This window comes from Pseudoalteromonas sp. S1727, from assembly GCF_005886375.1.
Taxonomy (GTDB): domain Bacteria; phylum Pseudomonadota; class Gammaproteobacteria; order Enterobacterales; family Alteromonadaceae; genus Pseudoalteromonas; species Pseudoalteromonas haloplanktis.
In genome coordinates this window covers 115,343-173,013 of the sequence record NZ_PNDT01000007.1, presented here as the reverse complement: position 1 = coordinate 173,013, position 57,671 = coordinate 115,343, and the positions used below count along the sequence as shown (strand labels likewise).

Below are 57,671 nucleotides of genomic sequence, written 5' to 3'. Positions count from 1 at the left end.
TCTCTAAACCAAATTGTTGTTGTAAATATGTGTTCATTATTATTTTCCTAATTTAGCTAATTAAATTAAACCTAAAAGACGCGGCAAGAATTCACTGATTGCAGGAAAAACAGTAACCAGTACCAAAGCTGTAACCATTGCTGCGTAGAGCGGTAAAATAGGCTTCACAATCTCGCTAATTGCAACCTTACCGATACTGCAGCCGACAAACAGCACACTTCCAACTGGCGGAGTGCATAGCCCAATCGATAAATTCAAAATCATCATAATGCCAAAGTGCAATGGCGAAATGCCTAAACTCTCTGCAACAGGCAAAAATATAGGTGTAAAAATAAGTACCGCAGGGGTCATATCCATAAAAGTACCTATCACTAATAAGGTCAGATTAATAATAAGTAAGATGATTAATGGATTCTGTGACAAAGCTAATAAAGTCTCACTAATTGTTTGCGGAATTAATGCATACGACATAAGCCATGACATTGCAGATGATGCGCCAATTAACAACATCACAATAGCAGTTGTATTTACTGATTTAAGTAAAATAGGGTATAAGTCTTTTACTGTTAATTGACGATAAAACACCAATGACAGCGCTAACGAATACAATACCGCTATAGCCCCAGCCTCTGTAGGTGTAAAAAAGCCACCAATGATACCGCCAATAATCAACACGATTAAAAATAAACTTGGGACTGCACCAAATAATGAAGGCCAAAATGGTTCAATGCTCTGGGCAGACAATGCTTTAATGTTATTTCGTGCTACGTATATATAACAAGCAACTATAAGTAATAAAGTGACTAATAGACCAGGTAGATAACCTGCAATAAATAAGGCAGCAATAGACACGCCACCTGAAGCAAGCGAGTAAATAATTAGAATATTACTTGGTGGTATTAACATACCGGTTGTTGCAGCAGTGACAGTAACTGCGGCACTAAATGGCTTATCATACCCCTCCTTCTTCATAGCGGGGATCATAAAGCCACCAATTGCAGACGTAGCAGCCACTGCCGAACCAGATATAGATCCAAACAAGGCACAAGAAATTACATTCACAAAAGCAAGACCCCCAGGGAGACGACCTACTAATACTTTTGCGAATGCAATAAGCCTTGCTGCAATACCACCTTGACCCATTAAGTAACCTGATAGAATAAAATATGGAATGGCTAAGAGCGAAAAACTATCGATCCCAGCACTCAATCGCTGTGCAATAGTGGTTAATGCCGGAAGCGTATCAATTGTTGCAAGCATAGCTACTAACGTTGCAAAGATAATCGCCAGTGCAATTGGTAAATTAATAAACAGTAATAAACCAAACAAACCAAATAATATTGCTGCGGTCATTGGATACACTCCTGTGTTATAAATTGTTGTTCTGCATTAAAAAAGAAAAACACACTGTATAGAAGAAAAAGTAATCCACTCAGTGGTAGTACGATATACACCCATGCCATAGGGATATCTAATACTGGAGATTGTTGGCCAAGCAACCATGTTAAATACACCAAATTCAGGCCACCAATAATCAATACACTGATCGCAAATACAGCAACCAAAACACAGCATAATTTAAACACCCAACGCGCCTTCTGTTGCGATAGTTTTCTCACTAATAAGTCAAACCCTAAATGACTATGCTCTCGATACGCATAGGCTCCACCTAAAAGACTGACCCAAATTAATAAAAACCGTGCTACTTCCTCTGTAAATGAACTTGGTTGAGTCAAAATGAAACGTGTTAATACCTGCCAAGTAACATCTATCACTAAAAGTGTCATCATTAATGCCAATAAGATTCTTAATATGCCATCCGATTTACTGACAGCTTGTTCTAGTATGTTCATTAATGTTCCCCTAATGCTTTAATGCTATTAACCAGTGGCTCAAGTTTTGTTCCTTGTAGTTTCTGATAAATAGGCTCAACACTTTTCTGAAAACTCGTTTTATCTGCCACAATGACTTCAACACCGGCATCTTTTACTTTTTGTAATGAGTCTTTCGTTGCTTCTGCCCAAAGTATTCTTTGATACACAACCGCTTCTTGCATTGCTTGGGTTAGCCATGACTGCTGTTGCTGTGTAAGGCTATTCCATTTATGCGTTCCAATGACAATCACATCAGGAATAGCGGTATGCTCATCAAGCAAATAATATTTACTTACCTCATAATGCTTAGAAAAATAAAAACTAGGTGGGTTATTCTCTGCTCCTTCTACAATGCCTTGCTGCAATGCGGTATAAAGCTCCCCCCAACTCACAGGTGTTGCCGATGCGCCCATCGTATTAACCATATCAACGGCAGATTGACTATTCATAACTCGGATCTTTAATCCAGTTAGCTGTTCAGGATTTTCAACTTTTCGTTTCGTGGTATAAAAGCTACGGCTACCAGCATCAAAGTAACCTAACCCTTTAACTCGATATGGTGTACCAGCATCTAGCAGTTGCTGGCCAATCTCACTATTGAGGGTTTGCCAAAAATGAGCATGATTATTAAATAAATAAGGTAAGCTAAATACCTTCATTTGGGGCACAAACGCTTCGAGTGAACTTGCTGATACCTTTGTCATCCCTAAACTACCAATTTGTAGCAGTTCAAGAACTTCACGCTCCGATCCTAACTGGGCTGAAGGATAAATAATCAGCTCCATAGAGCCACCTGATACCTGCTGTAATACCTCATTCATATAAATTAATGATTTATGGACAGGGTGCTGAGTATCTAAACCATGCGAGAAGCGAATCGCAACATGCTCGTTTTGTTTATCTGAGCATGCTGATAAAACCATAATTAAAAGAGCAACTACGATACTGCGAATGAAGACTGAATAATTACTCATGATGCATCCTCTAACAGCGCAATGGCTCTATTGATAATTGCCCCTTTATGCATAATCACAGTACCAGCACATGACTGCGCGTCACGGATACATTTCTCAAGTGATTTACCTTTTACTTTTGCGGCCAAGTAAGCTCCGTTAAATGAATCCCCTGCTGCAGTCGTATCTACTGGCGCCAATACTTTAGTTAAAGCATAAAAGTGTTGTTTTTGATCTTTGAATACATGACAGCCATGGTGGCCATTCTTAATGATGATTTCATTTACACCAACATCGCTATAACGGGCTATACAACGCTCTATGCTATGCTGACCGTATAGCGCTATTTCATCGTCAAAGCTGATTAAAGCGATATCAGTTAAAGCGATCATTTTTGCAAATACGGATTGAGCATGACTTGCATTTAACCATCCTTGTTGACGATAGTTATTGTCGAATGCTACCAAACCACCCGCTTTACGATAATCAGTTAAAAAGCGAAACAAAGCAGCTAAGTCATCCTCTGCGTACAATGATAAAGAAATACCACTTAGGAAAATAAGATCGTAGTTTTTAAGAGTGCTAAACACTTCTGGGTAGTCAGAAAATAACGTTCTGGCAGCCGAATTTTGTCGCCAATAATTAAAAAAGCGTTCACCTTTATCATCGTTATTAATGATATAGAGGCCTGGTTGTTTATTATTGTTAAACTTCACCTCATCAGTGCCAACACCCTCATCTTGCCACTGAGTTATCATCTGTTGACTATATAAGTCTGTACCAAGCACCGTAAAATAATCTGCATGCCCGCCACAACGGGTTAAGTAAACGGCCGTATTAAGAGTGTCGCCACCAAACCCCATAGTATATTGGTTGTCTGAGTGTTTACTCAGTTCAATCATACATTCGCCTATTACTGCTACTTTTACCACACTACCTTCCTTACGCTTTTACAAAGCACTTGCAATATTGGTCATGCCACCTTACTATCTTTCCATACTAACAAGTAAAACATTTGTAAAGCAACTATAAATTAAATGCATTTTAAAAATTTGTTATCCCTAATCTGGATAACCTTTGGTAGAATGGAAATGCAATACATGCTCATTAATAGAGTTCTGACGTAACTAACGTACAGAGTAAGGGAAACTATGGAATTACAAGCAATAAAAACAGATCGACTTTATGTTAAAGTGGCAGCCCAGCTTTCAAAACTTGTAAGTGATGGTGTGATTTTGCCCGGTGATCGCTTACCTTCTGAAAGAGAACTCGCTGAAAAATTAAATGTAAGTCGTCCAACTATACGTGAAGCAATGATTGCCCTTGAGCTCTCGGGTATTGTGGAAATTAGAACTGGTTCTGGAATTTACGTTAATGAGAAGAAACCTTTTATTGCCACTGAAGATAAAGGTATTGGCCCATTTGATATCTTACAGATCCGCGGCATTATAGAATCACAAGCCTGTGCGCTTGCTGTTGAGCATATAACTGACGAGCAAATTAAGCAGTTAAAAGACACAATTTTAGAAATGGAAGAAGAAGAGAAGCGTCCAGATAGTTCTGAGAAAGCTGACTGGAAATTTCATAGTATTATTGCCGAAGCGACACAAAACAGTGCTATCACCTCTGTGGTTAATTGGTTGTGGGAGCTAAGAGGTAAATCAGATTTAAGCGCAGCCTTCGCTCAAAGACTTCGTGCTGAAGGTGTCCATCCATCAATTCAAGATCACAAAGACATTGTCGACGCTCTCGAAAAACGTAATGCAAAAAAGGCAGAGCAAGCGATGAAAAAGCATTTAGAAAATGCAACAGAAGCTGCTGCTACTTATTTTGATAACGATCCTTTTAGCAAAATTAAACTTTAAGAGTAAGACAAAGCAACGGGATTTCTATTAAAACACTAACATATTTTAACTTTATAGTGTCGCTTATTTAAGCCCTAGCTTAATTAAAAAAAGAGGTAACTTAGTTACCTCTTTTGCCTCACACTCACCAGCATTTAGCGCTTCAGAAAGGCACTTAACGCTTGTGTCACACCTACTTGATGTATCTCTTTTAAATGTGTTGCAATTGCAGTTAAAAAATCACTATCAGCTAATTGTTGAGTAGTGCATATTCCAGATTCACGTAAGATACTCTCAACTTGCTTTAACTCATTATTACAATGTCGCACAGCTAAATTATTGAGTGCGTCACCTAGCGGGTCTGTAATGCTAAAAGCACTCCCGGCACTGTCCGTCCCTTCTAAAAACCTGCACCATGCTGCCAAAACAAAAGTAATGTATTCGGATATTGCACCACTTTTTCTGATAATTTCGCATGGTTTTACGAGCCGTTGTGCTAGTTTTTGCGAACCATCACAAGCAACTTGAGAAGTTTTGTACGGCACTCGCTCATTAGCGAAACGAGCTAAAATAGTGTCGGCATAGGCGGATAGATCAATACCAGGAACATCATCGAGTGTTGATACCAATTGAGCTTGTAATGCTTTTACAAACAATAAACAATCTTCATCGGCCACGGCTTGATGAATATATTCATAGCCTTTTAAGAAACCAATGTAAGCTAACGTTGAGTGTATTCCATTTAATAACCGCAGCTTCATATGCTCATAAGCGTGCACATCGGCAACAAATAACGCCCCAACCTTATCCCAAGCAGGCTTGTCATTTGCAAAGTTATCTTCTATTACCCACTGCTTAAAAGGTTCTGTTACCACAGTGCTCTTGTCTACTACACCCAGTATTTGACTTACAGAATCAATATCTTTTTCTGTTGTTGCAGGAACAATACGATCAACCATAGAATTACAAAAGCTGACATTTTTCGTGATCCATGCAGCCACATCTGGCGCAACATGCTGCGCAAATTGCTGTATAACACGTTCAGTCACTTGGCCATTTGCAGATAAATTGTCGCAACTAATGATTGTTAATTTTTCATTAGTACGCATACGCAGCTTACAGGCAGCAACTATAAAACCCGGCAGTGATTTTGGCGTGCTGAGATCTGCAATATCATGAACAATAACAGGATTAGTAAAATCTAAGTTTTTCCCGCTTTTGTCACGACAATAGCCTTTCTCAGTTACTGTCAACGTAACTACTTTAGTTTTGGAATTGGCAATTTCATCAATGACTCGTTGCGGCTCTTCAGGCGCAACGAGGACCTGATCAATTGCACCAACTATACGAAATTTATCTTCTTGCGCACCACGCTCTACAACCGTGTACAAATTATCTTGTGGTGCCATACTATCGCGAATAGCTGGCGAGCGTAGGCTCACCGCAGTAATCTTCCAATGCGGGTCCAATGCTAATAAATCATCTGTGAACACCGCTTGGTGAGCACGATGAAATGCGCCAATACCGATATGGACAATACCGACTTCTGCTGTTTGGTATGCATAAGCAGGTTTTTTCACTGCCTCACTCAATGTATCAAGTGTTTGCTTTGATAATAAATTAGTCATTATAAATCATAGGCCTGTTTAACAAGAGTGTAAGTTAGGTCGTAAGCTATTTGACTGGCTTGCGACTCTGTTAAACGATGTTCTGCAACAAGCTGTGCTAAAAACGCACAATCCATACGACGTGCTACATCGTGACGTGCAGGGATTGATAAAAAAGCACGCGTATCATCATTAAAGCCGACAGTGTTATAAAAGCCTGCGGTTTCTGTTGTTTGCTCTCGGAAACGACGCATTCCTTCTGGACTATCATTAAACCACCAAGCAGGGCCTAATTTTAATGAAGGATAATGGCCAGCTAAAGGCGCTAACTCGCGCGCATATGTTGTCTCATCTAAAGTAAAGATGATGAGTCTAAACTTAGGATTATTACCTAGTTTATTTAATAGAGGTTTAAGGTTTGCAACATATTCAGTGGCAATAGGAATGTCAGCTCCTTTATCGCGACCAAACTGGTTAAATAACTGTTGGTTATGATTACGATGCACACCAGGGTGAATTTGCATGACCAAGCCATCGTCTAAACTCATGACGGCCATTTCTGTAAGCATCTGCGCGCGAAACTTATCTGCATCATCAGCACTAAAGTTACCAGAGCGAATCGTTAGATAAAGCTGTTCTTTTTCATCCGCACTCAAATCTAACGTCCGTGCGCTAAGATGACCATGATCTGAAGATGTGGCTCCCATTTCTTTGAAAAATGCACGACGCTTAAATAAGCTGCTTAAATAACTAGAAAATGTATCAAGAGGCTCATCCGTGAGTTCGCTTAAACGTTTTAGGTTAGCTTCAAAACCTTCAAATTCAGGGTCAATCACATTGTCAGGTCTAAAAGCGGTGATCACTTTACCCTGCCAACCGCTATCTTTAATTTTTTTGTGATGTTTTAAGTCATCAAGAGGGGATTCCGTAGTTGCGATAACTTCAATATTAAAACGTTCAAATAATGCCCGAGGCTTAAACTCATCTTGCTGTAATGCATCAGTTATGTGCTCATAAAACAGGTCTGCATTATCTATAGTTAAGCATTCATTTAATGAAAACACTTCAGCAAAAACATAATCCATCCACATGCGTGTTGGAGTGCCTAAAAACAAATAATAGTGTGCAGCAAATATACGCCACACTGATTTCGGATCTACTGCACTTTGTCTACCGTCAGTACTAAAGCCTAACTGCTCCATAGTAATACCTTGACTATAAAGCATACGAAGCAAGTAATGGTCTGGTTGAATTAATAATTCTGTCGCATTTGAAAAACACTGATCATCTGCAAACCAACGCGGATCTGTGTGGCCATGCGGGCTAACTATTGGTAAATCTTTTACACCATTATAAAGGCGCTTAGCTATTTCACGCTGAGTCACATCAGCGCTAAATAATCTATCGGGATGTAATAATTGTTGGGCCACACGCCCTCCTTTTTATTATTGTTTAATGTGTGAAATAGCGTGGATAACACCACGTAATTCTGCCAAGCCTTTTAAGCGTCCAAGGTATGAGTAACCTGGTTTTACATTAGGTTGTCCTGCTTCATCGTCAAGTAAGTGGCCATGATCTGGACGCATTGGAATTGGCATATCTTGGCCAGCCAATTTTCGGCGCTTTTCTTCAGTTAAGAGTGCATCGATTAAACCAACCATATCATTATCACCATCAAGGTGCTCCGCTTCATAAAATGAACCATTTTCTTCACGAACCACATTGCGTAAATGTACAAAGTGAATTTTTGGTCCAAACTCATTTGCCATATCAACCAAGTTATTATCAGCTCGTGCACCAAATGAACCTGCACATAAAGTTAGGCCATTAGCAGGGCTATCTACAGCGGAAAGTATTTTGCGAACATCTTCTGCAGTTGAGACAACACGTGGTAATCCAAATAATGAAAACGGAGGATCATCTGGGTGAACACATAAATTCACGCCACTTTGCTCTGCGACTGGTACAATTTCAGCTAAAAACGCAATTAAGTTTTGTCTTAGCCCTTCTTCACCAAGTTCTATAAACTCTGCAATTGCTGCTCTTATTGATTCTCGGGTATAAGAACCTTCACCACCAGGTAAGCCTGCGATTATATTACGCTCAAGCAGTGCTACTTGCTCTGGTGACATTTTTTCAAAATATGCTTTAGCTTCACTTATTAAATCGTCATTATAACTAGCTTTTGCATTAGGGCGTTCAAGAACAAAAATGTCATAAGCCACAAAATCAACCATATCAAAGCGCAGTGCAGAACCCGTATTCTCAAGTAAATAATCTAAGTTGGTTCTGGTCCAATCAACAACAGGCATAAAGTTATAACACACCGCACCAATGCCCGCTTTACCAACATTTTTAATAGATTCTTTATAATTTTCAATAAGCTGCTGGTAATTCCCTTTGCGGGTTTTAATATCATTATGAACAGGGATGCTTTCAACCACAGTCCATTTCAACCCTGCATTTTCAATCGCTTCTTTTCGCGATAACAAATTTTCCAATGGCCAAGGCTCGCCAGTCGGGACCTCATTCAAGGAACTGACTATTCCTTGTGCACCAGTCTGGGCAACTTTTTTAAGGGAAATAGGATCATTCAGATCAAACCACCGCCATGTTTCTATCATTGAAAGTCTCGCTTTAATTTAAATAATATTGGTAAGGCCACCTACCTATTTAACCAAAGCAATGAGTTAACATCAAGAAGTTTGTTCATTTATTAGTTAATCTTTTAAGTTCAATAACGATTATTATGTACAATAAAATCATAAACAATTGAATATAAATGTGTTTCACATAAAATCAGAACTACAGAGGCTATAAATATTATGCAGAAAGAAGAATCACACTGTTTCAAGTTGGGATAAGAAAAAATAATTAAACTAAAAAGAAAAGCCTCATAATGAAGTGACCCCCAATAGTTGGACATTCCAATTACTGGGGGTCTTTTTATGTCCAAACATCACCGAGCTTTCAAGCTCAAAATAGCTGAACTCGCTTTGTCTGAAAGCTCTTCGGCGGTAAGTAACAAATTTAATGTTACAGATAGGCAGGTCCGATATTGGACCGCTATTTATCGAATTCATGGCGCTGAAAGCTTTAGGTCTGTTCACAAACCTTATTCTCAAGCATTTAAGGCTGAAGTGTTAAAAACGATGACAACAAACAGTTGGTCACTCGGTTATACCAGTGCTTTCTTCGATTTATCGTCCCCAGGCATTCTTTTTCAATGGCAAAAGCTTTATGCTCGTGATGGTATATCCCGTCTTAAACCACAGAAAAAAGGTAGGCCAGTCATGACAAATAATTCTTCTTCATCAAAACCTGTAGAGCAAATGACTGAGGAGGAATTACGAGAAGAGTTAGCCTACTTACGAGCAGAGAATGATGTACTAAAAAAGTTAGAAGCCTTGGCTCAAGCCAGAAAGAAAAAAGCAAAGACAAGACGATAGTCGTCGAAGAGCTCAAGGCAAAGCATAGCTTACGACACCTTTTAAAGGCTACAGGGCTGCCAAAGAGTGTTTACTATTATCATCGCACTACTTGTAAGCAACCCTGTGCAAGCAATGATTTACTGGTAAAAATACGTGATATTTATCACGCGCATAAAAGGCGATATGGCTATCGCAGAATTACGAGTGCGCTGAGAACAATGGGGGTACTTGTTAATCATAAGCGCGTTCAACGGTTGATGAATGAGTTAGGCCTCAAGTCAAAAGTAAGGCCTAAGCGCTATAAATCCTATAAAGGTGAAGTGGGTAAAATCGCAGAAAACACGCTTAACCGCGAGTTTACTGCGCAGAAGCCAAATCAAAAATGGGTGACGGATGTGACGGAGTTTAAAGTGGATAATGAGAAGATATATCTATCGCCTATGATTGACCTGTTCAACCAAGAGGTAATCAGTTACGAAGTCAGAAAATCCGTTGCACTCCCTTTGGTAACTGACATGCTTAAAACAGCAACTGCTTCATAATGAGGCTTTTTTAAAGACAAAATGTCTTGTATTCCGACGTTATTGGCAAGTAAAACTGCCTTTGCCACTACAATTTTTGTGAATAAATCTACTGTATTATTTTACGTGTTTTCAATGGATACCATTGTTCTATTTTTTTTGCTAGTCTCTGAGCCACATCAGGATATTGGTCAATTAAATTATTTTGTTCATGCTCATCTGTAGCAAGATGAAACAGCTGTGGACTAGTTAGTGTAGTATGACGCTTACGATAGTTATCGGTTTTCCCATCGTAGCTTAATATTAATTTCCAATCACCTTCTATAATCCAGCGGTAAAGCAATGAACCTTCAGGGTCATCTAAATCCGCAATATCATGTGCAAAACCTTCACCAAAAATCTCCTTTCTATTGATTGGAGTTTCTGACAGCATGTTATCCATCAGATTCAATCCAGGCATATCTTTTGGTATAGGTAACCCAACCGCTCCAAGCAATGTCGGTACTATATCTATACTGCTGATCAAATCATGTCTTGACTGCGGCTTCAGTTTCTTTGGCCATGAAAAAATAATCGGTGTTCGAACCCCAGCCTCGCTTGGGCTTTGTTTAGAGCGAGGTAAAAAACTATTCAATCGATCAGGATTAGATATCCACCCATTGTCAGATACATAAACAATAATCGTATTATCTTTTACTCCTTTGTCTTCTAGGTGCTTAAGAAGTATTCCATTTGTCTCATCAAACCACTCTATCATTGCATAGTATTTTTTTACTGATTCAGGCAAATCTAAGTCTTTATATTTTTTGTAAATTCTTTCAATCGGATTATGGGGTGAATGGGGCATGTAAGGAGCATACCAAACTAAAAAAGGCTTTTTATCATTAAGGGCTCGATCAATGAATGAAGTCACCGGTTCCATACCCTCACGGCCAATCTTAAGGCCATCATCACCATGACGCCCTCCAGCTTCTGGAAAACCACGTGTCATTCCCTCGTCAAAACCACCACGTTTGTAGCTACCTTCCCACCATTTCCCAGATTGAAAAGAAACATAACCTTTTGACTTTAATAGTTGTGGTAATGTATCTATATTGTCAATCTTAGAAATCAACTTCTCACGCTGTAGATTATGTTCTGCAGATCCCTTTTTCCCATAGACATCAAACGCAGGAGTATTACCTGTGATACCAATTGTTGATGCATAATAGCCTGTTGCGATCGTTGCTAACGAAGGTCGACATAGAGCTGTAGGTACATAGCTTCCTTTAAAAGTAAGGCCATCCCTTGCAAGTTTATCAAGTGAAGGAGTTTTAACAATTGGATGTCCCATAAATCCATAATCATACCAAGCGTGATCATCTGACAGGATCAAAACTATATTAGGTGGCGTATCTTCAGCGTATACAGGGCTAATTAAAACCGATAAGAAAACCCAATAGAACAAGGTTTTTATGCGGCTTATAATATTTTTATTATCCATAATTAATCTCTTTATATTGTGTGTAAAATCATTTTTTACTTGAGGTTATGTGTAACTGAGTATTGCTGAAAATACTCAGCTATTTTACTACTTAATATCAGTATCTATTGAGACAATTGAGTTCTTTAAAAGCAAGACAAAGCCGTGCTGCCATTGATAATTCAATCTGACGTAGCCAAACACGTGGGTCATAATATTTCTTATTCGGCGAGTCTGGGTTTGAAGGTGAGCCTATTTGTGTCTGTAAGAAGTCACTGTTTTCTAGATAATACTTATGAACTCCTTGCCAACAAGCCCACTGCGTATCAGTATCAATGTTCATCTTAATCACACCATAACCAATAGCTTCTGTGATTTCTGCTGGCGTAGATCCTGAGCCACCATGAAAAACAAAGTTTAAACTATTATGGTCAAGGCCATACTTCTCTTGCACAAATGCTTGTGAGTTTTTAAGAATAATAGGTGTTAATTTCACATTGCCTGGTTTATATACACCGTGAACATTGCCAAATGACGCTGCAATTGTAAATGCATCACTTACTTCGATCAGGCTTTCATAGGCATAAGCCACATCTTCTGGTTGTGTATAGAGCAATGAACTATCAATACCAGAGTTATCTACTCCGTCTTCTTCGCCACCCGTACAACCAAGTTCAATCTCAATTCCCATATCAAGCTTTGCCATTTTTGCTAGGTAAGCTTTACATATAGTAATATTTTCTTCTAAACTTTCTTCAGACAAATCAAGCATGTGTGAACTAAATAGAGGCTTGCCAGTTAATTTATAAAAATTTTCGCCCTCTTCTAATAGCCCATCAATCCAAGGTAATAATTTTTTAGCTGCATGGTCGGTATGTAGAATAACCGGTATGCCATAGTGTTTTGCAACAGCATGAACATAATGGGCTGCTGCAATAGCGCCAGCAATAGAAGGTTGATGTCCAGTTAGTGACACGCCTTTACCAATAAAGAATGCTGAACCACTATAAGAGAGTTGGATTATAATGGGTGATTTACATTCTTTAGCCGATTCAAGCGCTGCATTAATAGAGTTTGTACTTACAACATTTACCGCAGGGTAAGCAAAGTTATTCTCTCGTGCATATTCAAATAAAACCTTCATCTGGCACTCGTTCACCACGCCTGATGGTACTAGGTCACGTAAATCAGTCATTAAAACTCCAATTAATTAACTATCAAAAATTAGCTTTTTTAAGCATAAAAAAAGCTACACAGAATTTAACAATTTTAAGCCTGCGTAGCTTTATTACTTCTATAAACGAACTCGGTTATTTTATTTAGTTATGACCAGCCCTTGTTCAATCGTATTGGACGATTGATCTTCTTGGCTGATTTTACTTTTTTGTAAATACGCATATGTAGCACTTATAAAATAAACAAGTGTTGGAACGATAAGCCACGCTCTAATCGTTTCTATATCCTGATTTATATAAGCTGATACCCCAAGGAAGACACATGCTAACAGCGATAAATACGATGTAACTAAAGCGAAACGCGTTAATATTGGTAACGTCACTTTGTCATTCTGGCCATGATTGCTCTCTAAATTCTTTATATACGCTTTTTCAATTGCTTTTCGCTCTGTTTCTGCATTTTCTTCAGATTGTTGCTGCGGGTAAGATTTTTTTGCCCCCATTGCATAGGCTAATAAGCAATATAAAGCAGTCGCGAAAATCCAAATTGGAATTAATATAAAGAATAAATGTAACGTGCCGGATGCTTCTAAATAATAACTCACAGCAAGTGAACTAAGCCATGTAATGATTGCAGCGTAATTAGTTGTATTGCCCTTATATTTAGACCAATAACGTGTGAAGCCTATACGAGGGAATAACCAATGTTCCGCAACAATAACAGCACCAACTGGCGCCATCATAAGCCCCATAATTCCTACAAATCCTAGTAATTGCGAAAATACAAAAGGGAAACAAGCAATAATTGTTGTAACAATACCAACCACTACTGTTACTTTTGTACGGCCCCATTTATGGTTTAATGAACTAAACGCAAGGCCTGCTCTATAAATTGTTGGGTTTGACGTTGTCCAACCTGCGATGATTACAGCTATGATCCCACACGTACCTAACGCCTGATATGCAACAGCCCCTGGATCAAGCGCAACAATTGTCGTGCTGAGTAATATAGCTGCTCCCGCGCCCATAACACCGGCGCAGATCCAAGCTAAATAATGGCCAATGAACATACCTAGGGCTGAAAAGTAACCATAACGAGAATGACGTGCAAAACGTAATAAGGTCATATCTCCCATACCACCATGCATCGCTAAATTAGCAACCCATGCGAAAGCTGCAACATGCCAAAAACCAATACCGCTGTCAGTTTGAACCCAGATAGACTCACTCGCAATATGCAAGAAATCATCAAAGCTACCGATTGAATCAACCCCGTTTGTAGCTGCTACTATTGTTGGTAATAAAACCAAAGCACCAACAAGGAACATTAAAATCATCCACGGCGCGCAAATTTCAGCAAACGCAGCAAGTTTCTCAAACCCTTTCACGGCCATAAAAACAACTACAGCCCCAACACCTAGTGCAACAAGTACAAACCTTAAATCTGTTGGATACCAGTCTACTTGTGGCGGAATATCAAAAAGTACGCGAACAGCGGATGCTGATACTGTGATCATTGCCCCTGCCAATACACAAAACAAAATACCGTTAATAACACTGTAAAGTTTGATTGTGCCTGGGCCTGCAATTTTTTCTAAATAAGCATAAAGTGTTAAACGTGTATCTGTAGCTATCGGAGCTGTAATTAAACCCCATGTTAGTACGGCGAGTAAGTTACCTAATAGTAACCCGAGTAAAATATCACTCGCCCCTACCCCCCATGAAACAAATAAAGCACCGATCACAAACTCAGTGCCTGCAACATGCTCACCGGCATAACTGCCTGCAAACGTATGAGCTGATTGTAATTTATTGGGAGAAACGGGTTGTGTTTCAAATTCTTCTGCTGTCGACATACTGCCTCCACTGCGCCAATTTTTTGTTCTTTTAATACAATTAAATCGACGATCTTTATTATTATGTGTGTGTTTCAAACTAAAAAACATGCAAAGGCGCTAAAATACCTCTGCATGTTTTTTCATGATTAAAGTTCGCTTTACACGATACCTGAACCATTACCGCCACTTGATGGACGTTTAGCTGCAACCGCAGAGCGATAACTTGCTTTACGGTAAGTAGCAATTGGATCAATAGCTCCACCTTTGCGTAGACGAGCCATTGCTAAGATTGGGCTAACATCAGTGTTAAATGCATTTTTAAGCGTGTTACTTGCCATTAACGCATCATTATTTTGCTGATATTCACTCAACTTCTCACGATCAACTAATAAAGCCGATACATAAGAACGCTGAACACTTGCTGCAGAGTTCATTAAACTTTCAATCGGGTCAGTCACGTTATGTGATTGATCTAACATGTAGTTAGGATTAAAGCCTTCTTGATTGCGGTACTGTGCATCAACCAACTCGTTAAAAATTAAGAACTGTTGATATGGGTGTAAGCTACCGCTATCTAGGTCATCATCACCATACTTACTATCGTTAAAGTGGAAACCACCTAACTTTTTAAATTGAATCAAACGAGAAACAATCATTTCAATGTTTACGTTTGGTGCATGGTGGCCTAAATCAACTAATGATTTAGCTTGTGGACCAAGCTCCATAGCTGCAAGAATATTACTACCCCAGTCTTGAATGATAGTTGAGTAAAATGCAGGCTCAAACATTTTGTGTTCAATATGTAGTTCCCAGTCACTTGGTAAGCCAGCATAAATCGTTTTCATACTTTCTAAGTAACGCTCAAAAGCACTTTGGAAATGTTGCTGACCTGGGTGGTTTGAACCGTCACCAACCCAAACAGTTAATGTTTTTGAACCAAGTGCTTTACCCCATTCAATACAATCAAGGTTGTGCGCAATAGCTAGCTCACGTGAAGCTGCACTAGTGTTACTTAAACTACCGTATTTAAAGCTATGTTCTTGACCTGGTTGATCTTGGAAAGTATTCGAGTTAATCGAATCCCAGCTTAAGTTCAGCTCATCAGAGAACTGCTTTAACTCAGTAAAATCATCTACTTTATCCCAAGGGAAGTGTGGCGATACACGCTCAGTACACTGAGATAAATCATTGATCACAGCACTATCTTCAAGCTTTTCAAAGATATTACGCGGCTCACCTTCACCAGGGAAACGAGCAAAACGTGTTCCGCCTGTACCAGTGCCCCAAGATGGCACAGCTATTTGAAAAGCTTCTGCTTTAGCTGTGACTTCTTCGATATTAATATCATTGCGAGCAAGTTTGTTGCCTAATGCTTGATAGTCTTCATTTAAGTCGCTCAATAATTTTGCGTTTTCATCTGCAATTAGAGCTTTATCAATACGTTGTGTCATATTCATTAATCCTGTTTATTATTATCTTAGCGTAAGAAGGCTTCGTGAAGACCACCATCAACACTAATAATCTGACCAGTGGTTTTGCTTAACTGACCTGATACTAAAAGATAAGCTGCCTCAGCTTGATCTTCTGGTGTAATAGGTTGTTTAGTCAGTGTTCTTTGAGCATAGAAATTAGCTAGTTTATCGCGAAGTTCATCATCTGAATCTTGCTCAGTAAATTCAACATTATATTTTGTCAAAGAGGCTAAAACACGGTCACGTGGGAACATTGTGCTGCCTTTTACAACCGTTGCAGGCGCTAAACCATTCACATTAACAAGTGGTGATAGTTCAACTGCTAACTCACGAACTAGGTGATTAGCTGCTGCTTTTGATGTGTCATAGGCAAGCGAACCTTTTTTAGACACTGCGGCATTAACACTGGTAGTTAGAACAAGCGCACCTTTAAGACCTTGTGCTTTCCAAATTTCGTTAGCTTCTGTGCCAACGATATACCCACCTTTAACATTTACAGCAAAACTTACATCAAATTGTTGGTCATTTGTCATGCCAGCTTGGCCTGGTGCTAAGAATACACCCGCGGTCACGATTACTTTATCGATACCGCCATAAGCTAAGGTAACTGCTTCAAACATTTTCTTAACGCTTTCACGGTCAGTAATATCAACACCTTGCGCAATAGCCGGGCCACAACTTGAAATTCCTGTGCCCGCAACACCAATGCCTTGGCCGTAGATAGCAGTTAATTCTTCAGCGGTTTGCTGTGCAGCTTCAACACGCAAATCTGCACAAACAACATGAGCTCCCTCTTTAGCAACGCGGAATGCAGTTTCTTTGCCGATACCATCACCCGCGCCAATTACAACCACTACATCACGTGCTAGCGGCGCTTCTTTTGGCATACGTTGTAACTTAGCTTCTTCAAGCGCCCAATATTCTATATCAAACGCCTCTTGTTGAGGTAATGCGGTATATTCACTGATCGCTTCAGCACCGCGCATAACTTCAATAGCGCAATTATAAAATTCAGTAGTAACACGTGATTCGCTTTTGTTTTTACCCCAGCCGATAATACCGACACCAGGAATTAGAATAACGGTAGGACTTGGATCTCGCATTGCAGGAGAGTCATCACGTTTACAATTATTATAATACTCAATGTAATCAACACGATATTGTTCAATACCTGCATTTAACTTTTCAACTAAGGTATCAAAATCATCTTCTTGTGGATTGAAGTCAACATAAAGAGGTTGAATCTTTGTACGTAAGAAATGGTCTGGGCATGAAGTACCTAGTTTAGCTAAACGAGGAGCATCAACACTGTTAACAAATCGAAGCGCAGTTTCATCTGTTTGTACCGTTGATATAAACTTCACTTTATTAGATAAAAGACCACGTGCAACAGGTAAAAACTTCGTTAATAGCTGATTTCTTTCATCTTCTGATAAGCTGTTATATTTAGCCCCACCAAAAGTTTGCTCGCCTTTATCATGCTCTTCAATATAACGAGCAGCAGTTTCAATTACCCATAAAGATGTTTCGTAACAGCTCTTACTTTCACTATCCCAGTTAGTATGGCCATGTTGACCTAATAAAATACCAACACTATCAGGTTTCTCAGCATAAGCTTCTTCACATACCTTAGCCGCTTCCCAACCTGGACGCATCCAAGGCACGTAAGCCATCTTTCCGCCCCAAATAACTTCGGTTAACTCTTTTTGATCTTTACAAGAAGCGACAGCGATGACTGCATTTGGATGTAAATGGTCGACATGCTTTTCATCAATCATTGAGTGTAATGGGGTATCAATTGAAGAAGCACGAGGGTTCAGACAAAAGTTACAATGTTTATACATACCAATCATTGCATCTTCGCCAGCAGACTTATAACCCTTATCTGGAAATGCTTGGTACGTTTCGTCTAGTGCTTGTAGCTTACCTTGGTATAAAGATGAAAAGTTTTCTTTCTTGGCTGTTCTTAAATCACCGCCTGAGCCTTTAACCCAGAGTACTTCAACTTGTTCACCTGTTAATGGATCTGTTTCCATTAATTTTGCAGAAGTGTTACCACCACCCGTATTAGTAATGCGTTGGTCAGCCCCTAAAATATTTGAGCGATAAACCAAACTTTCAATTGGGGTTAACTCATCTGCAACAGAGTCATCCCAGCTATAATTTACATGTTTATATTCATTTAGTTTGCTTGGCATCTTCTGTTCAACTCCAGCTGTTAATTATTTTTTAAACGTTTTTCAACACTATTTTTCCAATATTACAGCGATAGCAAACACAGTCAAGCATTTTAAATCATTTTCAATCATCAAAATTTCACTTAATGTCACTAAAGTCTGATATATCACTAATAAATAAAGACTAACTTAATAAAAACATATGAATTAATCATCAATCACACTGTGTCTGAGCGAATTTGACTTTAATGACCTCGAACCTAAAACAGCGACAAACACAATTCGCTCCCCTGCCCTGCCATATATTTTTGCACAAGCTCAAAGGCATCGGGACGTAAAAGGTAGGATTTAAATCAGTACAGAAGCTTATAGAGTTTTATAAAAAATATTAATAACTGACAAAGTAATTATCTGCTTTCCACAATGTGGAAAACAGGCTTTATTTTTACAGAGTTAAATATGAGAATGTGTTTATTCCACAATGTGGAATTTGTCTTACCTTGTTCCATACAATTTTTAAGTGACGTTTCAGTGAAGTTAAATCGAAGCGTTGAAATATAATATTACGTATCTCAGGTGAGCTCTTAGTAATGCATGGGTGATAATAAAGGTATCTAAAAAAATTAAAAGTTGCAGACAAATGTCTGCACGCCCTAATGACTAAACTTTATACTATAAAAAATATAATAATTAGGCTTAGCTTCATTCTTGAAGCCATTTGTATGCTTTTTCTATGTCTAAAAAAATTCCAGAGTTTTTATCTGCATATTTTTCTAGTACTTGAACCTGAATATTATTAGAAACAACAAAAGCAGTTTTTGTACATCCTTTAATAGTGAACCAATTCCAAATTGACTGACACTTTTTAATCGTCTCAGGTGAACCTAGGACCTTTTGATCCCACATTTCTATACGCTTCCAATTTTTCGGAGCCTTATTCAAAACGGACTGCTTTAATAATGGTACATTTACATCTATACCTTCTTCGTTGAATTCATCCTCTACGATTAATTCAAAAACGTCTTTTTTCCAAGTGAAAGAAATTTTTCCATGACTGTCCATAGTATCCTTAATACTGTTTTAAATTTCACAACTCACAACATAACTATAGAGCTACACTCCTAGTTATTATTTATTTTAAACTGGGCTTCACTTTCATAATTTCATTATAGAACATGATAAAAAGTTAGCTTAATCTCCCCTACTCTAAAACTAAATAACTTTTTGCTGTGTAAGGCCGTGAGCAACACGTGAAATCTGCAAAGCTGATGAAATATTTGAGGGTATCTGCTGAAAGATTTTTTATAACTAGCAGGATTCCACATTGTGGAAAGACGGAGTGCTTACTTTTCTTTAGAATTTAAGCAAATATAACTTTTCCACAATGTGGAATTTAAAATCAAGAATGCTTAAACACACAACGCCCAACACCTTTGTGGCATAAACATTCAAGCGTAACTTGTTTCTGCCCCAAAGCGTGCCAGAGAAACTTTTGCCGTCCTTACAGAATTTCTGTCAGTTGACCAAATCTTTGTAATGTTACAACGCTTAGATTAGTTCGCAGCATAAGCGTAGTGTTTTTTGCACTTAATTCTTCTTGGAAACTCACGCTCTTCATACAGAAAATCTATCTCTAACGCTGACTACAAACTCACCAGTTCTCGCGACGCATACACGATCTTTAATGACGAATCCTTCAACCCAATGATCACCGGTGTAGGAAGTAGATTCTGTTCTATAAATTTCGCCTGAGGCCGTATTCGATTGAGGAGATATTTCGCCTCTAAGCTGCCCTACATTCGCCGCCTCTTGCCCTGTATTTACTACCTGCCAATAAACGTCGAATGGTGCAGGAACATCAGTCTTTAATTTGAACTTTAGTTCCTTTCCTTTGAGTAAATGCTGTCCAGATTTAAACTCTTTCCAATATATGTTGGATTTATAACTTGCTTTAATATCCGCTGAATATATGTTTGGAACGATAGGGTATCTCAGTTGTTCCTTATGTGGCACATTAAAGCTTAGTGCAGGTAAATTTGTTGGTTTGTATACATCAACAAGTGACTTAATAAACTTATCTTCTTCGATAAAGTTTTCAATATTGATGAAGTCGTCTCTAAGCCAACCCACCCATTGGAAAAAAGCCTTTGCTCTTGCGTTATTATCCTCATGCCATCGGTCAGCGAAGTTTTCATCTGGATTAGCTGGGTTGGGGATAAGCCACTTTCCATCAGGCGTGCGAGTTATCAATATATAGGTATTTCTTGCGTAGTAATCATTAAAAACAAAGCTATTGTTTAATTGATGAGAATGCTGATTTAAAGATGATATTAAATTTCTCAACGTGTCATAGATAGTTGCTTCATTGTTATAACAATTGGCAGCTAATACAGTAATGATCATTGAGATTGGCTTAAAGTTTTCTATATCTGATTGCGAGAATCTTACGTCACGATGTCTTTTTAATAATTGAACTGCCCTTTGTAACGGCGTTTTAACGTGAATATTGGGAACATCGTTAATTGAATTGTACAATTGTCTTTGATTGTTGAAGATACGTTGCTTCTGACTATATTTTTCTAGTTCAAATGCAGCGCCATTTCTTTCGTAAAACCATTCAGCAAATCCTTTCGGGTTGCTCGTTGTCCAAGAGTAGCGGTTTTCTTGATCTTTATTTGTAGCTGCAATTGATTGGGGTCGCGCCAATAAACTGTTTTCTGCTACTGAAGGGAGAATATCCATATGGAATCCAACACCATCATCTTCAGCATAATTGAGAGTCCAGCAGCGCTTTCCTTCATCATCTAATAATCGGGCATAAGTGCCATTCTCTCTAATACGTTGCCCAACCTGATTTTTCACAGTGGAGGCTAGTACTGCTTGTTTTAAATGCCCCAAGTTGCAGACCAAATCAATGTCATAATCTGCATCTTTACTATTTTTGAATGGGCGAATTTCTGTTCCAAGCTTAAAAGAGCCTTGAAGGTATACCTCTGGGACACGAAATGTGCCGGGATAGTTACCTTGCTCTAGATGTGTTCTCATTGAATTAAAGCGATCAATTGCTTGTTTGTATTTAGTTGGAGAGATGTCCAACTTTTTCGCCGCTGTTAACAGGGCCTCTTCCCTAGAAACTATTTGAGTCACGATACACTCCCTCCCAAGACAAAGTTACTAATCTCTTTACTTCCATATGTAAAATCCTTGTCGGCTAAACTAATCAAATTATCGATTTCAGAAACTTCATCAAGTGGGAGATCAGTATCTGACTCAAAATCAATTCTTAATATTTGCTCAGGCTTCAAATGAAGCTTTAGATAATTTAACGCGCTTTGGCTCTGAAGCGATAACATGAAATTTATGAATTTTTTATGCCGCCAGCCCGTTGCTAAACCCCAGCCTCCCTTATGCTTTAAACCATAGGCGACTTTGGAATGACCGGTGCCGATGGACACCACTTGTATATCATCATAGTTTATCCCTAGTCGTTGTTGGGCATCGATAACGGCCACTAATGCGGGGTTGTTTGCCCACAGGCCTCCATCTGATAACAAGTACTCATCAACTTTATGAGGATCAAAAAATGTTGGGGCTGAGCAAGATGCTTGAATAGCATCTTTTACTTTTACCGACTTATCACGAATAAAATCTGGGTGGTAAGGCGATTTAAATACATGGACTCCGCCGTTACCTACATCTGTTGCTGGCAGAATTAGTGGCTTGGCTACTTGCCCAAGCGTAATATCGTTAAAAACACCGTTAAGAACATTAGATAAACTGCCACTGTCATAAACACTTTCTAGCAACGGCTGCGCAACATTTTTTAGCTTCTTAAAGGGGATTCTCGACTTTTTCTTTTTGAAAATATCCACGCCATGTTCTTTGTACATGTTAACCATTTCGGCTGAGCGGATGTTACATGCAACACCAGCCGCTATTATGGAACCCGTACTAGTGCCGGCTATCATGTCGAATGACTCTAAGAGATTGATTCCAAGTTTTTCTTCAAAACATTTAAGTATGTGCGCAGGGTAAACACCACGTATTCCCCCGCCATCGATGCTCAATATCTTAAAAGTCATATGTATTCTTACTCCTCTATAAACCGCCAGTTGACCAATTTTTAGTAATGCTACAGAGTGGCTCTTCTAACGATGGCTACTCATTGAGGTATTGATAAATTAACTTTTCCTTTTACATGAGTTATCGACAGCTTAGATATCATTTCGTCTCCATCGAAGTCATATACGAGAAGCGCTGGCTGATAGAGATCGAAGGCTTGACCTACGAATACACAAGCAGCGTTAGATGCACAGATGAGCAAGTGAACACGCTCAACAGCAAATTGGTCATGAAGTTTTTGCAGTATTACATGAAGTTCACTTTTTAATTCTAACCCGTTTTCTGGATGCGGGATCGCAGCATTACCCATTTGCTTGGCTACGATTTCAATCTCAGGATAACCGAGCACTGTTGCAGTCTTTTTCATTGCTTCGGGATATTGGGTTAATGCTATAGTGATCGTGACTTCAGATGATTTTCCTATCTCGCTCTTCCAATTCACCTTGTAAGGTGTTTCTGATCGAGAATCCTGAGGCCAAACCCAGCAGTTTCCATCTCGGTATCTGAGCATTGGCGTGATTTCAGATTTATTTCCTAGGCATGCCCCTAATCCGACCAAAGCTGGCATTGGCCCAAATGCGAATAGCGCCGCTCGATATCCATAATTTTTTGTCTGATTGATTATGGCTTCTGCTTCTTCTGTGACAATTTCATCCATTTCTTTGGCAAACCGTTCAGGTTTGGCTCTGTATCGGCGTTCATTGTCACTAAGGTTATTCAATGCTCCTCTAATGCGAGTTCTTAACCTAGATAAGCTTCCTGCAATGTCTCTTGACTCCGGGGGAGAAACAACATGCCCGCCTACCGGCCAAAGAACTGAAAATACAGGAATAGGTTGGAAACTCAGTCCTTCAAGTAATTTCTCAGTATTAATTAAAAACTCCGATCGCATTTGAGTAAGTCTGGATGCAGGATAATCAGCACACGCAACTCGATCTATTAATCGGTGATGTTTGTCGCATAAAAGTAGAATATTAGTTGGCTCATTCGAAAGTTCTTCGGATAGATAAGGAATACCCCTTGGGCCATTCTCGGAAGACGCAACATTGTGAGCCAAGTATGAATAGTTACCAGATGCCCCAGTCAGATAATCAATATCCAACCTATCCCCGCAGCCTTCAAACATACAATAGCCATGACTATCACGCATAACTTGATTAATTGTCGGCTGTGTGAAATCTTTACCACGACCTTTATTAAATCGTTGTTCGATATTTCTGGAGATATAGTCAACAACGTCATTGACTGACAAGACTGTAGATTGACTAACACAGGAATCCCATATTTTTGATAGTGACTCCATTGTTCCATATTCGTCTTGAGAAAGATTTCGGCCCTGGAGGTGGCGAACCTCAAGATTATCCCCACAACCCATCAATGTTAGAGCATCCTTAAGCTCAATATCAGTTACGTTAAGTCGAAAACTGGCTCGTAACTCATGTGAATACAATATATATATCTGGTTTTTTACACGCTCATCGGTAAGTAATCCAACATGCTCCCACACAAAAGAGGTCTTAATGCTCGATAGAAACTCTGCGAGCTTGTCAATTGACTCTATGGGATAAAAACATGCTTGATGAAAAGGTAGCCTCTCGTCAGTCATCGATTTGTTCCTTAAAAATTCGTTTAAATGACCCGTTAATTTCCCGAAAGATACAGACGTCTTTCTGACCAACAATTACAAAGACTAATTCTCTGTCCGGGTTACGTTTTATGCATTTCCTCCAATCTACAATATCTATATACGATGGAGTGGGTGTTTCTTCAGGGTGAGTATGCCATGTACCCAAGTAGCCTAGTTTTCCATGCGAACTTTCGTAATAAGAATTAACCGTTTTCTGGTGGTGAGGGTCACGCATATAAAAGTTAAGTCTGGTGGCTGAATCTTCTTTCTGAGGAATAGTACAATGCTCTAGCCAAAATTCATTAGCGTCAGCGGACTGAGAGCCAATTAATGATCCAAAAGCTTCACTTCTATCACGAGACATCTGCCTGTAAGAATACCAAAGATCAATTAGCTCTTCAGAAAGGTAAATTTTTGTATCTTTTATGCCCGTAGTTTGCTTAATGAGTACAGACATCGCAGTCCTCATCAACCAAAGGTAAGTATTCAAGCGAACTGCTGAAATTGTAGTAGCGATGAGTCAGCCTGACGCTCTCTGCCATTGCATCTTCATCTAAACCCTTCCAACTAACTTTGCAGGACTTAGTTTGTTTGCCTTCCAAATACCGAATGGCCAAATTTGCTGCCATGACACCAGTTTGAGCCGAACTTGCTGCGCCATATGAGATAAATTGTTCTCCACAGCCAGCGATGTTTTTCATGGTTATCTGGTTGGGTTCGATAAAATTCATGTTCGACACTAGCCCTCTTGAACCTGTTTCTTGGCAAACGTAAGAGCACAATAAGCATCCCTCCGTACTAGGGATATCTAATGTCGCATGGCCACCAACGCCAAAACCTTCTAACCAACTGTTAATGACGACAACTTTTGAGTTGTTATCCAAAAGGTATTGTTTAAACAACCGTTCCTGGGTCGGATTTCCGATAGCAATGACGATCAGGTCAAAATCATTCATACGGTTACTGCGAGCAAACTCCATCAGTTTATCTGATTTCCATTGTGCACAAGACCATGGAAATTGTCGTTGAAGAGCGACACTTAGGGCTACGGTTTTGAATGCTCCCACCCAATGCTGTTCTAAAATATGGCGATACAGATTATTGATTTCGTATAGATCAGGATCTACTAACGTTAAATATCTGACTCCAGCAGCAGACAACTTATGCGCAATTTCACTACCTACTGAACCAATGCCTATCACGGCTACCTTTTTGTCTGCTAACGGCAGAATGCCACCACCACGTTCCACAGTATTCTCTTGATTGAATAGCCGTATAGGTACAGCTTCCAATTTCCAGTTTTTTAGCTTTTCATCTGATAGTGGTAGCGCCTTTTTGGCTTTACCGCTAAGTTTCAGTGCGAACCAAGTTCGTTCATCATTAACAGTTTTGGCGGTAAACACGACCCAATAAGCAGTTTCACGCCATTGACCGTATTTTTGTTGTAATTCACTTCTAACCTTTATCGGGAGCGAAGATATTGTATTTAGATACCATTCTTCGAGAGCATCTGAATTTTTAGGTGCAGGAGTTAGTGTCTCGATTGGAATCACAACTGCTTTTCCTGCTATGCGTCGATTATCCTTAGCTATAGACAACCGAATATCACTGATACCCGAAAGCGAATCATCAGCCGGATGAACCATATAGTGGCTTTCGATGCCAAATTGTTTGCCATCCACAGGGCTATATACCGATAACGTTTGTAGGGCTGGCCTTGCGATATTTGCCAATAAGGGTTTAAAGCTATCTGGCTCACAGATTCGCAACCATTCACTGGAGAACTCACGAAGCAATTCACTATGGTTCCAATCTGGATTTGTTATGCACTTCTCTAACAACGAGATATGTCTCCGAAGCGATTCTTCTACAACCAATAGTGGTTGTTCGAAATTTACTGACAGTGACTCTGGAGCATTAACACACACAGTGCCAATCTGAATCCCTGAATCTTCATGAACAGAGACATGAGCCAACCTGCCAATGGAATCAGGGTTAATTAAGAAAAATTCGGGCAGGCTGTAGTAGGGAGGATCTGCTACTAGCATTAATTGTATCTCATGATTAAGGATCGTAGTTTCCACTACGATCCTCTCTCCTCCAGCTACTTCACTGATTGTGCAGTAGAACCCCAGGTTGATAAGGTGCTGTTTTATTTCGCTTAGCACACTATGCCCCCTGTGACGTTCCAACTACACCAGCGCTACTGTAAGCCACTTTTTTGGCATTACTATCTTGCTCCTTTTCTGGCACTTCAAAGTCATCACCAAATAGCCCCTGCAAGATTTCACATTGTTTGCGCAAAGAGTCTTCGTTTAAAGCTTGATCAAGTTTAGCCAGCATCGTATTCAGTTTGTTATATAGCTGTGTTCCCGTATCAATACTACTGTTTTCAAAAACATTTCTATATGGTTGAACAGGTAACTGCACATTGACTTTGTACTTACCATAATCAACGCTTTGAAAATAATTGGCATTCAAAATAGCTGAAATAGTGTCGCGTAGCGATTGCAAGTCATTGACTTTACCGTCATAGCTAATAGATGGACGGAACTTGTCTTTCAACATTAGTGTAAGTCCAATTGAAAACACTTTTTTGCCAACATTTTGGCCGAACTTTTCATCCCTCCAGCGTTTTACATATCTGACCAAACGTTTAACCTGTCTGTTTTTCAGGTCTGCTGAGCCGATATACTGGCTGCTATCATTAATATGTTCTATCAGTTTTTTGGGCTCAGCAGGAGACCACTCACGGTTTTCTACATTTGAGTTCAACTTACCGACTGCCAGTTCATACTGCTGACCTCGCTTCCTGTATATGACAATATCGATATGCAGGTTTAAATTTATATAATCAGCAGTGACACAAGGCTTTTTGATTCTTGCATTTGTAAAACCGCGCTTTTCCAAGACTTTTAGTACAAGTTTTTTTACTTCAACCGGATCATTAGGAGCATTATCTGCATCAATAACAACAGCTCTATCGATATCAAAGTCAGCCACTGGGTGCTTTATGCCTGTGTGCGTGCTGAAAGATCCCTGAATAAACGTGTCTATTATTGGATAACCGGCATTTTTAAATTCATCCCTTAAATCATCGAGGATGCTAGAGTCCTTCGTCCTGGCCTCCCGATAACTATCATCCTCTCGTCCTAATTTAATTTTGTCGTGAAATTTTGAGAATTGGTTTTGCAAAGACATAGTTAGCTACCTCTTATAAATTAGTTCACTGCGTATTTCTCTAAGACAAACTCACAGGTGAACAAGGTCCGCACCTACACCTATGTCGTTCTTGCTGGCAATTAACAGAAGTTAATCAATTAACCATCGTTTATAACGATACGCCTTCTAGCCAAACATATCAACTACTGTTAATATAAAAATTAACGGAGGGTTATTTTATGGCTGACAAACTTCAGCAAGCCGCACTTATCAGTAAAAACATAAAGCACATGCGAGAATTACTTGGTTGGACACAGGCGAGGCTCGCTAGTGAGGCAGGGATAACAGCGGCTGCTCTAAGCAAGATCGAAAAAGACGAAGGCCGAATGCCGACTATTGTTGTGCTAAGAAAAATCGCTTCGGCACTAGGTGTAAAACCCTATGAAATAACGGGAGAAGATGCGCCGGAAAATTCAGGAGACAAAACTACAGAGTTCTATCGAAAGTGGGGAGAACTTGATAAGCTGCCAGAACAGGATCAGCGTATATTGCGAGAAATGATGGAACGCTTCACCAAGAAGTAAGGATTTGGTATGGAAGAACAAAAAGGAGCAAAGGAGGCCGAATCTTTACTTGAAGATCTGGGCTTTGATCAGTTACCTATCAAAGTAAATCAATTTATTAATACCATTTCAGATGAGAGCTTTCCTATCAGAGTGGAATTCCATGCATTTGTATCCGACCAATTTTTGGGTAAGGCAATCGGCAATCAAGACGGGGCAGGGATTATTATTAATAGCAATATTCCAGATTCCCGGCGGCTAAATTTCACTGCGGCACATGAAACAGGCCACGTTTGTATGCACATTATGCAGGGCCACTCTAAAGACTTTGAGTGTGGTAACTCTGAGCTTGGGGATTATTTTAAAGATCCGCTAGAACGCCAAGCTAATGGTTTTGCATCTGGACTACTAATGCCAAAGCGATTGGTTAAGCCTTTGACTGATGGCGATGTAAACTGGCATAACATCAAACAAATATCCGATTTATGCGACACCTCTTTGGAGGCTGTTTTTAGAAGACTATCATGGCTGGAGAAAGCACCTGTAGCGATGGTTATCCACCAAAACAAGCAATTTAAGCGTTTTGTTCCTACAAAGCATTTCAATTTTTATATAAACCAAACCAACTTATCCTCAGAGCAATTAGCTTCTTGTACAAATGTCAGCCAAGAGGCATTTCCTAGTGACTTTGACGTTGTAGACCCGATAGATTGGGTTACACCAGAGCGAGATGGTATGAAGTTACTGGAATTATATGCAAGCTCAATAGTACTCAAAGACGGGTTTATTTATACATTACTTAGTTACGATGATGACTGCCTAGAAGAAGTTGACACCTACTTGTAACGATTTGCAAACCTGATAGGCCGGTTACACAGTCACCGCAACAAACGTGGTTTTCTTTGAGTCGTAAACGACTGTAAGGTTAAAATTTCAATACGGGACATAGTGTTGATTGGGATCTCAAAGATACCCATTTAGGAGTTTGCTTTTCTATTGCTTTAAGAGGGCAGTATCCCATAGAATTTTTCTTTGAAATTGACGAATTAGATTTAAGACTTTAACTCATATTTGTCCAAAAATGAGTTAGATTGACCGTCTGAATTCACAACTCAAAGCCACCTTTCCCCTAACGCTTGTATACAGTAGTAGTTCTATCAATAGCTTTAACAAGCTTACATGCCAAATATCAATATCTAGCTATATATCGCACGAGTTGAATCCTTAACGAGATAGGGTAGGGGGTGTCAGCTTTATTAGAAAGCTTGCTATATTTGACCACTTCTTTGTTTAATTACTTTCAGTATTAGTGCTCGCCATAATTTTTATAGCCACATTTGGGCATGAAGTTGTTTATTCCACATTGTGGAATATAGTGAAATCCAACTAAACGTAATGGATTAACCCTATGCACTTATCTATCAATATAAGTTTGAACCGCAATAATGATGATAATTTGAAAATAGGGGAGGGTGCTAAAAACTACCAGCTATAAATAAACTTTCCACATTGTGGAATGACTTAACTCGCTTTTGACTTTAATTATCGTTGTACTAGATATGCTTCTCTACAGTGCTACAAATGATGCAACTCTAAAAATGGTATCATTTGCTTTGACCATGTTTTAAGATAACAGTATTCTGGTGTAGTACACCAGAATACTGTTATCTTAAAATGAGTGCTTACTCAAACAATACAATTCATTTTTGATTTGGCGTAAAACAACTCTACCACATTATCAAAACACCAGAATTATGTGTTTTTCCTTTTGAACATACCTTAAAGCTGGTGTTACACACCAGTTTTACGTTATTTATTAGTTTAAATACCAGAATGCTGTTATCAAGCACCAGAATAAAGTAACCATTTATGATCCTAATGGCTTGAACCAATGACAAACACCACTTTCGAGGTATCTTAATAAGTATTTACCAGTAATATGTCATTTATAGCTTAAAAAACATTCGCTTTAGATTTTAAAGTTACATAAAACTGGTTATTACACCAGAATCAAGTTATCTAAAACGCTAAAACCACCAGAATGATGTTATCTAAGTATGTAAAGTCAATAGAACTTAAGGTTTGGCACCAGATTTATGTAGTCTAAAACAAATGAAAGCCAGAATAGTGTTATTTAAAGTAGGCTTTAACCGCAATTTAACTTTGAGATTAGAGTAAATGGCCACTCAAGTTACCAAACACACCATAAATATGTAATCAAAACCGTTTAGATGACACTTTTCTGGTCTAGAACACCATGAAAGTGTATTCATAAATATGTACACATGACAGATAAAATCGTTTTTAAACCTAAAAACAGCACGATAGGCTAGTACCGGTGAATTTACGTTACATAAAAGTGGTGTATTACACCATTTTTATGTAAACATAGAAATCAAAAACAAATTACTAACCACCTCTAAAAATAAAATATATAAACTTAAAATCAATTACTTATATAAAAACCTAGCCCTGGGACTATAAACTGTAAGGAAAGGACGCCATAGAGTGATATTCATGATCCAAATATAATGACACATTTATGGTGAAAAGCCGGTTTGTTTACACTTTTATGGTGTAACTCACCACTTTTATGTGCTCTTAAGATTAAAAACACCATAAAAATGTATTGATAGCTTTTATGTTTACATATTTCTGGTGAAAAAAACCAGTATTGTGTACACTTAATAATTATGAATACAGATTTGTGGTGATAGCCGGATGACCAAACAGTTAAGTAATAAGCCAATTTCACGAAATAACTTGCCTAAGCACATCAAGCAAGGCCATAAACTCGTGTTTAGCCGTAAAGATCTATCACAACGTGAAGCTGATTTGTTTGCGTTAATGATGGCTCAAATGAAAAGCGGCGACTGGGCAAATACAACACCACAATATACTTTCACCGCAAGCCAATTGTCTGAATGGCTTAAGATCGACTCAAAACATGTTGGTTCGATTCTATCTCCTGCCGCTGAGCGTCTTTCTAGCTATAAGATAGGTATTAAAGTCGAGAACGAAGATGGCGACGAAGACTTTGATTACAAACCATTATTCAAACGTATTAGGTATAAAAAAGGGCTACTGACCATGGTACCAAACGATATGCTAGAGAGTGAGTATATCGAATACCGACAAGGCTTTGCGTTGATCACAACAAAAACTTACCTTGATATTAAACAAGAGTATGCAAAGCGCCTGTATGAGATTCTAAGCCGCTTTAAGAAAGATGGCTATGAGATGCATTTCATTAAAATTGAAGAGCTTAAAGGCCTATTTGGGCTGCTAGATGAAAAAGGTAAATTAAAGAAAAACAAAGCTTCGTTCGCTAACAACGGCGTATTTATGAAACGCTGCATTAGAGACAGTATTGAAAAGCTGAGTAATCACCCTATAGCCAGAAAAGAGTTTTTATTTTTAAATAGTGAAAACAATGAAGTAGGGTATGAATTAAGAACTCAAGGTAAAAAAATATCAGAAATTAAGTTCTTAGTTCGCTGGGTAGACAAAGGGACTGTAGAAGAGCTTAATACTCATGATGCTTTAAAAATAGTTAAAGAGCTTATTTCTAAACAAGTGACCAGTAAGCAAAAGCTTTCACCGGCTGAATTAACACAATTAATGCTGGCATATAGGTATTTAGGCCAAGATGAAGAAGCTGATAGAGTTGAAAAAGCGCTACAAGCATTTCAAAAGTCAGAGCCTGAATTTGAAGAATATGAAGAAGAGAAAGGTGTTAAAGACGAGCTAGCGTCAATAATGCAATTAACAAAAGATATTGAGTACTAAATCACACCATAAAGGTGTTATCTTAATACCAATTTGCTGATCAGTAACACCAATATTGTGATCAACTTGACCAGTAAAATGATCTAAAACACGAGTTTTGTGATCAACAACGCCATAAATGTGATCTAAAAGGGCCTTAAAATTACTTAAAATCAGTATGTTACAAGGCCTATAGATCTAATATTATTTATAGTTCTTTATACTAATAATAGAATTTATAGCGTGTGTGGATATGTTGATAACTATTTTCAACATATAAATTAGACTTTCAAAAACCTAAAGCTGCTAACTATCTCTACTAAACACTTTTTCAATACTCTCAATAAATATTGTAATTAAAAAGTCATAATTAAAGACTAAAATTAATACTGTAGATCTTCATAAATTATAAAAATAATGAAATTTCATGTCATTCAATTCTAACCTATCATTTCAAGAACTATTCGATAAGAGCATGATGGATCGTGTAAAAAGGTTCATTACACATAGAAGCTCAAATGTTAGTAATGCTGAAGACTTACTCCAAGAAACATTGGTTAAAGCATTAAGTAGAAAAAAATCCACAGAGATTGAAAACATTAATGCTTATATAAACCAAGTAGCTAAATCGGTTATTTGTGATAACTGGGAACGCTCAAAGGATCAAGAAACTATAGAATGTACTGATCAACTAATTAGTAATAATGACAACCCTGAATTAATTGCTATAAATCAACAGAAACTTAAACAGTTACACATTGTATTAGATTCATTACCTGAACTCAGACGGAAAGTATTTATACTACGTCGTGTTGAAGGCTTAAGTTATGATGAAATAAGTGAACAACTTGAAATAAGTCAAGATGCTATAAAGAAACATATAACTAGAGCCATGACACAAATTACATTACATCTTGATAAGTATAATTAAGCTAGGCGCACGTACAGTGAATCATAATGGACTTCCAGTGATGAAAAAAAATAACGTAGAAGAAGCAGCTAACTGGATTGATAAACTGCATGAATTAAACAATGTTGAAAAACAAGAATTAATTGTTTGGTTACAAGATAGAGATAATAAAATTGCATTTGATAAAATGGCCAAGATTTTTGGTGATGATGAAATAAAAGCTGCTTTACATAGTTATTCTAATGAAAGTAATTCCAATAAAAATAAAAATAAAATAAAATCAAATATTTATAGTTTTCCTGTAAAAGTAGGGCTTGCTGCATGTTTTGCTGCCTTTGCAATAATTTCCTATGTATCAATTACTCCTGAACAGCTTAACTTACCTAATCAATCAATATCAGTTTTAAATACGACAGAGCAAAGCAAGACTGTTAACTCCCAACTAGGCGAAAGAATATCAACGTTATTGCAAGATGGCTCTTTTGTACATTTAAATGCTGATAGCGACATAGACGTTTTATTTAAATCGAAATCTAGACACGTAGTTTTTAATAGAGGACAAGTTTTTTTTGATGTAGCAAAAGACTCTGAACGACCATTCTTAATAGAATCAAATCAAGCCACTATTAAAGTATTGGGTACGTCTTTTGATGTTGAGAAAAATCATGAAAATACAGTAGTTACAGTGTATGAAGGCAAGGTATCAGTAACAGCAGGAAAAACAGTTACTTTAATTCCGCCACAGCAGGCCATAGTTAAAGGCAATGAGATAATTGTAAAAAATAACCTCAAGTTAAACCAATTACCAGCTTGGAGAACAGGGTGGATTGAATTAAACCAGCAACCATTTTCTATTCTTATTGATAAACTGCAAAGTTATAGTGCTAAAAAAATTATTATTAGTAACCAACTTGATAAAACAATAATTAGTGGACGATTTAAGCTAGATACCCCATACGAAAGTATTCAATTAGTTGCTGCAACTTATGATTGGTCTGTGTCTGAAGATGATACTCATATTTACATCCAATCTTCATAGAGTATCGTAAATTGGCTCTTTAAGAGGCAGAAAAATGGATTTTAAAATTAAAGGGTTTTGTAAAATCTACTTTTTCTTGCTTTGCTCAGTATCCACTTACTCCGCTGAAGCAAACACCAGATCAATATATCTTCCCGCAGGTGACTTGGAACAAGTATTACAAGAAATAGCTCTCAAATTTGGCGTTTCGTTTAGTTACGACCCAGCTTTAATCAAGGGTAAATCTAATGTGTTATTAAATGGACGTTACACATTAGAAGAGTCACTAAAGCTGATTTTAACTGAGCATAACATTACATACGAACTGCAAAATAATGGCTTTATACTCTATAAAAAACCAAACAAATCAGCACAACCTGTTATTGAAGAGATAACAGTCATCAGTAGTTTTAATCAAATAAGTGAAGAGTTAACACTCGCTCCCAAAAATATCATTGATAGCCTTTCATTTGAGGAGATCAAGCGAACCCCGAGTACCAATTTAGCTGAGGCTATACAGCAAATGTCAGGAGTGACAATTACTCGTGAATTAGGAGAAGGCAAAAAAACATCAATTCGTGGAGGTACCCCTGATTTTAGTTTAACGACACTAAATGGCATGCCGGTGTTAGCAAATAATGATTCCCCTATGGATAGTCGTATTCAAAAAGAAAAAGATCGCAGCTTTGATTTAAATATTTTACCTGCAGAGTTATTTAGATCTGTGAGTGTAAATAAAGCTTATTCTGCATCATCTTTACCCGGTGGTATCTCTGGAACGATAGAACTTGATTTGATAAATCCGTCAGATTTAGACGATTTTTATTTCTATATTTCACCGCAAATTGGCTTTAATGATTACTCTACTGAGCTGGCTAAAAATATTTCTTCTATTGTTTCTAACTCATGGGGGAATTGGGGAGCACTTGCGAGCATCACTTATTCACAAAGAAGTTCAGAAGAGCAGGGGGCAAACACTTTTAGATGGCGAAATATAGCCTTTAACGATGTTGATTTATCAGCCCTTTCGCAACAGGAAAATGATAGTTTAAAAAACGGGGATTATATTATACCTAGAGGAAACCGTTACTCTGTATGGCAGGCAAACCATGAACGGCTCGGTGCTAACTTATCCCTTGAATATAATAATGAAGATACTCACATAGATTTAGATATCCTTACAGGTTATTTGAAAGGAAATAGATATGAATTCCACGTTTACCCTAGAGGCGAAAGTTCCACACCAATTATTAATAATTTATCAGTGATCACCGATATTGAGGTAAATGAGTATAACGAATTAGTGTATGCTAATTATGAGCAAGCAAACGTTTCTACTGAAAGCCGAGCTCAGTCAATTGAAACTACGTATGAACAAAGTACTCTTTCTATAAGTAAAAACTTAACAAAAAAACTAAAATTTAATGCTTTATTAGGTGTAGAGTTATCCGAATATAACATCCCTTATAGTAATAAGGTTTACACCCGTGGGGTGAGCGATGTTTCAATAGACTATAGAAAGACCCCTTATTACGCAGATATTCAATACAGTGAGAACTTAGAATCCTTAGATATGTGGGTATTCGATCATGGTGACTTAGAAGCGTATGGTTCAAGTAATAAATACTACTTTGCTCGAGTTGACTTCAATTACCTTGTAAACAACACTTTTGAGCTCCAATTTGGCGCAGATTGGGCTTCGCATAAAAGCAAAATTGCGAATAAAAAATTAAATGATATCGCTCTACGTGGAGATTCCGGAGCATCTATTTATTTAAATGAAGTACCTAGCGATCTTACTATTACTAAAAACCCACATAACAAGCTGAAATGGTTAAAATTACACACTAATGACACCTTACAATTTTTTGGGCTTGACCCTTATAGGATTGAACAAAATATAGGTCAAACTAGTTATGAAAATGAGGCTGTCACTGAATATAGCCAAGGTTTATATACCTCGTTAAATATTTCATTGGAAACCTGGATAACCAATGTGGGTATTCGTTATCAATCTGATCATATTACTTCTATTAAATCACCATTAACACCTATCACTTACGGTGTGGTTTTACCGACAATAAATGCCGCTTTCTCTATAAATGATGACTGGCAGATGTACTTAGGTTATTCAAAAAACTATTCAAAGCCAACGTTAGAATCCTTAGATTTTTATGGTAATGCTCACTTAACAGAACATTCAAAGTACGTCTTTAACCCTGATCTTAAGCCTTACATTTCTGATAACACTGATATATCTTTTAACGGACAAGTTGGTGCTAATAAAGCATTGGGCATTTCATTTTTTTACAAAGACATTAAAGATTACATCGTTACTAAATTAATAAATGATAATAGCTATAACAACAGCTCAGAAGCTCTTATTTGGCATGATAATGCAGAGAGAGCCTATCAATGGGGGAGCGAGGTTAGCTTTAACTATTTGCTAAAAAATACTTATTGGGGTTTTAGTATAAATGCCTCTTATAACGAAGGAAAAGTTACGTATTATGACCCTGCAACCGGTCTGCCGCTTTTTAAAAAGCAGCTACCGTACCTGTCAGACGTAACGGCATCAGGATCAATCTTTTATGATAGCCCTAAGGCATTGTTTAAGTTATCTACTGTCTATCGTGGTAGTTATATAGAAAGAGCGGGCGAAATATTAATTGATGAAGATGAAACCGGGTTTTTACCGACGACATATTTCAATGCTTTTTTTAGCTATACATTTATGGATAATTGGCAAGTAAAGTTAAGTGCATTCAATTTAACTAACGAAGAAGTCCGCCAGTACAGCAATTCCAATTACCGTGCTAGTAATACAACAACGAGTGGCAGAAGTGTCTATTTTGGTTTTAGTTATAATTACAAGTAGGGCTGTTTTCTGGTGGGGTTAAATAAGCCCTGAAGCTAACTCCAGGGCTGTATAATTTTACTTTTCAATTACTGCAAATTTACCATCTGTATGGATAAAACCCCAAATCACATTAGCTGACTTAGAATATCCCCAGTAACGTTGTTGACAGCCATTAATAGCATAACCACCTTCTGGGTGTTGCTCGGCAAGTCTATAGTGGACTGAGTAATGGTCTGAGTAACCTGTTTCAATATAACACTCAGGGCTAAATGCTGGTACCCATTGATTGATTTCAGTGTCATATCGGCCAACAGTTAATGTTTCTAAATCTTTACTTTGTGGTGCCACGATACTGATAGCCATTGCATCTGCAAAATCTAGATTATCGTTATTATATCTGTTATTCCATGAGTCACTATCACCACAGCCTGCTTGATAATCACTGGCGCTGGTGTCACCACTTAATGAAGCTTCTAAATCACGGCCTTTATTAAGTACACCATCACGAGAGACATGCGTGGCGTTTAATACTTCACAACCACTGCGGTTAATATAAGTCAGTGACTCTGGTGAGGTTGTATCGATAGAGCCAAACTCGTTAAATTTAGTACCATCTTGGTTTTGGTTACCGCTGATATATAAAATATCAGATAAAGTCACGTCACTTGTATCAGTAAACCAGCTAAGAGTTACAAGCTCTCTCAACATTTCCACGCGGTTAATGTTTGCAGCATATGAGGTATTGTACGTCATATTGTAGCCATCAATGATGGTTGCTTCGGTGCCTATGTAGCCTTCTTCAGTAGGGGCTTTACTATGTAAAAAGTAGTTTTCATTAGGCTCAACAACGCGCTTCGTTGCATCTTTCGTATATGAGGCTTCATCTACAGCTACCCATCGTATGTTTTCACATACTTTGGTGGTTTCTACAGACCCTTTTACCATAAAGTCACCCTCATAATGACACCATTGGTTTGTGTCTTTATCGTAATGAGCACCTAAGTTCATATCTACTTCAGATAAATTATGTTCGGCATAATAGTTAGTTGTTTTCATTTGACGGCCGTTTATTTCAACGACGACAAAAGAGATACCTGCGGCTAGACCATTTGTTGACTCTGCATATTTCAAACCATTGCTATTCACATAACTCTGAACTGTATCTTCACGAACGAAGTTATCAATATATAAGCTTGTTTCATACTCTTCTTGACTACCATAAAGGTTTTCATAGGACTTCCATGAGGCACTACCACCTACAATTTGGGTGAAACCATTTGACGTATCTTTATGTTTTTTATCGGTATGAATAAGGCTACGCGTATATTGGTGATCGTGCCCTGAAATATATGTAACTTGATAGTCATTAAATAGAGTTAATACATCATTGGCTAACCCTGGTGCAGAGTCATCTTGAAGTAACAAGTAACCTAATTGTCCAATATCATAACCATCTACATTAGGTTCTTGGTTTTCTTCTAAAGCACTTATGGCTTCTTCTAATATTGCTGATAAGCGAGTTAACTCTGCTTGTTCAACATTATTGCTCACTGCTGCGTCATAGTTTACTTGAGCAAGATCTGCGGCTGCTTGGAGTGCTCTTTCAGTCGCTTCATATGCTTCATATTGTTCTACTTGGTAAGTTTGTGGGCGCTTTTTAGTTGAAAGAGGTTCATGGCCAAACGCTACAATGTGGTCCACATTTTCAGCATTTGCAGTAATTACTTCTTGTAGCCATTTATATAAAGTTAACCATGTACCTTTAAAGGTGCTGTTATGAATATCTGCAAAGTAAAAGTCTAACCCAATAAATAGCGTGTTATCTTTTACAAAATAATAGACCAGATCTTCTAATCCTGGGTAACCAGTAATAACACCTTTATCTAAATGGTCTTTAATAATTTTGCCAGTGTAAGCTTGGTATAATGCATAACCCTGATCAAAATCTACTTGGTTTTTACCTTCATATGGGTTGATATCATTGTAAACGTTGTTCACAGATTGACGTTCCCATTCCTGAGTGTTTTTGAACCATGAAGGCCAATTACGTCCGTTAACAATCTCGTGATTTCCTCGCACTGGGAATAGGTCAATTCCTGCATTCTGTAGTGGCGAAGCTACTTTATCCATCCATTGAACATAATCTGATTCTGCTCTGTATTCCGTGATATCACCGGTTGCTAAAACAAGGTCAACATCAAGCTCAATCATTTTGTCTGCAACAGCTTCCACTAGCGGTACAGGCAGTATTTTCCAATCCGGCCCAAAGTCTTTTCTATCTTCAGGGCTAACAACGATTGGTGCACCAGCACTATCTGTTTCAATGTAAGGTTGCAGAGGATCTTCTACATTGACTAAATAGCTAATGCCATCTTCATCCCAATCACCTGGTTTAACACTGTCTGCTTGGCTTTCAGTACCAGCGTCGTAGAAACCATCACCGTTAAAGTCAACACCAAGCCACTCACATATTGGGCTACCATTTACGCTAACATCATTGCCATTTTTGTCCACGCAAACATAGGCTTTCATGTTATCGTCATCACGGCCTTGGGTATCTGGAAAAATAGCAAAGCGCCAAACTTTATCGCTCTCTTCTGCTAAGATATTAGCGCCCGATGTGCTATTAAGGCCTAAAACTGGTTTTTGCTTAGTAAGCTGCTCAATGATTGTTGTTAATGAGTCAATCTTAGCTTGAAGGGCATCTATGTCAGCACCTGAATCTGTTGTCAGCGAACTTAGTTGATCTGTTAAAGCTGCTATTTCTTCTTTTAATGCTGTTACATCTTCATCTGAAGCTGTAATGCTGTTATTTAGCTTTAAGGTAAGATCAGCAATATTTTTTTGTATTAATTCACTTTCTAATTGAGTCAGCTCATTACTTTCACTTAATTGTGTTGCTAATAAGTTTAGCTCTGATTTTAACGCTTCAACCTCTTCGTCAGGCAGGTTTGTTAAACCATCTAACTGAGCCGTTAAAGAATTAATTTGAGATAACATATCTGATACTTGCTCATCGCTTAATGAGTTTTCAGCATTAACAGCGGCTAGACTTGCTTCTAGTTGAGCAACTTGTTGTTCTAGGCTATTTATTTCATCTTTATTATCATCAAAGCTACAGGCAGATAGCACAGCTGCAGCGGCTAAAGTGAGGGTAAACTTATGTAGTTTCATTACGTTTCCTTGATAAAAGTGAAGAGAGAAATTTCTCAACTACACCACTCGACCTCGAAAACTCAATTAGGTGGACAAATTATATTTTTTATTTTTATCCTGTAATTTCATATAAATGCAATACTTATCATATAAAGAAAAGTTGATTTTCAGTCACGATTTAAAAATTGGGAAAGAAGAGCCTTTAAATTTATGACACGGTAGTAATAGTGTATTCCACAATGTGGAAAATACATTTTTGGGTAGGAAAGAGATGAAAAGTTGAAGTCGCTCCCTCTGAAAAACAAAGGGAGCAATGAAATTTACTAATTTTTAAATACTTGTGAAGAAGCCGCTTTTGGGCCATCGTAATCATATTTAAACCAATCAACATCTATGTAACCAGCATCCTCTTTTTCATTCCATGAGAAGAAACCTAAACGGTCACCAGTCCATTTACCAAAAGCTATAGTGAATGTTGGTCCAAATGCTTTAAAGCTCTTTCCATCAAAGCTGTATTCATAAGTAGCCTGATTTCGAGCGTTAGATGTTCGAACAAATAATGTATCGCTGGTTAATTCTGGGCCTATAGTTTTTTCACTCATTCCATTCATATAAAATAGATGCTTCTTGCCTTGCTCATCCATTTCAACACCTAGAAGATTAAAAACCCCACCATATCGAACAAAGCCAGCTAATTGATTTGGTTTCATACCTGATATATCAAATTTAGCAACAGCTGTGCCTGTTGTGATCCCCATCATTCTTTGACTAAGAGTATTGCTTGCTCTCCAAAAATCACCATCAGAGCCGTCATTATTAGTCCATTCATTGATCTTTGGACCATGACCTTCTTTATTAGGTAATACTTTACTGGCTTTTAGACGTAACCAGCCTGGACGCTCAGTTAAAGACCAATGGCTATCTCTAGGATTATGGTTCCACTCCCATTGCAACCCTAATTTTGTTGATGAAAAATCATCGTCACTTTTAGGGGCTGTGATAGGGTAACCATCAATAGGTTTTTTGTAGCGTTTAACTGGTTCGCCAATACCATCATTATCTTCGTCAACACCAATAATTGGCCAACCATCAACCCAAGTAACAGGTTCTAATACCTGAGGTCTACCTTGGAATGGAATATCATCATTTTGAATTAGCTGATGCATATACCACCAAGAACCGTCAGGGGCTTGCATTAGACCACCTTGGCTAGCACTGCGGTTATTGAATTCAGATCCTTTTTCTAAAACAGTTTTCACTTCGTAAGGGCCGTATATACTTTCTTTTGAACGAAGTACTAATTGTTTTCTGTCATTTTTAGGATTTTTAACACCAGGTTTGGTGGATTTATCGCCCATAGTCCACTGAGCCATAAAGATGTACCAAGTACCATCAATTTTATAAATTTTGGCCGCTTCTGCGCCTAAGCCGGTATGAACTAGTTTGCCTTCATCTAGAATTTTTGTTCCATCCCAGCTCATTTCATAAATACGGTTTTCATTACCTTCTATTTTATTGTCAGAAGACTTTTGTTTTGCACCAGTATTAATGATTACATAAGCTTTTCTTGTTTCTTTATCCCAATAAACAGCAGGATCATCGAGTACATCAGCTTTTGGCAACATCATTATTGGCTCACTCCATGGGCCTTCAATATTATCAGCTGTTGTGACCATTAAACCGTGTTGATAATCTATCTGATATACGTACCACTTTCCTTCGTGATATGCGATATCGCCAGCCCAAGTACCAAATGAATAACCGTTCATGCGATCCCAATTATACTCAGGAGCCCATGATAGCTTAGGAAATGCATGCCCAACGTTGGTCCAATTCACCATATCTTTCGACTTTAGGATAGGCATGCCTGGAGACATATGTTGTTTAGAAGTGATCATATAGTAGGTATCACCAACTTGCTCTATATCTGAGTCCGGGTAATCTGCATTTAATATTGGATTAATATAAGTACCATCCCCCTGATCGCCAAAACTACCTACTTGTGCAGGGACTTGTTCTTTTACATAGGACGTTGTTGACTCACTGTCTACATGAGCATTACAACCGGATAGAGCTGCAACTAGTGATAAAGTTAATGCACTTAGCTTTGTACTTCGTAATGTAATTTTCATAGTTTCTACTTTTCTTGTGTGTATAATGATTTATTTTGATTGTTTTAGCTTAATTTTGATAACTGTTTAAGTCAACCATCAAAAAATCTAACCTCTATTAATATTGAAATTAACATAATTGAGTGAATTACACGCAAAAGGTTTGTTTAGATATAGCTAACTCTGTGAAGTTAAGGGGTTATCTTGAATTGAGAAAAGTATATAAATTAATTGAGTGTGTATTTTATTTTTTGCTAGGAGCCTTTGAATTTATGACTTTTTTATAAGTGACGGTTAAAGTTGGGCGATCTGTGTGTCACTGTTTTAGAAAGGTAGACGCATCATTTTTAGTTAATATAACTTGTCAATATTGTGTTTTTTGTGTGAGAATCGTCATTATCGCTCACAATTTGTCTTGGTCGCTCAATTTAACTTAGTGCTTTCGAGTTGATTAATAACAGGGGGTGGCAAATATAAATAGCCACAACTTATTAATTTTCAACAAAATAGTCAAGTTTCGCCAATTCAAAGTTAACAAAAACCGAAATCAGTGTGGAAGAATGTTTTACTAAGAATGGGCTTAATTAAAGTATTTGATCTTATTTTTATATTATTGGTACTGCGATAACTATGATGGGTTTCATACTTTAGTTCAAATAGACATTTTAATTTTTCTACAGAAAATTAAGGAATAAAAATGATAAAAAACACACACAAGTTATTAGGTGTTGTAGGTTGCCTACTATTAGGTTTATCCAAACCTGTATTTGCAACTGAAAAACCAAATATTATCTTTATCTTAACTGATGACCTTGGCTTTAATCAGGTTGGGGCATATGGTAACACCCCAATCAAAACCCCAAATCTAGATAATATCGCTAACAACGGTATTCGATTTGACCAAGCCTATGCAGGCAACACTGTTTGTTCTCCATCAAGAGTATCATTGTTTACTGGTCGTGACGGTCGCTATATGACTAACAACTCTAATACAGTTCAATTAGAAGAAAGTGATATTACGGTTGCACATGTATTGAAGTATGCAGGTTATGATACTGCATTATTCGGAAAATATTCGATTGGTTCACAGATGGGCGTTACTGATCCATTAGCGATGGGCTTTGATACTTGGTACGGAATGTATTCTATATTAGAAGGCCATCGCCAATACCCGCAAATTTTATGGCGTGATGGTAAAAAAATACGTATTACAGAGAATGAAGGTGGCAAAAAAGGGGCTTATGCGCAGGAGTTATTTGCCAATGAAGCGATTGACTATATAAATCAAAAACGTGAAAACCCATTTTTTGTTATGTTAACTTTCTCTTCTCCACATGCTGAGTTAGCTGTACCGGAGAAATACAGCAAGCAATATTCTTTTAAAGAAACACCATACACAGGTATGTCTTCTGGAAAACCAAGTGATAAATATGCAGCTTACTACCCTGAGCCGGTAGCAAAACCTAATGCTACTTTAGCGGGCATGGTAAGTGCATTAGATGATTATGTTGGTCAAATAACGAAGGCGCTTGAGAAAAAAGGCATCCTAGATAACACGCTGATTGTATTTACGTCTGATAATGGGCCGCACGATGAAGGTGGAGCTGATCCTGAGTATTTAAAAGCAGCCACACCTTATAAAGGACAAAAGCGTGATCTTTATGATGGTGGGATCCACGTTCCTATGCTTGTTCAATGGCCTGACAAAATCAAAAAGTCTCGTGTTGATAATACTCCATGGTTATTTGCAGACGTCTTGCCAACTTTAGCTGATATTACGGGTGTTGATCTTAATATTATTCCACGAGTTAGGACTAATGGTGTGTCTATTAAAGGGCTCCTTAATGATAAGCCTGAGCCGCAGCCTGAGCGTGTGCTGTATTGGGAATTTGCTAAACAAGTGGGTGATCCAAACTCCGGGATAATTGGTGATACATACCAAGCTGCCCGCAAAGGTGATTATAAGGCTGTTCGCTATGGCTTTGATGCAAAGGTAGAGCTATACAATATCATTAAAGATCCTGGTGAGAAAAACAACCTTGCTTCAAGCAATAAAGCACTTACAAAAGAGTTTTTCGAGCTTTTTGAAAAGTATAAGGACTAAATAAATTTGTTTTAATCATTGTGGTGGGGCAACCACCACAATGACGTTTTAATAAATCCAGGTCCTACAATCTAAGGTAGATTGTAGTTCGGCACATTTTTACTCTATCTCATCCATTAATATATCTTTAATCTTTATCGCTCAAATTGTTGCAAATTAAGTCACGTTGTTTTATTGTTATTGCATATTCGTGAATTTTTATAATTTGTAATGACTCAGTCTACTGTTTGAGAAATTCTGTCGAGTTATTGGCACTCACTATATTTTTACAATAGACAACAGTATTTATGCGTGAAGTTGGTAACTTTCGCTCACACACAATAATAATTAGGGTTTCGAAATGAAAAAAACAATGAAATTAGCACTGCTACCACTGACAGTTGGTTTGTTGCTTACAGGGTGCTCAGAGCCAAATACTCAGAATCAAGTTAAGACTGAGAAAGCTGCAGTAGCGCCGGTAGAGGCAGGCAACGCGGATTCTATCGTCAAGTCAGCAAGAGATATTGCGAATAGAGCCGCTGATTGGCAGATATCGCATCTTGATGATCTATCTTATATTCCTGAGTCACATCGTGCAAAATCAGAAAACCCTAAATTTTGGATTCAAGCTTCATTTTATATTGGTCTAACTCGTTGGGCTGAAACAACTAAAAATCAAGATTACACTGACTTTATAGCTGCAATGGCTAAAGAGCAGAATTATGAATTATTATTAGACCGCCCTTACCATGCTGATGATCATACTATCGGCCAAACATATTTATGGCTAACAGAACAAACAGGTAATACCGACGCTTATAAGCCGACTCAAAAATTATTTGATCAAATTTTAGCAAATCCGCCACAAGTTGGATTGGAAATGCGAGATGAAACAAGCTCTACGCAAAACGGCGCTCATTTTGAAGGGAACTGCCAAGATCGTTGGTGTTGGGCTGATGCATTGTATATGGCTCCAAGAACATGGTTAAAGCTAAGCAATGTTACAGGCGATCCTAAATATTTTGACTACGCAGATAAAGAGTTTTGGGCTAGTGCAGATTACTTATTTTCTGATAAGTATGGGTTGTTCTTCCGTGATAGCCGTTATTTCGATATGAAAAGTGAAAACGGAGAACCTGTATTTTGGGGGCGCGGTAATGGCTGGGTATTTGCTGCAATTCCATTGATTATTGATGATCTACCTATGGGGCACCCATCTAAAGATCGTTATATTGAATTATATAAAAAGAATGCTGCTGGTTTGATGAAATTACAACGTGAAAACGGTTATTGGCCAGCTTCATTGATGGATCCTGACATTGTTAAAACACCTGAAGTAAGTGCTACAGGCTTTATTACATTTGGCTTAGCATGGGGTGTTAATAACGGTATTCTGACCGATCAAAAGTCAAAAGACATCGTAGAAAAAGGTTGGCATGCTCTTGAGCAAGCAGTGGAACCTAACGGTCGAGTAAATTGGGTTCAGCATGTTGGTAAATCACCAGACCCAGTTAAAAAGACTGACTCACAGCTATATGGCGTAGGTGCTGTTCTTCTTGCCGCTTCCGAGATGGTGAAGTGGGAAGGTTAACAGCCTTTAAAATTTTCAAGTAACTCCCTTACTTTTCCTCAATAGAGGTTTTGAAAGCTTATTCCTATTAACTGTAATGTTAATAGGAATTTTTAGGCTATAGGGTTTTATTGTGTCGTATTCGCATAAATGTGAGAACTAGCATGAAAAACGTTATACTTTTATTTTTTTTTATCTTTTTATCTGCTTGTAGTTATAAAAACACGCAAGATAATGTAATTATTCAACCCAATAACTTATTGGTTGAAGGGAATCTAAACCCTCTAAACGTCCATAATCCAAACCCTAAACTTTCTTGGCACTCTAATGTAGAAAGTCAATCTCACTATCAAATTCAAGTTAGCCAGACCCAATCATTTGATCAACCTGATTTATTGCTATGGGATAGTGGTAAGGTCAAAGCAAAACAATCGTTAAATATTGCATATCAAGGCACTGTACTTGAAGCAAATGATACTGCCTTTTGGCGGGTACGCGTTTGGCAATCAGAACAAATGAGTGAGTGGAGTCGTATTAGCTCATGGGAAATGGGATTGTTAACCAAAGATGATTGGCAAGCTAAGTGGCTACAAGTTGAAAAACAAGAGATTACACCTGTTACACCGAGTGTAGAACAGTGGGCGCTCTATGCAACTGGTCTTAACCCTGAAGATTTATCAACTTTAACCAAGGATAAAACTAAAACCCAAGAGCTGGTTATTGAACAAGTTAAAGTACAACCTACAGCCAGTTTATTTCGTCATACTTTTAAAGCTGAAAGTGGTAAAAAAGTAGTTAAAGCTAAGCTTCACAGCACTGCCGGTGGGTATTACGAAGTGTATCTTAATGGTCAGAGGGTTTCAGATCGTATTATGGACCCAGGACAAACTGATTTTGATAAGCGTATTCTTTACAACACTGATGAAGTGTCTAATTTTCTTTTACCGGGTGAAAACACTATTGCCGTTCACTTAGGAAGTGGCTGGTATGATGAAAACATTGCATTTAGTCGGTGGAAAAATCCTGATGGTTCAGAAGATAAACCATCGAAAACTCTTTCTTATGGCCAACCTAAATTTATTGCTCAATTAGAGTTAGCATTTGATGATGGCTCTACGCAATTAATCACTTCAAATCAACAGTGGCTCAGTCATCCGTCTGCAGTAATAAAAGAAGGCATCTTTTCTGGTGAATTGTTTGATGCTAATAAAATGCTGTCTGATTGGAATCGCAACTCGAGTAATCTTGACAACTGGCAGCCTGTAGAAGTACTTACCCAGTGGCCTACAGAAAAACTAGAGCCACAATTATTACCGCCTATTCGGGCTGTAAAAGAAATGACTGTACAAAAAATATATCAACCTAAACCAGATGTCTGGGTATTGGATTTTGGACAGAATTTTACTGGTGTACCTACTCTAAATCTTGATAAGTTGGATTTAGAAAAGGGAAGTTCAGTGTATCTTCGTTATGCTGAATGGGCTGATATAGATGGTAACATTAGTCAAAAAACAGGCGGTGGAGCACCATTATTAAAGCAAGTAGATGGTTATATTGCTTCTGGTAATGATACATCAACGTGGACACCTGAATTTTCTTGGCATGGCTTTCGTTATTTAGAAATAACAGGACTTAAACAAGCACCTGCTATTGATGCCATTAAAGCGCATTTAGTAAGAAGTGATGTTGAAATTGCGGGGACTTTTAAAAGCTCTAATGATTTAATTAACCGCATTCATGATATGGCGTTATGGAGTTATGAAAGTAATTTAATGGCTGTACCAATGGATTGCCCTATCAGAGAGCGCGCGGGCTGGACTGGTGATGCACATGCCGCGCTTATCACTGGTAACTATAATTATAATATGGACAACTTTTGGCAAAAGTATTTAGGTGACTTTAGTACGGCGACATTCCAAGCCCCTGCCGTGGTTCCAGGTAAGCGTACACACGGTGGCAATTTTGATTGGGCCGTTGCTGAGATAATTATTGCTTGGGAACATTATCGTCATCACGGTGACTTACAAGTACTACAGAGACAATTCGATAGTTTACTGGAGTATATGCAGTTAGCCGAAAGTAAATTAGATAATGGCTTATTACGTATAGGCTACGGTGATTGGTGTGATCCCGTTTTAAAACCGGGTATGGGTCGAAAACGCTGTAATCCACAGCACACTTCGCCAACAATTACGAGTTCAGCTTTACTTGCTCATGGCGCCGATCTAATGAGTAAAATAGCTGCTTTACTCAATGAGGCAGATAAATCACAACAATTTACTGACTTATTCCAAGCAATCAGTGCGCAGTTCAATAAAGAGTTTTATAACCCGCAGACCGGACATTATGGTAGTCAAACCGCCGATGCAATGGCACTACGCTTTGGGATTGCGCCTGTTGATTTACGCCAATCAATCGCAGCTGCTTTAAATAAAGATGTGGTCGAGAAGTGGGGTGGTCATGGCTCTGTAGGTGCACTTGGTCAAACCTATTTATATTTAGCATTAAGCGATTACGGCTATGCGGACACTGCTTTTAATATTTTTACTGCAGATGGTTACCCTGGCTACTCATTTCAATTTGAAAAACTTAACGCGACAACTCTTTGGGAGCGAAAAGGGGTTTTAGACCCAGATCTTGATCCCGAACGTAGAAACGCCCCTGGTCGTTCATTAAACCACCCATTTCACAGTGGTTATGATGGGTGGTTCTATGAAGGGCTTGGTGGGATCCGACCATTAGATGATAATGCTGGCTTTCAGGAGTTTGAACTTCGCCCAGTATTTCCTAAAGACTTAGAATGGGTCGACGTCAGTTACCAAACTGGTTATGGAAAAATTAAAAGTAAATGGACTCAAAAAGACGGTGTCATCAAATGGGATATTGAAATTCCTAGTAATACCAGTGCTTACGTAACAATCCCTAATACGCGTAAAAAACTATACCAAGCTGGTAAGTATTCGTTTGAATTTCAAAGATATATTAAGCCTATTTAATAGAGCACACTTGTGAACAAAATCAGGTGTCTATACTTAGTGCTAGGTTCATTAGTGACTAGCCTTTACAGCACTAAGTTACTTGCTACTGAGCGTCCTTTAATTTGGCTAACAGCCAAAGAAAAGTCCATTGTTTTGAAAAAAATAGAGACTGAACAATGGGCTAAAGAGCGCTTCTTAGCTTTAAAAAAACGGGCTGATGATTTTGTTCCGACAAGTGTTGATGAACGCGTTGAGAATATAAAAAGGCTGCCATTATCCTGGCAAGAAAAAACTAATAAATTTCCTGCGTTTATCGTGCAAAAAAATGTAGGCAATAACGAACTTCGCAATCCATTACAGTTAAGCCTACAAGCGGCTATTGATTGCGGGGTTATGTATGCTTTAATTGGTGAAGATAAATATGCACACTGCGCAGCAGATATTTTATACACCGTTGTACAAGGGTTAAATAGTACAGAGATTGGTATACAGCCGGTGCATTTAAACAATCGAGGCTGGATCATACCAAAAAACCACCTTCTAGAATCCCGGATCTACGCAGCTCAAATCCCACTTATATATGACTTTGTTTATAATTACCTAAAGAAAGGTGGAAAAGTTTATGATGCACATCAAAACAAGTTTACTGTATTTGATTTCAGTGCAGCACAGCATGTGTTTACCACTTATGCGCAGTTAGCACTTGATTCTGGTCTTATTGATAATAACTGGCCTATTTTGGAGTCATCGAGTTTAGTGCATAACGCGTTAGCAATTGATGATGAGCATCTGCGCCAACACTACCTTGAACATTACCTTACCCTAGATACAGCCCATCAAGACTCTTTATCAAAAGTAGCAAAAAATTATGTAAAGGCAGGAGATATATGGCCTGAGTCTCTAGGCTATGCGATGCATGTTGGCTATTTTAGCTTATATTTAATGAACTTAATTGACCGGATTGAGCCTTCATTACAGCTTGGAAATAAGTACCCTAATATTTCCAGTGCATTATTAACCTATGAGCAATTACGCTTTCCAAATGGTGATTATCCGGCATTCGGAGATAGTCATCGCAGTCATCAAGATAACTATTTTGAATATGAATTGGCATATAAGTCAGCTGTTTTGAATAACAACAAAGCATTAATCACTAAGTTTGCTAGCAGGCTAAAGCAGTTAATTAAGACAGGCCAATATGATCGCTCAACACTGTTACCCAGACATACCTCAGCAAAGCCATACTTTGCTCCTTTAGCGCTATTGTGGCCAGAAACTGAGTTGGGGGAGCAGAAAATTGACACACCTTTAAATGTATATAACACGGTTCATATTCCATTTGCAGGGCTTTTCATTCAACGAAATTTATCCTCTGACGACCCTGTTCAAAATAGCCTTATGGCAACTATTGGTGGCGGTAGTTATGTGCATGGCCATGCGTCAGGAATTGATATGGAGTTGTATGGGCAAGGGCACGTATTAGGTTTAGAATCTGGAAAAGGCGCTTACCCTACAAATGTTCATCAAAATTATAATCGCTTATTTGCAGGCCATAATACAGTTATTAGTAATGGTGCATCAGCTTCAAAAGGTGGATGGCTACAATTGGCAACAAACCCCGTTGAAAAAGTTGTTATGGAGCCAGAAATTAATGCAAACCCAATTAGCGATAAATACTCTTTTATAACGGCTCGTTTTTATGATGAATATAATTTAGTAAAACCGGCATACCATCAGCGAACTACCGCGGTTATACGGTTAAGTGACCAGCTTGGTTATTACCTCGATATTTTTAGAGCAAGATCAGAGGCTGAAAATCAATATCATGATTATTTATATCGTAACCTTGGCGATTCGCTTGATGTAGCCACTGATGGGCAAACGATTAAGTTTCATTCTGATAAAAATCGTTTTCAACCTTTTGACCCGTCAATGATCGATAAGTGGACGCATGACCGGAATTTTGTTCACCCAGGATGGCATTTCTTAAAAAATGTGAATACCTCTTCGAAAACAGCTAAAAGTCTTACTGCAACCTTTACCGCACATAAGTTCCTAAATTCACCCGTTATGATGCAAAGCACTATTGTGGCGGGTTTGGAGCTGACATTGTCTACAGCGATTGCCCCTAAAATTAAAAGTGAAGACCCACCTTATAATAAGCACGAGATACCAATGATGGTGTTACGTCATGAAGGAGATGCTTGGCTTAACCCGTTTGTATTAACGTTTGAATCGTATCAAGGGGTTGAGCAGCCTGCTATTCAATCTACTTCTCGTCTGATGCATAACGATGTATTTAAGGGAGTCAAAGTAGTCTCTAAAGTGGGCATTTCAAATGTCACTCAATACATTTTGATCCAAGAAAATAGTAGCCAACATTATGAAAATAAAGAACTTGGCATATCATTCATCGGCTCGTTTGGGGTTATTACACTCAAAAATAATAAGTTGACCGATCTCTATATTGGTTCAGGCACGCAATTGAGTTTTCGAGACTCGTTACTGAAAGTCGAGAGTACGAGTTCATCAGCATACAAAACGTATTAACTGGTAAAAGCAGGATGCCTAATTGTGGTAGGTCTTGCTTTAAAAATAATAAAGGAAATTAAACATGGTTATCCGTACAACATTATTATCCTTATCGTTAGTTTGCACACTATCTGCTTGTAGTTCTAAACAAGCTAGTCCTCAAGCTGAGTCGACACTTTATGTTCAAACAGGCACAGATCCTCTGTGGCAAGAAGTAAAAGACAGTGACGCGTTAAGACCACATCACACTAATACTAATAAGGGGTTTAAAGGCTCTAAAATTGATGTAAATAACGCTCTTGTTGAAGTTGGTCCTTATGCGAATAACCCAATCATCCAAGACAATTTAGCGATTCATACTGTTGGCCATGCGTCAATTCGTCGTAATGAGTTCGAACGTTGGACTCGTTGGTACCAAGAAGACGGTAATACACAAGTTTTCCGCTTATTTAAAGATGAAGAAAATCTTCGAAATCAACGTGAAAATGCAGCACGCATAGAAAGCTTTAGCGTGACCGATAAGTGGGCGCCACAAGACGGCGTATGGCGAGAGTGGGAAGGGCGTTTCACTATTATAAAGTCAGCTGGATGTGCACTACCGCACATGTGCTCAATATTTCAAGCTAAAGGAAATAATGTCGACCACTGGTCTGTGATGATCCGCTTAGATGAACACGGAAATATTTGGTATGTACCGCGAAAAGAGCAGCCTGAGATAGGAAATAACAAGTACATAGTAGCTAAAAATATGAATGGTAAAGGCTTTGATGTGCGAGTAAGGGATAACGGTATAGATTACGAAGTTTATATTGATGGCAATAAAGTTGGTAATGGCCAATGGCCACGTACAGAAGAAATAGGCTTCCGCTGGGGGATATATGTTGGTCGTAGCGAAGTAACAGATGCCATTATGCTTTTTGCTACCGGTGTAACAATGCGATAAGCACTTATAAAGTAATGCTTATATAACGTATCTTAGAGGAATATCACCATGAGTAAATTGATAAGATCATTAAGTAGTTTTGTTAATAGGGCAAATAAAGTTCATGTAAGTCTATTTTCTGTTTTTATATTTTTAGCAGGTTGTGCAGAACATAATCAGCACTCTACTGAATCAGAATCTAGCAAAGTTGTAGCGCAAGTAGCTGCTCCGATACAGTTAAAAGTGGGGGAAGGGTTTGTCAATCCACTTGGTTATTATGAACAACGGCCACGTTTTAGTTGGAAAATACCCCAGTACGGCAAAGCTCAGTTTCAATCTGCTTATCAAATTCAGGTTGCGACTTCAGCTAAATTTCTTGATACCCAAGTTATTTGGGATAGCGAAAAGGTTGTCTCAGACAATAGCGCTTGGATAAGCTATCAAGGTAAAAAGCTATTGTCTCGTCAAAAGGTTTATTGGCGGGTAAAAATGTGGGATGAAAATGATCAAGCTTCTAAATGGAGTGAGGTTAACCACCTTGAAATAGGTCTATTGAATAATGATGACTGGCAAGCAAAATGGATAGGCCATCCAGATGCTAATGAGTTTGATGAAGATAGTGTGTTTAATCGAACCGTCAAAGGTGGGCGTTTCCCCGCACCTAATAATAAATACTACCGACCACACTACTTACGCAAGGGTTTTAGTTTAGATAAAGACATCTATCAAGCACGGTTATACATCACATCAAAAGGTGTATTTAAACCTTTTATAAATGGTAAAGCCATTAGTAATGATGTGATGACTCCCGGTTGGACTCCTTATCACAAACGTATCGAAACACTCACTTATGATGTGACATCACATTTAAAAATAGGTGAAAATACATTAGCTGCAATTGTTGCTGAAGGTTGGCACAGCGGAAGAATATTCCACCCAACAGAGCAGCAGTATATGTTACCTATGCGCTTATTGGCGCAATTAGAAGTCACATTTACAGATGGCACTCAGCAAATCGTTGCATCAAATAAAGATTGGCAATCGACTGACCAAGGCCCAATTCGCGAAGCGAGTAATTATGATGGGGAAATTTATGATGCTAATTTTGAACTAACTAATTGGCACAGCGCTGACTTTGATAAAAATCAAGATGCAGATAAATGGCAAAAGGTTATTACGGAACCACTTGAACAACATGTGTTATTGAAGCCTAAGCGTCATTCTACGGTTCGTGAAACGTTAACTATTCCAGCAGTAAAGATTGTTAGCCAGAAAAATGGCATAACAATTTTTGATATGGGGCAAAATATGGTGGGAGTGCCAGAAATCAATATTCCTGTCATTAAAAATCAGCAAGTCAAATTACGTTTTGCAGAAGCTATTGATAAAGGTGAGTTTGCCGTAACGAACTTACGTTCGGCAAAAGCTACCGATCTCTATACTCCAAACAAAACGGGGGTGGTCCGTTATCAACCAACCTTTACCTTTCATGGCTATCAATTTGTTGAATTATCTGGTTATGACCAAGCTTCCACACCTACGCTTGATTGGGTGAAAGGGAAAGTATTGCATTCCGATTTTGAGGTTTATGATAATTTCACTAGCACTAACGCTGATCTAAACCAGCTTTCAGATAATGTATCTTGGGGCTTACGCGGAAACTTTTTAGATATTCCAACCGATTGCCCACAGCGGGATGAACGTTTAGGTTGGACTGGTGATGCGCAAGTTTTTGCTCAGACATCAATGTATAAAGCAGACGTTTATGGTTTTTGGGCTGCTTGGCTTGAAAGTGTTCGTGAAGAGCAAAGTATCGATGGCATGGTGCCAAACTTTGTACCTTTTCGTAATTTCTTAACTAGTTTGACAGGTTCTGCATGGGGAGATGCTGCTACTATTGTGCCTTGGGAGCTTTATCAGTTTACTGGCGACAAAACCATTCTTGCAGAAAACTACATCATGATGAAACGTTGGTTGGGTTATCATACATTTAACAGTTATCAGCATATTTCTACCATGAGTAGCCATGGAGACTGGCTACAACCTTTCACCAGTGATGGTAATAATGGTGGCGACACTCACAGAGATTTAATTGCAACGGCTTATTACGCCTATTCAGCAGATATTGTTGCTAAAACGGCTCGCATTCTAGGTTACCACACTGATGCTGATCAATATGAGGTTTTGTTCAATAATATTAAACGCAAGTTTCGAGATTACTTCTTTGATGAAAACTTGTTACTTCGCACCAATATTATCAAACCGCCGATCTACAATAATGGCAGTGAAAGACAAGGCCCAACAAAAAAAATATCACCTAAAACCACACAAACCAGTTATTTGCTGCCCCTCGCTTTTGATCTGTTTGCTGTTGAAGAACAAAATCAAGCGGTTGAACAGTTGGTTACTTTAATTGAAAAAAGCGATCGTCATTTACGCACTGGATTCTTAGGTACGCCACTATTAGCGCCAGTATTACAAAAATTTGGTCATAGCGATCTCATGTACGAGATTTTATTTAAAGAAAGCTATCCATCATGGTTTTATTCGATAAAAAACGGCGCTACTACCACCTGGGAGCGTTGGGATTCTTACTCGCTAGAAATTGGTTTTAATGGTGAGAAAATGAATTCGCTTAATCACTATGCTTACGGCGCTATTGCTAGTTGGTTTTATCGTGGAATGCTAGGTATTGAACAAACTCAGCCTGGCTTTAAACATTTTAAAGTTGAGCCGCAGTTTACTGACAAGCTGTCTACGGTGAATGGTAGCCATCCCACCCCGTATGGCGATATAGCTGTTAGTTGGGCTATCACTGATGGGCAACTCATCATGTCTTTAACCGTCCCCAAGAATACAGAGGCTAGATTAGTTTTACCAAAAATCGAAGACATAGCTGTGATCCGTAATCGCTCAATAGCGGTCTCAGAAAGCGAAGTACTGCTCCCAGGCGAGTATGAAATTCGCGGAACTGTCGCATTTTAAATTAGATTACCGGTCATTTTAATTTAGCTAGCGTGCATAAGTAAGTGGCGCTAACTATGATTGAAAATGACCGATTTATACATTTGGTTAATGCCCTCCCTTTCTATTCTTAGCCTAATAAACACGGTATACCTGCAAGGAAAACATCCTTATTGCATTTTAATTGGTGATTCATCACTTACAATTTGACATTATCGCTCAATATGGGTCAATATCAGTCAAATTGGTGTGCCCTGTTTATGTAAATTTAACTTGCGATAAAAAGCAGAGCCTTGCAGGCAAACTATTGGGAATAGCGAAGGAAACTTGTTAATTGCTCCTAGGGTGCAATTTTCAGCATGTGACAGGTATAAATATTAAATTCGCTCAAATAAAAATTATTAAAAATTGAACGTGAGTTAAAGGGGGTTCTATGAAAAAAAGTTTAACTAAAAGTGCATTGGCCATATCAATATTATTTGCGCTACCGGCCTGTAATGCACTTGAAGGGAATAAGCAATTACTAGCAGACGATGCGGCTTTTTGTAGTGCAGCACTGGATAAAGCACAACTACAAATGGATGACTTTAGAAAAGCTTATACTAACCCTACAAAAATTCCTACCTCATACAGTGATGGTAAAGTGAACTTCATTAACCCAATGGGATGGACCAGTGGTTTTGTTGCGGGCAGCTTTTGGTATATTTATGAACATAGTCAGGATAAAAGTTGGCTTGATACTGCGACTGAATGGACGAATGCATTAGAGAATATGCAGTTCAACCGTAAAACGCATGACGTAGGTTTTATTATGAACAATAGCTTTGGTAACGGATTAAGGCTAACGGGCAATCAAAGTTATAGCCCTATTTTGGTTAGTACAGCTAAGACACTAATGGAACGTTATAATCCGGATATAGGCACTACATTCTCATGGAGCTGGGGAACATGGGAATTTCCGGTCATTATCGACAATATGATGAATTTAGAGTTGCTATTTAACGCCTCGATAGCGACTGGCGATAAGAAATATTATGACGCGGCAGTCAGCCATGCGACAGTCACAATGAAGCACCACTTCCGTGACGATTATAGTTCGTATCATTTAGTAAACTATAGCCGCGACACTGGTTTGCCTATATCAAAACAGACATTTCAGGGGCTGACGGATGACTCTTCTTGGTCAAGAGGTCAAGCCTGGGGAGCGTATGGTTATACAATGGTATATCGATATACTAAAGATGAAAAATTCTTAAACCATGCCCGTAATATCGTTAACTACCTACTTACTCATAAAAATATGCCTGAAGATTTAGTGCCGTATTTTGATTACGACGCGCCAGAACATCCTGATGTTATTAACTACCGAGACTCTTCAGCTGCATCATTATTAGCTAGTGGTTTAATTGAATTAGCTAACTATGTTGAAGAAGACGAAGCTGCTCGCTACCGCAAAGCGGCGATGACAATGTTACGCAGTTTAAGTTCGTCAGAATATTTAGCCGCAAAAGGTGAAAATGGACACTTTTTGTTAAAGCAAGCAACGGGCCATTACCCTGCTGGTAAGGAGCTAAATGCGGCATTAAATTATGGCGATTATTACTATTTAGAAGCACTTAATCGCTGTAAAAGTTTATAGGTTTTTCGAATAACCAAGAATAAAACATTCACACACAATAATTTAGGAACTTACGATGTTTGCAATTAACAGCAAAATGAGTTGGAAAATGCCATTACGATCCCTAAGTGATAAGCCTTGCTTAGCTGTAATGTCTGTTATTTTAGTTGTACTGACAACATTTAGAGTGTCAGCTGCTGAGGTTGAGCGCCCGTCAATTTGGGTAACAAATTCAGAGCGCCCAGAGATTTTAAACAAAATAAAAACCGAGCCATGGGCTGAGTCTTTATTTGAAGAGCTTAAACACCGTGTTGAGCCAATCGCTTCACTTAATAAAGAAAAACGTCTAAAACCGCTAGAAGAGTTGCCACTAATTTGGAGTGAAGATAAGTCTCAAGCCCCGACTTTACCTAATTTCTTAGTGAAAGATGGTGGTACTAAAGAGCAGCTAACACGCGTTGTTAAAGCACTTCAAGACGGTGTTGATTGTGGTGTGATGTATTATTTAACTCAGGAAGATAAATACGCCGCCTGTGGTGCTGACATTCTCAATACATATACCAACGCATTAATGCTAATGAAGGTCCATAAAGAAGGCGCTATGAATTCAAGTTGGATGTTCCCTGGTGATCATCTTTACGAAGCGCGCGTAATTGGTGCACAGCTGCCAATTATTTACGACTTTGTTTATCCGTATTTGAAGTCAGGAGGTAAGGTTTACGATCTGCAATCGAATAGCTTAGTCGCGTTTGATTTTGCTCAAGCACAAAGTGTATTTAAAACGTATGTTTGGTTAGCATTAAACAAAGGGTTATTGGACTCAAACTGGCCAGTTCTTGAGTCATCAAGCTTAGTACATAATACGTTGGCTTTAGATAACCCAAAAGAAATTGCGAAAAACCTGCCTTATTACACACATGTGGATACTAAGCATCAAGCCTCTTTGAAAACAGTAGCTAAAAGCTTTGAAAATGAAGGGGATATATGGCCTGAATCTTTTCAGTATTCAAAACATGTTGCAGCGTTTTCGGTGTACTTAATGACTTTACTTGACCGCTATGACCCGACACTAAAGTTGGGACAAAAATATACCAATATTCCTGCGGCATTTACATCATATTATGATCTTCAATATCCTAATAATGAATACCCCTATATTGGTGATGGTCACCGTACTTATAAACCAGAGTATTCTGCTTTAGAAATGTCATTGTTGTTAGCAAAATTAAATAACAACGAAAAACAGATAAATGACTTTAGTAATTACCTCGCTTCGAGCATAAATGCTGGCGTATATGTTCGTGGGCATCTGCATAAGCGTTCTTATGGCGCGAGCCCGTATTACACGCCATT

General features: G+C 38.3%; 39 protein-coding genes (2 of these 39 running past the window's edge). 17 read left to right on the top strand and 22 right to left on the bottom strand.

Translation table 11 applies throughout. The features are described 5' to 3' along the window. The 5 genes in view from CWB85_RS02100 to CWB85_RS02080 are tightly spaced (at most 23 nt apart) and all read right to left on the bottom strand, a layout consistent with a single transcriptional unit that may run on beyond the window. Positions 1–37, bottom strand: the 5' end (the start) of a protein-coding gene (locus CWB85_RS02100; RefSeq protein ID WP_138553980.1) for an SDR family NAD(P)-dependent oxidoreductase. 737 nt of this gene lie to the left of the window's left edge; 37 of the gene's 774 nt are visible here — the first part of the coding sequence; the start codon lies at positions 35–37; the stop codon falls past the left edge of the window. A gap of 23 nt (positions 38–60) precedes the next feature. After that, positions 61–1,353: a TRAP transporter large permease gene (locus CWB85_RS02095; protein ID WP_016710670.1), complete on the bottom strand. Its 1,293-nt coding sequence runs from the start codon at positions 1,351–1,353 to the stop codon at positions 61–63. Beyond that, positions 1,350–1,853 carry a TRAP transporter small permease gene (locus CWB85_RS02090; protein WP_016710669.1) on the bottom strand — a complete coding sequence of 168 codons (504 nt, stop codon included), beginning with the start codon at positions 1,851–1,853 and terminating at the stop codon, positions 1,350–1,352. The genes CWB85_RS02095 and CWB85_RS02090 overlap by 4 nt, the downstream gene beginning before the upstream one ends. Then, positions 1,853–2,848, bottom strand: a complete 996-nt coding sequence (locus CWB85_RS02085) for a TRAP transporter substrate-binding protein (RefSeq protein ID WP_016710668.1) — start codon at positions 2,846–2,848, stop codon at positions 1,853–1,855. The genes CWB85_RS02090 and CWB85_RS02085 overlap by 1 nt, the downstream gene beginning before the upstream one ends. After that, positions 2,845–3,759, bottom strand: coding sequence for a sugar kinase (locus tag CWB85_RS02080; RefSeq protein ID WP_138553979.1), 915 nt, complete (start codon positions 3,757–3,759; stop codon positions 2,845–2,847). Before CWB85_RS02080 ends, CWB85_RS02085 begins: the two co-directional genes overlap by 4 nt. Before the next feature lie 219 nt (positions 3,760–3,978). Between CWB85_RS02080 and CWB85_RS02075 the strand changes: the two genes are divergently transcribed. Beyond that, a complete protein-coding gene (locus CWB85_RS02075; RefSeq protein ID WP_016710666.1) occupies positions 3,979–4,692 on the top strand; it encodes a FadR/GntR family transcriptional regulator in 714 nt (237 codons plus the stop codon). A gap of 134 nt (positions 4,693–4,826) precedes the next feature. Here the strand turns inward: CWB85_RS02075 and CWB85_RS02070 are convergent, their stop codons facing one another. Genes CWB85_RS02070 through uxuA form a run of 3 tightly spaced genes read right to left on the bottom strand, consistent with a single transcriptional unit; the run spans position 4,827 to position 8,902 of the window. Beyond that, entirely contained in the window at positions 4,827–6,299 is a 1,473-nt protein-coding gene (locus tag CWB85_RS02070) for a mannitol dehydrogenase family protein (protein ID WP_016710665.1), read from the bottom strand. Next, positions 6,299–7,708, bottom strand: a complete 1,410-nt coding sequence (uxaC, locus tag CWB85_RS02065; RefSeq protein WP_016710664.1) for a glucuronate isomerase — start codon at positions 7,706–7,708, stop codon at positions 6,299–6,301. Before uxaC ends, CWB85_RS02070 begins: the two co-directional genes overlap by 1 nt. Before the next feature lie 15 nt (positions 7,709–7,723). Further along, positions 7,724–8,902 carry a mannonate dehydratase gene (gene uxuA, locus CWB85_RS02060; protein WP_138553978.1) on the bottom strand — a complete coding sequence of 393 codons (1,179 nt, stop codon included), beginning with the start codon at positions 8,900–8,902 and terminating at the stop codon, positions 7,724–7,726. A gap of 324 nt (positions 8,903–9,226) precedes the next feature. Here uxuA and CWB85_RS02055 point away from each other — a divergent pair, with 324 nt between their 5' ends. Beyond that, entirely contained in the window at positions 9,227–9,727 is a 501-nt protein-coding gene (locus CWB85_RS02055; RefSeq protein WP_138553977.1) for a helix-turn-helix domain-containing protein, read from the top strand. After that, entirely contained in the window at positions 9,724–10,251 is a 528-nt protein-coding gene (locus CWB85_RS22450) for an IS3 family transposase (RefSeq protein WP_249314765.1), read from the top strand. Before CWB85_RS02055 ends, CWB85_RS22450 begins: the two co-directional genes overlap by 4 nt. A gap of 88 nt (positions 10,252–10,339) precedes the next feature. Here the strand turns inward: CWB85_RS22450 and CWB85_RS02045 are convergent, their stop codons facing one another. The 12 genes from CWB85_RS02045 to CWB85_RS01990 all read right to left on the bottom strand — a co-directional run bounded on the left by CWB85_RS02045 (position 10,340) and on the right by CWB85_RS01990 (position 27,304). Next, positions 10,340–11,713: a sulfatase family protein gene (locus CWB85_RS02045; RefSeq protein WP_138553975.1), complete on the bottom strand. Its 1,374-nt coding sequence runs from the start codon at positions 11,711–11,713 to the stop codon at positions 10,340–10,342. A 97-nt stretch (positions 11,714–11,810) separates the two neighbouring features. Then, complete coding sequence (fbaA, locus tag CWB85_RS02040) at positions 11,811–12,887, bottom strand: class II fructose-bisphosphate aldolase (protein ID WP_016710383.1); 1,077 nt, start codon at positions 12,885–12,887, stop codon at positions 11,811–11,813. Between the two features lie 120 nt (positions 12,888–13,007). Then, complete coding sequence (locus CWB85_RS02035; RefSeq protein WP_016710381.1) at positions 13,008–14,723, bottom strand: purine-cytosine permease family protein; 1,716 nt, start codon at positions 14,721–14,723, stop codon at positions 13,008–13,010. A gap of 140 nt (positions 14,724–14,863) precedes the next feature. Further along, complete coding sequence (gene rhaI, locus CWB85_RS02030) at positions 14,864–16,156, bottom strand: L-rhamnose catabolism isomerase (RefSeq protein WP_016710380.1); 1,293 nt, start codon at positions 16,154–16,156, stop codon at positions 14,864–14,866. Between the two features lie 26 nt (positions 16,157–16,182). After that, complete coding sequence (locus CWB85_RS02025) at positions 16,183–18,375, bottom strand: bifunctional rhamnulose-1-phosphate aldolase/short-chain dehydrogenase (protein WP_138553974.1); 2,193 nt, start codon at positions 18,373–18,375, stop codon at positions 16,183–16,185. 681 nt (positions 18,376–19,056) lie between these two features. Further along, positions 19,057–19,416, bottom strand: a complete 360-nt coding sequence (locus tag CWB85_RS02020; protein ID WP_138553973.1) for a hypothetical protein — start codon at positions 19,414–19,416, stop codon at positions 19,057–19,059. 552 nt (positions 19,417–19,968) lie between these two features. Beyond that, positions 19,969–21,501, bottom strand: coding sequence for a nucleotidyltransferase (locus CWB85_RS02015; protein WP_138553972.1), 1,533 nt, complete (start codon positions 21,499–21,501; stop codon positions 19,969–19,971). Further along, the gene (locus CWB85_RS02010; RefSeq protein ID WP_138553971.1) at positions 21,498–22,436 is read right to left on the bottom strand and encodes a CBASS cGAMP-activated phospholipase; all 939 of its coding nucleotides are present in this window, start codon (positions 22,434–22,436) and stop codon (positions 21,498–21,500) included. The genes CWB85_RS02015 and CWB85_RS02010 overlap by 4 nt, the downstream gene beginning before the upstream one ends. Positions 22,437–22,516: 80 nt before the next feature. After that, on the bottom strand, positions 22,517–24,082 hold the full coding sequence (locus tag CWB85_RS02005) for an SAVED domain-containing protein (RefSeq protein WP_138553970.1): 1,566 nt from the start codon (positions 24,080–24,082) through the stop codon (positions 22,517–22,519). Then, a complete protein-coding gene (locus CWB85_RS02000; protein ID WP_249314762.1) occupies positions 24,075–24,560 on the bottom strand; it encodes a Mov34/MPN/PAD-1 family protein in 486 nt (161 codons plus the stop codon). The genes CWB85_RS02005 and CWB85_RS02000 overlap by 8 nt, the downstream gene beginning before the upstream one ends. Then, the gene (locus CWB85_RS01995) at positions 24,544–26,187 is read right to left on the bottom strand and encodes a ThiF family adenylyltransferase (protein WP_249314761.1); all 1,644 of its coding nucleotides are present in this window, start codon (positions 26,185–26,187) and stop codon (positions 24,544–24,546) included. The genes CWB85_RS02000 and CWB85_RS01995 overlap by 17 nt, the downstream gene beginning before the upstream one ends. Positions 26,188–26,272: 85 nt before the next feature. Further along, on the bottom strand, positions 26,273–27,304 hold the full coding sequence (locus tag CWB85_RS01990; protein ID WP_138553968.1) for a nucleotidyltransferase domain-containing protein: 1,032 nt from the start codon (positions 27,302–27,304) through the stop codon (positions 26,273–26,275). A 200-nt stretch (positions 27,305–27,504) separates the two neighbouring features. Here CWB85_RS01990 and CWB85_RS01985 point away from each other — a divergent pair, with 200 nt between their 5' ends. From CWB85_RS01985 to CWB85_RS01960, 6 genes are all read left to right on the top strand, one after another. Then, positions 27,505–27,849: a helix-turn-helix domain-containing protein gene (locus CWB85_RS01985; RefSeq protein WP_032470393.1), complete on the top strand. Its 345-nt coding sequence runs from the start codon at positions 27,505–27,507 to the stop codon at positions 27,847–27,849. 9 nt (positions 27,850–27,858) lie between these two features. Continuing rightward, positions 27,859–28,674: an ImmA/IrrE family metallo-endopeptidase gene (locus CWB85_RS01980; RefSeq protein WP_138553967.1), complete on the top strand. Its 816-nt coding sequence runs from the start codon at positions 27,859–27,861 to the stop codon at positions 28,672–28,674. A 1,875-nt stretch (positions 28,675–30,549) separates the two neighbouring features. Further along, on the top strand, positions 30,550–31,617 hold the full coding sequence (locus tag CWB85_RS01975; RefSeq protein ID WP_016710373.1) for a replication initiation protein: 1,068 nt from the start codon (positions 30,550–30,552) through the stop codon (positions 31,615–31,617). 406 nt (positions 31,618–32,023) lie between these two features. Continuing rightward, a complete protein-coding gene (locus CWB85_RS01970) occupies positions 32,024–32,527 on the top strand; it encodes an RNA polymerase sigma factor (RefSeq protein WP_138553966.1) in 504 nt (167 codons plus the stop codon). A gap of 16 nt (positions 32,528–32,543) precedes the next feature. Continuing rightward, positions 32,544–33,545, top strand: a complete 1,002-nt coding sequence (locus tag CWB85_RS01965) for a FecR family protein (RefSeq protein ID WP_138553965.1) — start codon at positions 32,544–32,546, stop codon at positions 33,543–33,545. A 34-nt stretch (positions 33,546–33,579) separates the two neighbouring features. Continuing rightward, positions 33,580–36,402 (top strand): TonB-dependent receptor, encoded by a 2,823-nt coding sequence (locus CWB85_RS01960; RefSeq protein WP_138553964.1) that lies wholly within the window; start codon positions 33,580–33,582, stop codon positions 36,400–36,402. A 57-nt stretch (positions 36,403–36,459) separates the two neighbouring features. Here the strand turns inward: CWB85_RS01960 and CWB85_RS01955 are convergent, their stop codons facing one another. Both CWB85_RS01955 and CWB85_RS01950 read right to left on the bottom strand, forming a co-directional pair. Next, a complete protein-coding gene (locus tag CWB85_RS01955; protein ID WP_249314760.1) occupies positions 36,460–39,558 on the bottom strand; it encodes a metallophosphoesterase family protein in 3,099 nt (1,032 codons plus the stop codon). Between the two features lie 305 nt (positions 39,559–39,863). Beyond that, a complete protein-coding gene (locus CWB85_RS01950; RefSeq protein ID WP_138553963.1) occupies positions 39,864–41,672 on the bottom strand; it encodes a glycoside hydrolase family 43 protein in 1,809 nt (602 codons plus the stop codon). A gap of 676 nt (positions 41,673–42,348) precedes the next feature. Here CWB85_RS01950 and CWB85_RS01945 point away from each other — a divergent pair. The 8 genes from CWB85_RS01945 to CWB85_RS01910 form a co-directional block, all read left to right on the top strand. Next, positions 42,349–43,755: a sulfatase-like hydrolase/transferase gene (locus tag CWB85_RS01945; protein ID WP_016710371.1), complete on the top strand. Its 1,407-nt coding sequence runs from the start codon at positions 42,349–42,351 to the stop codon at positions 43,753–43,755. A gap of 340 nt (positions 43,756–44,095) precedes the next feature. Further along, positions 44,096–45,325, top strand: coding sequence for a glycoside hydrolase family 88/105 protein (locus CWB85_RS01940; RefSeq protein WP_138553962.1), 1,230 nt, complete (start codon positions 44,096–44,098; stop codon positions 45,323–45,325). Between the two features lie 143 nt (positions 45,326–45,468). Then, a complete protein-coding gene (locus tag CWB85_RS01935) occupies positions 45,469–48,300 on the top strand; it encodes an alpha-L-rhamnosidase (RefSeq protein ID WP_138553961.1) in 2,832 nt (943 codons plus the stop codon). Between the two features lie 54 nt (positions 48,301–48,354). Beyond that, complete coding sequence (locus CWB85_RS01930) at positions 48,355–50,832, top strand: endo-acting ulvan lysase-like protein (RefSeq protein WP_138553985.1); 2,478 nt, start codon at positions 48,355–48,357, stop codon at positions 50,830–50,832. A gap of 64 nt (positions 50,833–50,896) precedes the next feature. Beyond that, the gene (locus CWB85_RS01925) at positions 50,897–51,757 is read left to right on the top strand and encodes a hypothetical protein (RefSeq protein WP_138553960.1); all 861 of its coding nucleotides are present in this window, start codon (positions 50,897–50,899) and stop codon (positions 51,755–51,757) included. 48 nt (positions 51,758–51,805) lie between these two features. Then, on the top strand, positions 51,806–54,721 hold the full coding sequence (locus tag CWB85_RS01920) for a family 78 glycoside hydrolase catalytic domain (protein ID WP_138553959.1): 2,916 nt from the start codon (positions 51,806–51,808) through the stop codon (positions 54,719–54,721). A 412-nt stretch (positions 54,722–55,133) separates the two neighbouring features. After that, positions 55,134–56,339: a glycoside hydrolase family 88 protein gene (locus CWB85_RS01915; RefSeq protein ID WP_138553958.1), complete on the top strand. Its 1,206-nt coding sequence runs from the start codon at positions 55,134–55,136 to the stop codon at positions 56,337–56,339. Positions 56,340–56,427: 88 nt separating this feature from the next. Beyond that, on the top strand, positions 56,428–57,671 hold the 5' end (the start) of the coding sequence (locus CWB85_RS01910; RefSeq protein WP_249314759.1) for an endo-acting ulvan lysase-like protein. It continues 1,288 nt past the right edge of the window; only the first 1,244 of its 2,532 coding nucleotides appear in the window; its start codon is at positions 56,428–56,430; its stop codon lies beyond the right edge, outside the window.

What these genes read in the sequence shown, in the direction of transcription:
- CWB85_RS02095 (WP_016710670.1), bottom strand. Translation starts at nt 1,353, where the DNA reads ATGACCGCAGCAATATTATTTGGTTTGTTTGGTTTATTACTGTTTATT.
- CWB85_RS02090 (WP_016710669.1), bottom strand. Translation starts at nt 1,853, where the DNA reads ATGAACATACTAGAACAAGCTGTCAGTAAATCGGATGGCATATTAAGA.
- CWB85_RS02085 (WP_016710668.1), bottom strand. Translation starts at nt 2,848, where the DNA reads ATGAGTAATTATTCAGTCTTCATTCGCAGTATCGTAGTTGCTCTTTTA.
- CWB85_RS02075 (WP_016710666.1), top strand. Translation starts at nt 3,979, where the DNA reads ATGGAATTACAAGCAATAAAAACAGATCGACTTTATGTTAAAGTGGCA.
- CWB85_RS02070 (WP_016710665.1), bottom strand. Translation starts at nt 6,299, where the DNA reads ATGACTAATTTATTATCAAAGCAAACACTTGATACATTGAGTGAGGCA.
- uxuA (WP_138553978.1), bottom strand. Translation starts at nt 8,902, where the DNA reads ATGATAGAAACATGGCGGTGGTTTGATCTGAATGATCCTATTTCCCTT.
- CWB85_RS02055 (WP_138553977.1), top strand. Translation starts at nt 9,227, where the DNA reads ATGTCCAAACATCACCGAGCTTTCAAGCTCAAAATAGCTGAACTCGCT.
- CWB85_RS02045 (WP_138553975.1), bottom strand. Translation starts at nt 11,713, where the DNA reads ATGGATAATAAAAATATTATAAGCCGCATAAAAACCTTGTTCTATTGG.
- fbaA (WP_016710383.1), bottom strand. Translation starts at nt 12,887, where the DNA reads ATGACTGATTTACGTGACCTAGTACCATCAGGCGTGGTGAACGAGTGC.
- CWB85_RS02035 (WP_016710381.1), bottom strand. Translation starts at nt 14,723, where the DNA reads ATGTCGACAGCAGAAGAATTTGAAACACAACCCGTTTCTCCCAATAAA.
- rhaI (WP_016710380.1), bottom strand. Translation starts at nt 16,156, where the DNA reads ATGACACAACGTATTGATAAAGCTCTAATTGCAGATGAAAACGCAAAA.
- CWB85_RS02025 (WP_138553974.1), bottom strand. Translation starts at nt 18,375, where the DNA reads ATGCCAAGCAAACTAAATGAATATAAACATGTAAATTATAGCTGGGAT.
- CWB85_RS02020 (WP_138553973.1), bottom strand. Translation starts at nt 19,416, where the DNA reads ATGGACAGTCATGGAAAAATTTCTTTCACTTGGAAAAAAGACGTTTTT.
- CWB85_RS02010 (WP_138553971.1), bottom strand. Translation starts at nt 22,436, where the DNA reads ATGACTTTTAAGATATTGAGCATCGATGGCGGGGGAATACGTGGTGTT.
- CWB85_RS02005 (WP_138553970.1), bottom strand. Translation starts at nt 24,082, where the DNA reads ATGACTGACGAGAGGCTACCTTTTCATCAAGCATGTTTTTATCCCATA.
- CWB85_RS02000 (WP_249314762.1), bottom strand. Translation starts at nt 24,560, where the DNA reads ATGTCTGTACTCATTAAGCAAACTACGGGCATAAAAGATACAAAAATT.
- CWB85_RS01990 (WP_138553968.1), bottom strand. Translation starts at nt 27,304, where the DNA reads ATGTCTTTGCAAAACCAATTCTCAAAATTTCACGACAAAATTAAATTA.
- CWB85_RS01985 (WP_032470393.1), top strand. Translation starts at nt 27,505, where the DNA reads ATGGCTGACAAACTTCAGCAAGCCGCACTTATCAGTAAAAACATAAAG.
- CWB85_RS01980 (WP_138553967.1), top strand. Translation starts at nt 27,859, where the DNA reads ATGGAAGAACAAAAAGGAGCAAAGGAGGCCGAATCTTTACTTGAAGAT.
- CWB85_RS01975 (WP_016710373.1), top strand. Translation starts at nt 30,550, where the DNA reads ATGACCAAACAGTTAAGTAATAAGCCAATTTCACGAAATAACTTGCCT.
- CWB85_RS01970 (WP_138553966.1), top strand. Translation starts at nt 32,024, where the DNA reads ATGTCATTCAATTCTAACCTATCATTTCAAGAACTATTCGATAAGAGC.
- CWB85_RS01960 (WP_138553964.1), top strand. Translation starts at nt 33,580, where the DNA reads ATGGATTTTAAAATTAAAGGGTTTTGTAAAATCTACTTTTTCTTGCTT.
- CWB85_RS01955 (WP_249314760.1), bottom strand. Translation starts at nt 39,558, where the DNA reads ATGAAACTACATAAGTTTACCCTCACTTTAGCCGCTGCAGCTGTGCTA.
- CWB85_RS01950 (WP_138553963.1), bottom strand. Translation starts at nt 41,672, where the DNA reads ATGAAAATTACATTACGAAGTACAAAGCTAAGTGCATTAACTTTATCA.
- CWB85_RS01945 (WP_016710371.1), top strand. Translation starts at nt 42,349, where the DNA reads ATGATAAAAAACACACACAAGTTATTAGGTGTTGTAGGTTGCCTACTA.
- CWB85_RS01940 (WP_138553962.1), top strand. Translation starts at nt 44,096, where the DNA reads ATGAAAAAAACAATGAAATTAGCACTGCTACCACTGACAGTTGGTTTG.
- CWB85_RS01935 (WP_138553961.1), top strand. Translation starts at nt 45,469, where the DNA reads ATGAAAAACGTTATACTTTTATTTTTTTTTATCTTTTTATCTGCTTGT.
- CWB85_RS01925 (WP_138553960.1), top strand. Translation starts at nt 50,897, where the DNA reads ATGGTTATCCGTACAACATTATTATCCTTATCGTTAGTTTGCACACTA.
- CWB85_RS01920 (WP_138553959.1), top strand. Translation starts at nt 51,806, where the DNA reads ATGAGTAAATTGATAAGATCATTAAGTAGTTTTGTTAATAGGGCAAAT.
- CWB85_RS01915 (WP_138553958.1), top strand. Translation starts at nt 55,134, where the DNA reads ATGAAAAAAAGTTTAACTAAAAGTGCATTGGCCATATCAATATTATTT.